This is a genomic window from Oceaniovalibus guishaninsula JLT2003 (genome assembly GCF_000299575.1).
GTDB classification, from domain to species: Bacteria; Pseudomonadota; Alphaproteobacteria; order Rhodobacterales; family Rhodobacteraceae; genus Palleronia; species Palleronia guishaninsula.
Genome location: NZ_AMGO01000020.1, coordinates 1 through 57,419, shown reverse-complemented (window position 1 = coordinate 57,419; position 57,419 = coordinate 1). Strand labels below are relative to the sequence as shown.

Genomic DNA, 57,419 nt, shown 5'->3' with positions numbered 1-57,419 from the left:
TGTCGGCGACGATGCCCGCCATCGCCGCCGCGAACGCGTCGAAACCCGGCAAAGGGGCGATCCGCGTCTCGTCCATGTAAAGCGCGCGGTCGATCTCGACCTGCACGACATGGCTGCCCTGCTCGGGACGACCGTAATGCTGCGCGGTATAGGCCCCCGCGAAGGGCGCGTTGCGGCCCACGCGCAGACCCGCCCCAACGAACGCCGCCTCGACCGCGTCCATCACCTCGGCCGACGCGGCCTTGCCGAACCGGTCGCCCAGCACCACATCGGGGCGCGCGCCGCGCGGTCCCAGCCCCTCCAGCGCCTCGTGCGGCATGGAATGGCAGTCGATCAGGATCGCCCGGCCGAACCCGGCCAGCGTCTCGTCCACCAGTTGCCGCAGGGTCGCGTGATAGGGACGCCAGACATCGCGGACGCGGCCGCGCGCCTCGTCCAGCGTGATCTTGCCGCGATAGATGGACCGCCCGCCCGCCACCACGCGCGGCACGACGCCCAGCCCGCTAGCGATGCGCGGATTGTGCGGCCCGCGCCGCACCCCGGCGATCAGCGCGGGGTCGAATTCGTCCGGCGCGCGGTTCAGGTCGATCCAGGCGCGCGGCACCTGCGCCAGCAGCAGCGGCGCGCCCGCATCCGGCGCGGTCCCGAACAACCGGTCGATGAACGCATCCTCTGACGACCGCAGCCGGTCGGGCGTCAGAACGGTGCGGCGCAGGAATTCGCGCGTATAGACGCGCCCCGAATGCGGCGAGGCGAAGATCGCCGGCGTCGTCCGCCGGCGCGGCAGGATCAGATCGAAGGAATCGCTCATTCCGCCCCTTGCGTCCGCCCCTGCACCCGCCGCCACCTTAGGCGCTAAAATGGGGCGTCGAAAGGCCTTGAACACCCTGCGCAAACCTTTTATGGACCGCCCACCGGCGCGGGCTTCGGCCCCGATTGGCCCCTTGGGCCGTCCCGGCGACGGCAAGGGTGATTAGCTCAGCGGTAGAGCACTTCGTTGACATCGAAGGGGTCACTGGTTCGATCCCAGTATCGCCCACCACGCCGACGATCCGCCGCCGGGCAACCGGCAGACAGCAACAGGCGCGCGACCCGCGCCGCGACAGATGGAGGGTGCCGATGAAAGTCCGCAACTCGCTTCGCTCGCTCAAGACCCGCCACCGCGATTGCCAGGTGGTGCGTCGCAAGGGCCGCGTCTATGTGATCAACAAGACGCAGCGCCGGTTCAAGGCCCGCCAGGGCTGAACCGCCCCGCCGCGAGACGTCGAAAGGACCGCCTGCGCGGTCCTTTTTGCGTTTCGGGCCGCCCTATCGCAGCAGATCGCGCAGGCTGTCGGCCAGCAGCCGCACCACCACGCCCTGATCCAGGAACCCCGTCACCGGCTGGCCCGCCGCCTCCTGATAGCGGCGGATCGCGCGGCGGGTGTCGCGGTCGAACTCGCCGTCCACCTTGCCCGGCTCATAGCCCAGCGCCTTCAGCCGTTCCTCGGCGGCGCGCTTCATCACCGGGTTGAGGTTCAGCGCCACCTCGGCCTGCCGGGCCGCGTCGCGCGCCGCGTCGCGGTCCAGCGCCGCGCGCGCCTCGTCTGCATGCGGCCCTTGCGGAAACGCGTCGAGATAGGCGCGATAGGCCGCCGCATCGCCCTTGTCCTGCGCGCGCGCCCAGGCGTCGGCCTCCCTGCGCCCGGTTTCCGCCCCGGTCAGCGCGGTCAGCCGCTTCTGCGCCGTCGCGGCATGTTCCCCCTCGGGATAACGTTGCAAATAGGCGCGCAGGCCCTCGACCGTATTGCCGGCCCCCGTCTCCTGCCACCAGGCATCGTCCTTGCGGCGCATCTCCTCGCGCGCGGCGCGCTCCTCGGCGTCCAGCTCGGCCGCGCGGCGGGTCGCCTGCGCATCCAGCCGGTCGATCTGCGCGGCGTCCAGATAGCCCGTCACGGCCCGGTCCTGATCGGCCTGCCAGTCGCGCAGCGCGCTGCGCGTGCCCTGTCCGAAGATGCCGTCGATCCCGCGCGTGTCATAGCCCAGCAGCGACAGGTTGCGCTGGATCGCGCGCCGGCGGTCCGCCGACAGCGCCAGCGCCTCCTCGGCCAGACGCTCGGCGCGGTTGGGCTCGTCGCTGATCGCGTCCAGCCGCCTGCGCGCCTCGGCGGCCTCGGGGCCGGACGGATACCTGTCCAGATAGGCGCGGTACCCGTCCGCATCGTCGCGCTGCCCGGCCAGCGCCCAGGCCAGCCGCTCGGCATCGTCCCGCGACGGTGACGCCGCCCCCGCGTCCCCGGTCAGCAGGCTGGCGCCCCGCGGCAGGAACCCCTGCCCGGTCAGCGCCCTGTCATCGGCGACGGCATCGGCGAACGACGCGTCCGGCACTGCCAGCGTGTCGCGCAGCAGCCGCGCGGCGGCCTTGGGCGGCCCGACGATGACGCCGACGCCCTGCGGAATCTCCAGATCGCCCAGCCCCGGCATCAACAGGCCCTCTGCCCCGTCCACGCCGCCCGGCGACAGCACCAGCAGCGCGCGGCCCGTATGCCGCGCCAGCAGCGCCAGCGGGATCGACAGCGGCAGGCCGTCCTCCAACATGTCGGCCAGCGTCTCGGGTTCGGCATCGACGGGCAGGAACCACGTCTCGGTTCCCGCATGGACAAAACGCCCGGCCAGCGCGATCACCAGCGCGTCGGCATCGCCCGCCATCGCCTCGGCCCGGCGCAGCGCCTGCACCACGTCGCGCCGGTCGCCGTCCGTCAGGCGCACCACGTCCACGCCCGCCGCGTCCAGTGCGTCGCCGGCATCGGCCACGCGCCCCGCATCCTCGACCAGCATGCCGTCGTCGTATTGCGCGTTGCCCAGCAGCAGCGCCACCTCGTCGGCCTGCGCCGCGCCGGTTGCCAGCCCGGCGGCCAGCATCATCCCGATGATCCGCATTCCCTATCCCTCGTATGTCCGTTGATCGTCGATCACCTTGCCGTCGCGCGACAGACTGCCGGGCGCCAAGACGCTGACGGTTCCGCGCAGCTTTAGCACCTCGCGCACCGATGCCTCGTAACCGGCCAGGTCGCCCGGCGCGTCCGTTTCCAGCGCCACGGCCATCGCGTCGGCCTCGTCCCGGCGCGTCACCGTCACACGGGCGCGCGCGACCTCGGGATGGCGCGCGACCAGCGCCGCCACCTGTTCCGGCCGCACGAACATGCCCTTGACCTTCGCCGTCTGGTCCGCGCGCCCCATCCAGCCCTTGATCCGCATGTTGGTCCGTCCGCAGGGGGACACGCCCGGCAGCACCGCCGACAGATCGCCCGTGGCGAAGCGGATCAGCGGATAATCGGGGTTCAGCGTGGTGACGACGACCTCGCCGACATCGCCGTCATCCACCGGGTCGCCGGTGCCGGGGGTGACGATCTCGACGATGACGCCCTCGTCCACGATCATCCCCTCCATCGCGTCCGATTCATAGGCGATCAGCCCCAGATCGGCGGTGGCATAGCATTGCCGGCAATCGATGCCGCGATCGGCATAGAACTGGCGCAGCGACGGAAAGAGCGCGCCGCCGCTTACCGCGGCCTTCCCGATGCCCAGACCCAGCCCCATCGCATCGGCCTTCTCCAGGATCGCCTTCAGGAAATCGGGGGTGCCTGCATAGGCCGTGACGCCCAGATCGGCGGCCGCCTGCGCCTGCAATTCGGTCTGGCCCGTGCCGGCGGGCAGAACCCGCGCCCCGACCGCCCGCGCGCCGCTTTCGAACATCATCCCGGCCGGCGTCAGATGATAGCCGAAGCAGTTCTGCACCAGATCGTCCGCCCCGATCCCGCAGGCGCGCAGGAACCGGCCCAGCCGGAACCAGTCGCCGTCGATGCGCCCCGGCTCGTAGATGGGGCCAGGCGACTGGAATACATGGGTGAAATCCGTCGCAGGCCCGGCCAGCCCGCCGAAAGGCGGCGCCGCCTTCTGCGCCGCGACCAGATCGGCCTTGCGCAGCACCGGCTGTCGCGCCAGCGCCGCGCGGTCCGTCACGCCGCCCGCATCCGCATCGCACAAGGCCGCGTAACCCGGCAAAGCCTGCGCCCGCGCGATCTGTCGCGGCAGCGCATCGGCGATGGCGGCGGCGCGCGCTTCGGGACTGCGGGTCTCGTCGGTATCGGTCATCGGGCGGCACCTTCGTTGCAAGGGACAATCGGTCGTCGCGCCGATGATACAGGATACCGCCCGGTCCGCCACCTTCCGCACCGCGCAGGCCGGCCCGTGTCCCCGTCACGGCCAACCGAACCGCATCCGCGATCCGGCAAGCCCGCGCATACCCTGGAAGCCCCGCTCAGCGGACCGTTTTATCGGTCAAGGCGGCGTCGGGATCGGCCGCGCAGGCCGCAACGATCAGCGTCACCTGCTCCTCTCCGGCGATCAGGCTCTCGGGCGGCACCTCGCCGCCCCCGTCCTCGGCCAGCTCGGACAGGGTACGCTTCTGCGCCTCGATATCCAGCGCGATGAACTCGGCGCAGGTCATCCCGGTCTGCGCCGATGCGGGGCCGGTCAGCGCCAGCAAGGCCAGCGGAACGGCAGCGGCAATAAAAGGTCGAAACATGGGCGCCTCCTTTCCCACCGAACGCCCAGCCTCGCCGCACGGGTCCGCGACCTGGTCGGCCAGCCTCCGGATATTGACGCGCACCTAGGCCGCGCGTTCCACCGCGCCGGCGATGTTCTCGACGACTTGGCCCAGCAGCGTTTCATCCTCGCATTCGGCCATGACGCGGATCAGGGGTTCGGTGCCGGACTTGCGGATCAGCAGGCGGCCCTGCCCGGCGAGCATCCCCTCGGCATCGGCGATGGCGGCCACCACGGCGGCGTCGGTCAGCGGATCGCCGCCGCCGAACCGCACATTGCGCAGCTTTTGAGGAACGGTCTGGAACTGCGCGGCAAGAGACGAGGCGCATTGACCGGTGCGCCCCATCTCGGACAGGAATTGCAGACCAGCGACCAGCCCGTCGCCGGTGGTGGCGTGGTCGGTCATGACGATGTGGCCCGATTGCTCGCCGCCCAGATTGAAGCCGCCCGCGCGCATCGCGGCCACGACATAGCGGTCGCCCACGGCGGTGCGGTGCAGGACCAGACCCCGCCCCTGCAAATGCCGTTCGAGGCCCAGATTGCTCATCACCGTGGCGACCAGCGTACCGCCCGACAGGCGCCCCTGCTCGGCCCAGCGGGTCGCGAAAAGCGCCATGATCTGGTCGCCATCCGCGACGCGTCCCGCCTCGTCGATGATCATCACCCGGTCGGCGTCGCCATCGAGGCAGATGCCCATATCGGCGCCGTGTTCGATCACCGCGCGCGACGCGGCGGCGGGCTCGGTCGATCCGCAATCCTCGTTGATGTTCAGACCGTTGGGGGTGACGCCGATCGGGATGACCTCGGCCCCCAATTCCCACAGGATCTCGGGGGCGGCGCGATAGGCGGCGCCGTTGGCGCAATCCACGACCACCTTCAACCCGTCGAGCCGCTGACCCGGCGGTAGCGTCGCCTTCACGCGTTCGGCATAGCGGAACCGGCCGTCGTCGATACGCTTGGCGCGGCCGATATTCTCGGGGCGGGCCGGTTCGACGCCGGCCAGCGCCAGCGCCTCGATCTCGGCCTCGGCCTCGTCGCTCAGCTTGTAGCCGTCGGGACCGAAAAACTTGATGCCATTGTCGTAATGGGGATTGTGCGAGGCCGAGATCATCACGCCCAGATCGGCGCGCATCGACGGCGTCAGCAGCCCCACGGCGGGCGTCGGCACCGGCCCCAGCAGCAGCACGTTCATGCCGGTCGAGGTGAAGCCGGCCGTCATCGCGGTCTCGAACATGTAGCCCGACAGCCGCGTATCCTTGCCGATCACCACGCGGTGGACGCCGACATCGCCGCCGCGCCGGAAATAGCGGCCGGCGGCGGCCGCCAGCCGCATCGCCATGTCGGCGGTCATCGGGTAAGTGTTGGCCGTGCCGCGCACGCCGTCGGTCCCGAAAAGCTGTCGGGTCATTCGCGTTCTCCTGTCGTCGCGGCCCGCCACACCGTCAGGGCGGCGCGCGTTTCGGCCATATCATGCACGCGGACGATCTGCACACCCTGCGCCACCGCCGCAAGGGCCACCGCCAGCGATCCCGGCATGCGCCGGTTAGGGCGGTCGGTGTCCGTCAGGGTGCCGATGAACCGCTTGCGCGACGCGCCCAGCAGCACGGCACAGCCCAGATCGTGAAAGACCGACAGCTTGGCCAGCAGCGCAAGGTTATGGTCCAGCGTCTTGCCGAACCCGATGCCCGGATCGACCGCGATGCGGTCGCGCGGAATACCGGCGGCGACGGCGGCGTCGATCCGTGCCTCGAGCCAGTCCAGCACGTCCAGCACCACGTCGTCGTAATGCGGATCGCGCTGCATCGTTTCGGGCGTGCCCTGCGCGTGCATCAGACAAACGGGCAGCGCGGTTTCCGCGACGAAGGCGGCCATGCCTGGATCGAACGTCAGCGCCGCGACATCGTTGACGAAGGACGCACCGGCCGCGACGGCGGCGCGCGCGACGCCTGCCTTGCGCGTGTCCATGCTGATCGGGCCGGACCAGACGGCGCGCGCCGCTTGAACGGCGGGGACGATGCGCGCCGCTTCGTCCCCATCGGGCAGGGTCTGCGCGCCGGGCCGTGTGCTTTCGCCGCCGATGTCCAGAATGTCGGCGCCCGCCGCGATCAGCGCCTCGGCCTGCGCGCGCGCGCTGTCGGGCGCGGCATGCAGGCCGCCATCCGAAAAACTGTCGGGCGTGACGTTGAGGATTGCCATGATGCGGGGCCGGTCCAGCGCCAGTCCCGCCAGCGGCGCGCGCGGGGCGGTCAGCCGGTCGCGCGCGGCGGCGGGCAGATCGGCGGCGGGCACGATGCGCGGGGGCGCGCCGCGTTCCAGCACCTCGGCATGGGTGAACCATGTCCAGCCGCCCGCAAGCGTCAGCGCCCCGGCGGGACGGGCGCGACCGCCCTGCGCAAGGGGGCGGAAGCGGGTCATGGGCTGTCGGGCAGGCGATCGGCCGCCGGATCCGCGCGGACCAGCGGCAGGGCGGTATCGGGGGCGTCCGGGCCGATCGCCAGCAGCGCCCGCGCCTGCATCCGGTCGGCGAACCACGCCGCCAGCGCGGGCGCGTCCCCGGCCCGGACCGACGGCGCGCCGGGGCTGTCCAGCACGATCTTGGACGGCGCCCAGACGGTCATCTGCCCGTGCCGCATCGCCCAGTCGAGTTCGGTCCGGGTGTTGACGACAAGGCAGCGCCGGTCGCGGCCCGCAAGGATCCAGGCGTTCTGTTCGATCGCCAGAAGGTCGATGCGACGCTGCGCGGCGGGCGAGGCGGATCGCGGCACGGCCCCCTGCGCGGCCCCCACCGTCAGCACGACCGGAAGTCGCGCCGCCAGTTGATCCAGCCAGCCCGTCAGGTGCGGCGATGCGATGGCATCGTTCGACAGCAGCACGATGAGCGGGCGGGGCGTTTCGGCCGCGTCCGCCGCAACGGGACGGTCGGCGGCCGAGCGGACGATCTCGACCCCCAGCGCGCCCGGCCCGCGATCAAGCTTCTCGATCCGCACGAAACAGCGCAGCGCCTGCGGCGCGGCCAGGATCCGCGCGGCGATCCGGTCGGCCAGCGTTTCCAGAAGGTTGATGCGTTCGGCCTTGAGTTCCGCCGCGATGGCGTCGGTAATCGTGTCGTAGGACAGGATGCGGTCCACGTCGTCGGCGCGGGTGTCGGGCTTGTCCACCTCGACCACCACGTTGAAGCAGATGCGCTGGGTGCGGCCGCGTTCGGGCTGGAACGCGCCGATCTCGACCTCGACGATGTGGTCGCGCAGGGAGATGCGGTCGTGGATGGGCGCGCCACCACCGGCCCGCGACCGCGCTTCGGGATGCTGGAACGCAAGGGCCGTGTCGTCCGCCATCGGAACCTTCCTCGCCGCCGGGCCTGGCCGCGCAATAGGGCAACGCCCGGCGCGACGAAACCCCCTAGCCGCTGGTATAGAACAGATGCGCGCCGATGGTCGCGGAATGATCGAACCGATGGCTCCAGTAAGGGCTGACGGATTTGGTGTGATAGAACAAGGCGCCGCCGGTCAGATCGCGCGGCGCGTCGTCCAGCATCAGGCGCGCCACCTTGCCGACGCGAACGAACGCCTCGGGCTCGTGGATGGCATCGCTGGCGCCGTCGCAAGCATAGCTGAACTGACACTGATAGCGCCGTCCGGTGCCTTGGCTGACCACGGCGCAGACGGTGGCGGGATAAAGGCCGCTGTCGCGCCGGTTCAGGATCACCTCGGCCACCGCGAACAGCCCCTCGGCGCTTTCGCCGCGCGCCTCGAAATAAAGCGCTTCGGACAGGCATTGCCATTCCGCATCGCCACTGGCCGCTGGCAACGTGTCCAGATAGGTGTCGGTTCTGGCGAAATCCGCGCCGGGCGGCAGGCGGGGTTCGCGCAAAAGCCGTGAAAGGCCCGCGCCGCGACTGGGTTCGATCAACGGCGCATCGTCGCCCAGCACCGCCAGGGGCGACGTGTCGGCAGCGACCGGGCTGCCCGTATCGGCGAAGGCGGGGGCGCAGAGAAGCAACAGAAAGGCGGCACGGCGGGCCGAGGCGACAAGCGTCATCATCCGTTCCGATCGGGGTAAGTTGGGGTTGCGCCGCTGCTAGATGGTCTTGACGCTGGGGGAAACCCGGCGGGCATCCGCTTGGCGGTTCCTTGCCGATCTCAGCGTTCGGGCGGCGCGGTCAGGCTGCCGCCGCGGTCGCGGATGGCCAGATGCGCCGCCGCCAGCCGCGCCACCGGCACCCTGAAGGGCGAGCACGAGACGTAGTCGAACCCCGCCGCGCGGCTGAAGTCGATGCTGTCGGGATCGCCGCCGTGTTCGCCGCAGATCGACAGGGTCACGTCGGGCCGCGCGCGGCGTCCGCGCTCGGCGCCGATCCGCAGCAATTCGCCCACGCCATCCATGTCGAGCCGCAGGAACGGATCGTCGGCAAAGACGCCCTGCGCGACATAGGACGACAGGAACCGCCCGGCATCGTCGCGCGACAGGCCATAGGTCATCTGGGTCAGGTCGTTGGTCCCGAAGCTGAGGAACGATGCGGCTTCGGCGATCTCGTCGGCGCGCAGGGCCGCGCGCGGCGTCTCGACCATCACGCCCAGCCGGTATTCCAGCGGAACGCCCATCTCGTCGCGGACGGATCGGGCCACGGCGGCGATGCGGGCGGCGACCAGATCGACCTCGCGCCGGGCCGAAACCAGCGGGATCATCACCTCGGGCACGACATCGCCCTGGGCAGCAGCTGCCTCGAATATGGCGCGGGCCTGCATGTCGTAGATTTCGGGGATGGCGATCCCCAGCCGCACGCCGCGCATGCCCAGCATCGGGTTCGCTTCGGCAAGCGCGGCGGCGCGGCGACGGGCGGCATCGGGCGCGATATGCAGGGCCGCGGCCATCGCGGCGATGCCGTCCGCATCCGACGGCAGGAATTCATGCAGGGGCGGGTCGAGCAGACGGATGCAGACCGGCCGCCCGGCCATGATCGCGAAAAGCTCGGTGAAATCGGCGCGCTGCACGGGCAGCAGACGCGCCAGCGCGCGGGCGCGATCCTGCGGATCTTCGGCGAAGATCATCTCGCGCATGACGGCCAGACGGTCGGGTTCGAAGAACATGTGCTCGGTCCGGCAAAGGCCGATTCCCTCGGCGCCGAACCGCGCGGCCGTCTGCGCCTCGGACGGGGTGTCGCAATTGGCGCGCACGCCGATGTCGCGCACCTCGTCCGCCCAGGACAGCAGGGTGGCGAAGGCGTCGTCCAGCATCGGCTCGACCAGCGGAACGGCCCCCGCGATTACCCGTCCCCCATGACCGTCCAGCGTCACGGTCTGCCCCGAATGCAGCACCCGACCGTCGCTGGCGACCATCAGGCCCTGCCCCGCATCCAGCGACAGGCCCGCGGCGCCGACGACGCAGGGCAGGCCCAGCCCCCGCGCGATGACGGCGGCATGGCTGCTGACGCCGCCGCGCACGGTCAGGATGCCGGCGGCGGCGTGCATGCCCAGCACGTCCTCGGGCACCGTTTCGGACCGCACGAGGATACACGCCTCGCCCCGCGCGCCGGCGGCATGGGCATCGGCGGCGGTAAGGACCAGCGCGCCCGTCGCCGCCCCCGGCGATGCGGCGATGCCCCTGCCGATCTCGGCCCCCCCTGCACCGGGCCGAATACGGCGGTGCAGCACGTTGAGCAGCGCGCGCGGCTGCACGCGCGACACCGCTTCGGCCTCGGGGATGATGCCGTCGGTGGCCAGCGTCACGGCGATGCGCAGGGCGGCGCGGGTGGATCGCTGCACGCCGACCGCGTCGAGAACGTAAAGCGCGCCGTCCTGCAACGTGAACTCGATCTGCATTTCTTCGCGCAGGCGGGTGCGGCAGAGCGTTCCGTAATGCTGCAAATCCATGAAGACCTGCGGATAGACGTCCTGCAAGGCCGGTCCGCGCGGATCGGACGTGAGGTAAAGCGCGCCCTGCCCCTGCAACGCATCGCGGCCCTGGCTTTGCGACAGATAGCGCCCGACGATGCGCGGACGGCCCGTCTCGCCGTCGACGAACTGGATCACGCCCGCGCCGTCCTCGCCCAGCGCGGGATCGCCGACGCCCAGCACCATCTGCTGCACGACGAGACCCAGCGCCGCGTCGTCGGGCGCGCCGCGCGCCGCGCGCAGCAGGCGGGCCGTGGGCGCGTTCCAGGCCGCCGCCATGCCGCGCAGCACATCGGCCAGTTGCACCGCCGGATCCTGCGGGAAGGGCCGGCCATGCGCGGCCTCGAACGCGGCCAGCATGGCGGGGATGTCGTCCGCCCCGCCGCAATCGACGCCCGCCACCACCATCGCATAGGACCGGATGAAGCGCGCATGAAGGCGCAGCGCCTTGTCCGCCCCGATGCGGCCCGACAGCACCGCATGGCGCGCGTCGTTCATGCCCGCGTTCAGCACGCTGGCCGGGCCGCCCCATTCGTGCTGGCCGCTCGAAGGGCGGATCGACACCAGCGTATCGGGTCCGAACGCCGCCAGAACCGCGCGCGTGTCGATAGTGCCGCCCTCGGCCAGCATGGCGACGGTCGCGGCGTCCAGCGCGACGGTGCGCGGCACCGGCAGGCCGAGGCGGATCAGGCGTTGCAGGCACTTCGCCCGCGCCCCATGCGCGGCGATGCGGATGGGGGCGGTGGGCGTGATCAGCGTCGCGCCTGGGGGAAGAACCGGATCGTGCTGCACCGCGGCATCCTTTCGCGCGCACCCTAAGGCGCGCGGCCCCCCGCTGGCAAGGATCAGCCCTGCAACCGCGTCAGGTCCGCCACGTCAAGGCAGAGGCGGCGGATCCGGCTGAGCAGGTTCAGACGGTTGCGCCGCAGGATCTGGCTGTCGGTATTGACCTGCACCCCGTCGAAAAAGGCGTCAATGGGGGCGCGCAGACCGGCCAGCGCCGTCATCGCCGCACCGAAATCCTCGGCCTTCATGGCGGCGTCGATCTTCGGCTGCGCGGCATCGAGGGCGGCGAACAGCGCGCGTTCCTCGTCCGTCTCGGCGTATTTCACGTCGGCGCCATAGGAATATTCGACGCCATCGGCTTCCTCGGCCTGGGTCAAGATGTTGTTGGCGCGCCTGAACCCCTGCACCAGATTGGCGCCATCCTCGGTCCGCAAGAACGCCTCCAACGCCTCGGCCCGCCTGACCAGCAGGGTCAGGTCGTCGTTGCCGGGCATGGCAAGGCAGGCGTCGATCACATCGTGCCGGATGCCCTGCTCGCGCAGATGGACCTTGAGGCGGTCGTGGAGGAAGGCGAGAGTGCTGGTCTTTGCGGCAATGGCGTCTGCGGCCGCGTTTTCGATCCTTCCGACCCGCAGCAGGTCTTCAAGCTTTTCCTGCGCCTCTTCAAACGTCAGATTCTCCCATTCTGGTGATCGTATTTGCTTTGCTTGCTCCCGCGAAAGCCTATTTTGAATCTTTTCTAAGTCTGCGCGCGTTTGAATATTTAAAAAACTCATAACTTGTTCGAGTTCCGTCAGTTTATCCTGTTCCGTAAGACTCAAGATCGTACGATCACTAAGCATCCGTGAACGATAAAAGACCTCGGACATATCTATTCTGATGTCCAACTCTATGATGAGCCGTATAACCCCCAGCGCCGCCCGCCTTAACGCATAGGGATCCTTGCTGCCCGTTGGCTTTTCGTCGATCGCCCAGAACCCTGTCAGCGTGTCGATCTTGTCGGCCAGCGCGACGGCGACGGAGACCGGGGCGGTCGGCACGGCGTCGGAGGGGCCGAGGGGGGCATAGTGATCCTGCGCGGCCTGCGCGACCTCGGGCGGCAATCCCGCCTCGGCCGCATAATAGCGGCCCATGACCCCCTGCAATTCGGGGAACTCATAGACCATCTCGGACGCCAGATCGGCCTTGGCGAAACGCGCGGCCTGTTCGGCGAGATCTGGGTCGGCGCCGACATCCCCCGCGATCTCGCGCGCGAGGGCGGCGATGCGGTCGATGCGCTCGGCCTGACTGCCCAGTTTCGCGTGGAACGTCACGTCGCGCAGCTTGTCCAGCCACGGACCCATGCCCGCCCTGGCCACACGCAGGTCGTTGGCCCAGAAGAACGCGGCATCCGACAGGCGCGCGGACAGCACGCGCTGGTTGCCCGCCAGGATCGTCGCGCCGTCATCGGCCGTTTCGCGGTTGGCGACGGTGACGAAACGCACGATCCGCCCCTCGCGGTCGCGCAGGGAGAAGAACTTCTGATGCTCGCGCATCGAGGTTTGCAGCACTTCGGGCGGCAGGGTCAGGAAACGCTCCTCGATCGCACCGGTCAGCACGACGGGCCATTCGACCAGCCCCGCCACCTCGGCCAGCAGGGCGTTGTCCTCGACCACTTCCAGCCCCAGCGCGAAGGCGGCGTTCTGGGCCGCGTTGCGGATCGTCTCGGCCCGCTCGTCCGCGTCCAGCACGACGAAGGCGCGGCGCAGGCGGGCGGCGTAATCCTCGAACCCCGTGACGCGGAAAGGCTCGGGCGCCATGAAGCGGTGGCCTTCGGTCACGTCGCCCGCGACGATGCCGTCCACGTCCAGCGGCACGATCTGCGCGCCGTCCTCGCGCGTCAGCAGGCACAGGATGCGATGCAGCGGTCGGACCCAACGCAGGGTGCCGCGCCCCCAGCGCATCGACTTGGGCCACGGAAAATCGCGGATCGTGCGTTCCAGCACCTCGGCCACGATGTCGGATGCGGGGCGGCCCTTGCGGTCGATGACGGCGAACCAGACCTCGCCCTTGCCGGTATCGCGCGCCACCAGCGCGTCGCGCGCCACGCCGGCGCCGCGGGCGAACCCCTCGACCGCCTTGTCGGGCGCGCTGACGCGGGGGCCCTTGCGATCCTCGCGGCTGTCGGGCGACCGGTCGGTCAGCCCTTCGACATGCAGCGTCAGGCGGCGGGGCGTCACGAAGGCGCCGGCATGGGCATAGGTCAGCCCGGCCTCGACCAGACCGTCCGTCACCAGACGGCGCAGGTCGTCGGCCGCGCGGGCCTGCATCCGCGCCGGGATTTCCTCGGACAGCAATTCGATCAGCAGGTCGGGCATTCAATCCTCCTCGGGCCGGGGCGGACAGGCCTCGCCCACGGGCGTGCCGTCATAGGCCAGCGCGCCGCAATCGTTAAGCTGGTGCCAGACATAGCCGCGCCCGTCCTCGGTGACGGCGACAATGCGGTCCACGCCGTAATGCACGTTCTTTTCCGACAAGAACGCCACCGCGCGCCCCGAATCCAGATCGGCCCCGATGGCGCCGGCGTCGAAACAGCCGAACCAGCCGGGCGCCAGCAGCGGCACGGGGTCGTCGGCGACGACAAAGGTTTCGGTCAGCATGGCCAGGCTCATCGGGGTGTCGAAACAGGCGCGGAACCGCAGCGGGCTGCTGTCGGCGTCGATGGCCGCGACGTTCTGCGCCAGAATCGGTTCGGGCTGCCCGCTGACGATGCCGGTCAGGCGGATGTCGCCGTCTTGCAGCGGCACCTCGTCGTAAAAGGCATAGACTTGCAGATAATACAGCGCCGCCCCGCCGACGAGGGCGATCAGCACGATGGCCCCCACGATGACCTTGCCAAGGATGCCGCCACGCCGGTCAGGCCGCATCGGCCGACCATCCGCCCGCTTCCGTCTGCACGAAGGCGTCGGCGCAGCGTTTGGCCAGCGCGCGGACCCGGCCGATATAGGATTGCCGTTCCGTGACCGAAATCACGCCGCGCGCATCCAGCAGGTTGAACAGATGGCTGGCCTTGATGCACTGGTCGTAGGCCGGCAACGCCATGACGATGCGGCGGCCGGTCTTGGGATCGTCCGCCGGCGCGTCGAGGATGCGGGCACATTCCGCCTCGGCGTCCTTGAAGTGCTGGAACAGCATGTCGGTATCGGCAGTGTCGAAGTTCCAGCGCGCATATTGCGCCTCGGCCTCGCCGAAGACGTCGCCATAGGTCAGCGGGATCGCGGCGTCGGGCGCGTTGAACGGCATCGCGTTGCCGTCGTCATGGCCCAGCACATACATCGCCAGCCGTTCCAGCCCATAGGTCAGCTCGCCCGAGACGGGGTGGCAATCGTGGCCGCCGACCTGCTGGAAATAGGTGAACTGCGACACTTCCATGCCGTCGCACCACACTTCCCAGCCCAGCCCCCACGCGCCCAGCGTCGGGCTTTCCCAGTCGTCCTCGACAAAGCGGATGTCGTGAAGGGCCGCGTCGATGCCGATGGCCTGAAGGCTGCCCAGATAGAGCGCCTGAAGATCGGGCGGCGACGGTTTGATGATGACCTGGAACTGATAGTAATGCTGCCAGCGGTTCGGACTGTCGCCATAGCGCCCGTCCGTGGGGCGGCGCGAGGGCTGGACATAGGCCGCCGTCCAGTCGCGCGGCCCCAGCGCCCGCATCGTGGTGGCCGGATGGAAGGTGCCCGCACCCACCTCCATGTCGTAGGGTTGCAGGATCGCGCAGCCCTGCCGTGCCCAATAGGATTGCAAGGACAGGATGATGTCCTGAAAGCTGCGCGGGCGGGTGGCGGTCATGGGGGCATCCGGGGGTCAGGGGCGCGGCCTGCATAGGCAGATGGGCAACAAGGGTCAATCGCGGGGCCGGGGCGTCCGGCCGTTTCTTGACCTCGCCCCGAAAATGCCACTGTGGTCTGCCCTGATGCGCGGATTGGTCAATCAGGCGGAACGAACGATGTCGCAACGGGCGGGAATACGGGTGCTTGGCGCGCTGGCGATGCTGCTATGGGCGGGGCTCGCGCAAGCGCAGGACGCATGGGTGCAGATCGCCGCGCGTCCTTCGGCGGCCGAGGCGGCGGAACTGGCCGGCGACCGCGACGCGCTGCTGGACGATGTCAGCGCCTTCCGCATCGGAACGTCGGACTGGTATGCCATCGCGCTCGGTCCCTACGGCGCGGATGCGGCGGCCGATCTACGCCGCGATCTGCGCGCGCGCGGCCTGATCGCGGCGGACAGTTTCGTCACCGACGGGTCCAGCTATCGCGAACGGGTCTATCCCGAAGGGGTCGCCGCAGATCCTGCCGCCGCCGCGCCCCCTGCCCCGGATGCCCCGCCCGCCCCGGATGCCCCGGATGCCCCGGACGACCAAACGCCCGAAGAAGCCCGCCGGTCCGAGGCGGATCTGACCCCCCTGGAACGGCGCGGGATCCAGAAGGCGCTGGAATGGGCGGGCTTTTACGACGCGGCCATCGACGGCGCCTTCGGGCGCGGCACCCGCAATGCGATGGCCGCATGGCAGCAGGCGCGCGGCGACAGGCCGACCGGCATCCTGACCACCCGGCAACGCGCGGATCTGATGCAGGCCTATAACGCCATACTGGACGGGGTGGGCATGGCCGTGCTGCGCGACGAAACGGCGGGCATCGAAATCGCGATGCCGACGGAAGTGGTCGGCTTCGACGAATATGCCCCCCCTTTCGCGCGCTATGGCCCGACGGACGACAGTGCACCCCATACCGTCCTGCTGATCAGCAGGCGCGGCGATCAGGCCACCCTGCGCGGCCTGTTCGACGTGATGCAGACGCTTGAAATTGTGCCGCCCGAAGGTCCGCGCGCCGCGACGCCGACCGGATTCACCCTGACCGGCGCTGACGAGCGCATCGTCAGCCAGACCGAAGCGCGGCTGATCGACGGCACGGTCAAGGGGTTCACCCTGGTCTGGCCCGCCGGGGACGAGGAACGCCGCCAGCGCGTGCTGGACGAAATGCGCGCCAGCCTTGCCGTCATCCCCGACCGCGTGATGGGCGACATGGACGGCACCCCCGACGAGGATCAGCGCGTCGATCTGCTGGCCGGGCTACAGATTCGCCGGCCGGCACTGGAACGGTCCGGCTTTTACGTGGACGAACGCGGATCGGTGCTGACCACGGCCGAAGCCGTCGGCGACTGCGCCCGCATCACCCTAGACGACGCGACCGAGGCCGAGGTCGCGGCGAAGGACGACGCCGCCGGTCTGGCGCTGCTGACGCCCAACGAACCGCTGGCGCCCCGCGGCCATGCAAGGTTTCGCAGCGTCGCGCCGCGCCTGCAATCGGATGTGGGCGTCGCGGGCTATTCGTTCGGCGGGGCGCTGGGCGCGCCGTCGCTGACCTATGGCACGCTGGCCGATCTCAGGGGGCTCGACGGCGAGGAGGATCGCCGCCGGCTGGCCCTCGACGCGCGGCCCGGCGATGCGGGCGGTCCGGTCCTCGATGCGGGGGGCGGCGTTCTGGGCATGTTGCTGCCCGGCGACGACGATGCCGCGCGCCGCCTGCCCGCCGGCGTGGCCTTTGCCGCCGATGTCGAGGCGATCACCGCCTTTCTGGATTCGGCCGGGATCGAGGCCGACAGATCCTTCGGCGACGGCCGCCTGCGGCAGGGCGAACTGATCGACCGGGCGGCGGACCTGACCGTCCTGGTCGGCTGCTGGCGCTAGGGCCCGCCCAGGATCGTCCGCATCAGCGGGCTGTCCGGGTCGCGCAGGCCGTCGATCACGTCGAAATGGTGGCGTCCCGTCCGTGCGTCGCCGTCGATGACCAGGGGCACGTCCCAGGCATCGGCCAGCCCGCGCGCCTGACCCAGAAACGCCGGCCGCTCGGCCCCGCCGACCCAGACCGTCACCGGCACGTCCAGCACGCGGGGATAAAGGGCGGGGCTTTCCGTCTCGGCCTCCTCGGGGGTCAGGGCCAGGTCGGCGTTCATGCCGGTATCCAGAAGCGGTCGCAGATCCCCCAGGGGCGAGATCGGCACGCATCGCGTAATGCGCGCGGCCACATCCGTCTGAAGCAGCGCGTCGGCATTCAGCATCCGCGCGACCAGATGCCCGCCGGCGGAATGGCCCGCCAGATGGATCGGCCCCTCGACCCGGCCGGCGATGGCCGTCACCGCCGCCACGATTTCGCGGGTGATGCGCGAAATGCGCGCTTCGGGTGCCAGCGTATAGGTCGGCATGGCCACGTTCAGCCCCGCCGCCAGCCCGCCCGCGGCGAAACCGGACCAGTCCCGCCCCTCGAACGCGCGCCAATAGCCGCCATGCACGAAGATCAGCGTTCCCCGCGCGTCCCCTTCGGGACGGAACAGATCGAACACCTCGCGAGTGCCGGCGCCATAGGGCAGCGCCATCTCGGCCCGCGCGCCCAGGCTGTCGCGCAGAGCCGCCGCCTCGGCCCGCCAGCGCGGCGGATAGGCGTCGGCGTCGGCGATGAATTCGCCGTTGGAATAGGCTTCGTCATTCGACACCGGCAGCCCCCCTTGCATCGGGGCCACAATCGGCGCTGACTCGGGCCAAGGCAACTGCGAAAGGATGCAACCATGACCGATCTGACCTCGCGTCTGTCGGATCCGGACCTTCTGACCGGCCGCGCCTATCTGGGCGGCGACTGGACGGATGGCGCGGGCGGCACGTTCGACGTCACGAACCCCGCCACCGGCGGAAGGATCGCGCAGGTGGCCGACCTGTCCCGCGCCGAGGTCGCCCGCGCCATCGACGTCGCGCAGGCCGCGCAAAAGGATTGGGCCGCGCGTACCGCCAAGGATCGCAGCCAGATCCTGCGCCGCTGGTTCGACCTGATGGTCGAGAATGCCGACGATCTGGCCGCCATCCTGACCGCCGAGCAGGGCAAGCCGCTGGCCGAGGCGAAGGGCGAGATCCTCTACGGCGCGTCCTTCGTCGAATGGTTCGCCGAGGAAGCCAAGCGCGTCTATGGCGAGATCGTGCCGGGCCACCAGCCCGACAAGCGCATCCATGTCCTGCGCCAGCCCATCGGCGTGGCCGCCGCCATCACGCCCTGGAACTTCCCCAACGCGATGATCACCCGCAAGGCCGCGCCGGCGCTGGCCGCCGGTTGCGCCTTCGTCGTGCGCCCGCCGTCGCTGACGCCGCTTTCGGCGCTGGCGCTGGCGGTGCTGGCCGACCGTGCGGGTCTGCCGCGCGGCATCTTCTCGGTGCTGCCATCGGCTTCGTCGTCCGAGATCGGCAAGGAATTCTGCGAGAACCCGGTCGTGCGCAAGCTCAGCTTCACCGGCTCGACCGAGGTCGGGCGCATCCTGCTGGCGCAGGCAGCGCCGCAGGTAATGAAATGCTCGATGGAGTTGGGCGGCAACGCACCCTTCATCGTCTTCGACGACGCCGATCTGGACGCCGCTGTCGCCGGCGCCATCGCCTGCAAGTTCCGCAATGCCGGGCAAACCTGCGTCTGCGCCAATCGCCTCTATGTGCAGGCCGGCATCCACGACGCCTTTGCCGAGCGGCTGGCGGAACGGTTGAGGACGATGAAGGTCGGCGACGGTTTCGACGAGGGCACCGATTTCGGCCCCCTGATCGACATGGCGGCGGTCGAAAAGGTCGAGGCGCACATCGCCGACGCGCAGGAAAAGGGCGCGCAGGTCCGGCTGGGCGGGGCGCGCCACGAACGCGGCGGCACGTTCTTCCAGCCCACGGTGATGACCGGCGTGACGCAGGACATGGACGTGGCGCATCAGGAAACGTTCGGCCCCCTCGCCCCGATCTTCCGGTTCGAGACGGACGACGAGGCGATCGCGCTGGCCAACGACACGATCTTCGGCCTCGCCGCCTATTTCTTCTCGAACAACCTGTCGCGCGTCACCCGCGTCTCCGAGGCGCTGGAATACGGCATCGTCGGCGTGAATACGGGCCTCATCAGCACCGAATCGGCCCCTTTCGGCGGCGTCAAGCAATCAGGCCTCGGCCGCGAGGGATCGCGCCACGGAATCGAGGAGTATCTTGAGATGAAATATGTGTGTCTGTCGGTCAAAGATCAGGACGGAGGTAATTAAATATGCCAAAGAGTCTTAGGAGTACGCTATTTCCTTACGGAATGGCTAGAAATAAGGATGGCACTTGGACCCTATTTAATCGAGAATATTCACCAGTCGGCGTAGTCTGCGACGGATATCACGACTGGGACGACCCACGCTATAAAATAGAGATCAAGAGATTAGGACCAAAGACCCTACAGGAACTGGACTATCGCAGAGAAGGCACTGAAGAAAGAATTTACTTCTATAATGACGGATGTTACCCCGAACTATCGAAGAAGACCATGAGGGATTACTTAGCCCGCCTCGAAGTTCTATTGAAGCTAAATTTGTAATGAAGGATGGGTGAAACTCTAGCGTAGAGCATGCGGCCAATCTATTGAAAAAGGCGCGCGGTTTTCCGCGCGCCTTCGTTTCGATCGCTGTCGGGCCGCTCAGGCCGCCTGATGCTCGACCGTCTTCGGCTCGCTGCCGCGGGCATCGGTGATCTCGATCCGGCGGGGCTTCAGGGCTTCGGGCACCTCGCGGACCAGATCGACGATCAGCATGCCGTCGGCATGGCTGGCACCCGACACGCGCACATGGTCGGCAAGGTGGAAGCGCCGCTCGAACGCGCGGGTGGCGATGCCGCGATGCAGGAAGGTGCGGCCCTCGGGCTCTTCCCCCTTGCGGGCGGTCACGATCAGCGCGTTCTGACGCTGCTCCAGCGTCAGGTCATCCGCGGAGAAACCGGCGACGGCGATCTGGATCTGCCAGGCATCGTCGCCCGTCTTCTCGATGTTGTAGGGCGGATAGGTCTGCGCGCCGTTGGTATCGGACAGAACGCGGTCCAGCACGCTGGCCACCTGGTCGAAGCCCACACTGGCACGATAGAGCGGGGCAAGATCGAAGGTTCTCATCTGGGTCATCCTCATTTCACAAGCGATAACATCGTTTTGCCCTCCCACCGGGGGACGGGCGCCTGCCGGACCCCATCGGGGCATCCGGTAGCCGGAATATGGGAAACGGCCCACGGTCCTTCAAGACCCGCCTTTCACGGACGCACGAATTTCGCCCCTGCCCCGCTTCGCCTGTCCGTATCGGCCCGATGCAGGGCCGCGCGGGCCGACGCCAGCGGCGCGCCCAGCGCCATGCCGAACACCACCTTGCGCCCCTCCGCCTCGGCCCCCGCCGAAACCAGCGAGACGATGCGCCCCCTGCGCCCCGACATGTCGAGGATCGGCGCACCGGACGACCCGTGCGTCGCGTCGCACGAAACCGCGACGATTCCCTCCCGCTGGTCCAGCGTTCGGCATCGCCGTTGCCACGACGGCGCCCCTTCCCGGTCCCGGCCATAGGAAACCAGCGCGACCGCGCTGTTCCGCGCTGGCGGCAAACCGGCGACGAAGGGCGCCGCCACCGCCGCCGGGATGGGCGATGCCAGCCGCACCAGCGCGACATCGTTGCGCAGCACGGCCCATCGGTCGGCATCCGGCACGCGGTATTCCGCCGCGATGCCCACCGTCGCGCCCTGCCGGACAGCGACGGCGACCCCGTCGCGCAACCCGGCGGAAAACGCGATGTCCCGCGCGGCAACGTCGATCCCCGTGGCACGGTCGTGGATGCAATGGGCCGCCGTCAGAACCAGATCGGGCGCGATCAGCACGCCGGTGCAGAACCCGCGCCCGGCCAGATCCAGCCTTCCCACCGCCTCCCATCCCAGAAGATCGGCGCGCAGCGACAGGCGGCGCGAACCGCTATCCTGTGCTGCGGCGGACAATCCCGCCATCAGCAGCCCCGTCAGGACCGCGCGAAAGACCCATCCGACCGACATGCTGCCCCTGCTTTGCGCCTTTCGCTGCCTAAACCGCAATCGGGGCAGAATCATGGCAGCTATCGCAGTTTCGGCACCCCGTTCGCGCCGTCCAGTTTGGCGGGGCGTGGCCCGCCCGTCGCCCAGTCCAGCAGTTCGACCGTATGCACCACCGGCACCCTTGTGCCCGACCCGATCTGCATCATGCAGCCGATATTGCCGGCGGCGATGATGTCGGGCGTGCGGGCTTCCAATGTGCGGATCTTGCGGTCCTTCAACTGCCCCGAAATCTCGGGCTGCATCAGGTTGTAGGTGCCCGCCGACCCGCAGCATAGGTGCGGATCGGCAGGTTCCACCACCTCGAACCCGGCGCGTTTCAGCAGGGTCTTCGGCGCCGTCTTGATCTGCTGGCCATGTTGCAGCGAACAGGCCGCGTGATAGGCGACGCGGATCGGCCCCGGCCCGTGCGGCCCGTTGTCGGGATGCGCGTCGGTGCCGGCGATGGCCCCGGCGGCGCGGTTCACCTCGCCCAGCGGGGCATCGCCCGGCAGCAGGCGCAACAGTACCTCGCTGACATCGGCGGCCAGGCGGCTGACCTCGGCCGCATCCTCGGCCAGCGGGCCGTTGCGCAGCATGTGGCCGTAATCCTTGACCATCGTGCCGCAGCCGCTGGTATTGACGACGATGGCGTCCAGCCCACCCTGCGCCCTGACGCCCATCCAGGCGCTGATGTTGCGGGCGGTGGCGGCATGGCTTTCGTCCTCGCGCCCCATGTGATGGACCAGCGCGCCGCAGCAGCCCATGCCGTCCGCCACCACCACCTCGGCCCCCAGCCGCGTCAGAAGGCGGATCGTCGCGTCGTTGATGTCGGTGTCGAGCGCCTTTTGCGCGCAGCCCGTCAGCAGCGCGACGCGCATCCTTCGGGCGCCCTGCGCCGGGAACGTCTGCGGGCGGTCGTTGGGGCTGGCGGGCGGGATGCGGCGCGGCACCATGTCCAGCATGGCGCGCAGCCGGGCATCGGGCATCAGGCGCCGCAGCGGATAGCCCAGCTTCGCCCCCCGAAGCGCCAGCCGGAACCGCCCCGGATAAGGCAGGATCCGCGCCAGCAGCGACCGCAGGGCGCGATCGGCCCAGGGCCGCCGATAGGTGCGTTCGATATGCGCGCGGGCGTGATCGACCAGGTGCATGTAATGCACACCCGACGGACAGGTCGTCATGCAGGCCAGGCACGACAGGCAGCGGTCGATATGCTTGACGGTCTTTTCGTCCGCCGGCCGGTCGTTCTCCAGCATGTCCTTGATCAGATAGATGCGCCCCCGCGGGCTGTCCAGCTCATCGCCCAGCACCTGATAGGTGGGGCATGTCGCGGTGCAGAATCCGCAATGGACGCAGGCGCGCAGGATTTCGTTGCTGCGCGCGGTGGCCGGATCGGCAAGCTGTTCGGGGGTGAACGTCGTCTGCATGATCTACACCGTCGCCATCGCGCGGGGGTTCAGGATACCGCGCGGATCGAACCGCGCGCGCAGCCCGTCCGAGAGTGTCCGCAGCGCCGGCGCCTCGGGATGCAGCGTGCCCAGCCGCGCATGCGTGTCAAACCCGGCGCGCACCAGCGTCGCATGGCCGTCGATGCCCGCCAGACGCGCCCGCAGGTCGGTCCCCTCGGGCAATGCCGCCCAGACCAGCCCGCCGCCCCAATCCATGAACCAGCGGTCCGCCTTTGCCGCCGCCACCACGCGCGGTCCGTCGGACGGCCGGACCGAGATGCGCCAGGCATCGCCATCCCGTCCCAACGGCACGGCATCGCGGATCCCGGTCCAGACATCGCCGTCGCCGTCCGCCGCATCGTCCAGCAGGTCGCGCAGCCGCCCCGCGCGATAGGCCACCGAATCTGCGAAACCCTCCACGCGCAGCAGCGTGCCTTGCCCCGGCAGATACGCGGCCCCGTTCACCTCGAACGGAGAACGCAACGCGGCCGCCATCTGGCGCACCGCCCGGTCCGGCCCCTCGTCGGGCAGCACCAGCGTGGCGGCGGCCGCGGGCGCGGGCAGCACCTTCAGGCTGACCTCGCTCAGCACACCCAGCGTGCCCCGCGATCCGGCCATCAGCTTGACCAGATCGTAGCCGGTGACGTTCTTCATCACCCGCCCGCCGTTCTTGACGATCATGCCGGTCCCGTCCACGAACCGCACCCCCAGCAGCGCATCGCGCAGCGCGCCGACCTGGATGCGGCGCGGCCCGCTGGCATTCATCGCCACCGCGCCGCCGATGGTGGGCGTGCCTTGCGTGCCCAGCAGCGGGCGATGATCCATCGGCTCGAACGCCAGGCGCTGGTTCTCGGCGGCCAGCGCCTGCTCGATCTCGGCCAGGGGCGTGCCCGCCCGCGCCACCAGCGTCAGCGCCCCCGGCTCGTAAAGCGTGACGCCCGAAAGCCTTGCCACCGACAGCGCCTCGCCCTGCGCCGGCACGCCGCGCGTTCCGCCGCCCCGGACATGCAGGGGCGTGTTCGCCCCCCGGATCGCCTCGGCCAGGTCCGCCTCGTCCCTCGGGCTCAGCATACCGGCCCCCATTCATCTTTCCCCAAATACCTCGGGGTCCGGGGCAGCGCCCCGGTCACTCGGCCGCCACCGGGCGGCGCGACCGCGTGATGTCCAGCGGAAAGACCTTGGCGGGGTTCAGCAGCCAGGCGGGATCGAACACGTCCTTGACGCGCAACTGCGCCTCCATGTCGTCATCGGTGAACTGGTCGTGCATCAGGTCGCGCTTCTCCACGCCGACGCCATGCTCGCCCGTCAGGCAGCCCCCCACCTCGACGCAAAGCCGCAGGATGTCGGCGCCCAGTGCCTCGCACTTCTCCAGATCGCCGGGCTTGTTGGCGTCGAACAGGATCAGCGGGTGCATGTTGCCGTCGCCCGCATGGAACACGTTGGCCACGTCCAGCCCGTAGGGCACCGAAAGTTCGCGGATGCGGCGCAGCACCAGGGGCAATTCGCTGACCGGGATCGTCCCGTCGAGGCACATGTAGTCGTTGATCTGCCCCATCGCCCCGAAGGCCGACTTGCGCCCCAGCCAGATCCGCGCGCTTTCCTCGGCGGATTTGCTTTCGCGCAGCTCGACCGGGTCGAAGCCGCGCGCGATCTTCAGGATCAGCGCCAGCTGCTCGTCGATCTCGGCCGGCGATCCCTCGACCTCGACGATCAGCAGCGCCTCGCAATCGGGGTATCCCGCTTGGGCGAACGCCTCGGTCGCGCGGATGCAGGGGCGGTCCATGAACTCGATCGCCACGGGCAGCACCCCGGCCTTGATGATGGCGCTGACGCAGGCGCCCGCGGTTTCGTTGTCGTCGAACCCCATCAGAACCGGGCGCGCGCCTTCGGGCTTGGGCAGGATGCGCAGCGTCGCCTCGGTCACGACGCCAAGCTGGCCTTCGCTGCCGCAGATCACCCCCAGCAGATCGTAACCGGCAGCATCCAGATGCGGACCGCCGATTTCCAGCACGCTGCCATCCATCTGCACCAGCGTGACGCCCAGCAGGTTGTTGGTCGTCACTCCGTATTTCAGGCAATGCGCCCCGCCCGAATTCATCGCGATGTTGCCTGCGATGGCGCAGGCCAGTTGCGACGACGGATCGGGCGCATAGAAGAACCCGTCCTCCTCGACCGCGCCGGTCACGCTCAGGTTCGTCCGGCCCGATTGCACGCGGATGAAGCGGTCGTCGTAATCGGTTTCCAGCACCGCGTTCATGCGCGCGACGCCCAGGATCACGCTGTCGGCCGTGGGCAGCGCGCCGCCCGCCAGGCTGGTGCCCGATCCGCGCGGCACCACCGGCACGCCTTCCTCGTGGCAGATCCGCAGGACCGCCGCCACCTCGTCGGTGCTGCGCGGCAGGACGGCGGCCAGCGGCGGGCAGCGATAGGCGGTCAGCGCGTCGCATTCATAGGCGCGCGTCTCGTGCGGTTCGTGGATGACGGCATCCGCCGGCAGCACCGACAGCAGGCGCTGCACCACCTGCGCCTTGCGGTTCAGGATACGGACATCCGGTTCCGGCATCTGCATGGCTCACCCCCCGATCCGGTTCACGATAGGCGGCAAAGCGACCTGCCGCAATGCGGCGTGATGCGCGCCGGTCCGGCGATCTGCGGATCCGCCGTCATGCCGCGCGCCCTGTCCCCTGCGCCAGCCTTTCGCGCCGCCGCCGCGCCAGCATGTTCAGCACCTCGACCGCCACCGCGAAGGCCATGGCGGAATAGATATAGCCCTTGGGCACATGCCGCCCGAATCCGTCCGCGATCAGGACCATGCCGATCATCAGCAGGAAGGCCAACGCCAGCATCACCACCGACGGGTTGTCGTTGACGAACCGCGTCACCGGGCCTGCCGCCAGATACATCACCGCGACCGCCACGATGACCGCCACGACCATGATCGGCAACTCCTCGGTCATGCCGATGGCCGTCAGGATGCTGTCCACCGAAAACACCGCGTCCAGCGCCACGATCTGCGCGATGGCCGCGCCCAGGGTGCCCGCGCTCGGCCCCTTGCCGTGTTCGGCGGGCGGTTCGGGGCGCACCTTGTGATTGATCTCCTGCGTGGCCTTGACGACCAGGAAGATTCCGCCCGCGATCAGGATCAGGTCGCGCCAGCTGAACGCGGTCTCGAAGCTCGGCTCGCCATGCATGTCGGGGGCGCCGGTGATGCCCAGATCGAAGACCGGCGCCGTCAGTCCGACGATCCAGGCCACCACCGACAGCAGCGCCAGCCGCAGGATCAGCGCCAGCCCGATGCCGACCTGCCGCGCGCGCTTCTGCTGCGCCGGCGGCAGCTTGCCGCTGACGATCGAGATGAAGATCAGATTGTCGATTCCCAGCACGATTTCCATCGTGATCAACGCAGCCAGCGCGGCCCAGGCCTGCGGCGATGTCAGAAGGTCGAGCATGGGCGGAAGGCTCCTTTATCGGGGTCGGCGCAAGGAATGCATCCGTCCTGTAGGACGGATGGGCGCAAATGTGATATACCTCTATCGTCCGCGCCCGTTTTTCCAGCGGACATCATTCGACGAGGAGACATTCATGAAATACCTGATCCTGACCGCGGCACTGGCCGCCCTGTCCGCCGGGGCTGCATCCGCAGCCACCACGACGCTGTTCGAGGACGACTTCGACACCGAAACCGGCCGCTACAACACCACGTTGACGAACTGGACGATCGTGCAGGGGTCCGTCGATCTTGTGGGATGTAGCGGCACCGGAAAGTGCATCGACGTCGACGGATCGACGCCGCGCAGCCTGCCCACGATCATCGAGACGAAGACCGCCTTCACGCTGACATCGGGCAACACTTATGCAATCGACTTCCTGATGCCGGTCGGCACCCAGAAAGATCCGTTCACCGTCTCTTTGGGTGCCTTCAGCCGATCCTATACCGGCTATGCCTTTCCTCTGGCCGAGACGCTCAGTTTCACCGCCGGGGCGAACGCGACGGCACCCCTGCGCATCGCCCTGAACACGGTCGGGAACAACAATTACGGACCCTACCTGACACGGATCAGCCTGACGGAAACGATGGCCGTTCCGCCGGCGGTCGTGCCCCTGCCCGCGGCCGCATGGCTGCTGGCGGGCGCCCTCGGCGCGCTGGGCTTCGTCCGCCGCAAGTCCTGACCAGCCGGGGGGCGGTTCAGCGCCGCCCCTCGCGCAGCCAGGCGCCGACGCTCAGCAACCCGGCCAGCAGCAGCCATGCCCAGGCCGGCAGCAGCGGGAACGTCGTCACATCCGCCGTCAGATAGGCGTCGCGCGGCGTGATCCCGATCCAGCCGCGCCCCGCGGCCGGACGCCCTTCGCCGACCTGGCGCAGCGCGGGCAGCCCGTCGGCGATCGCACGGATCCCGCCCCTTCCGGCCTCGACAACCGGCGCCAGAAGCGACCCGTCGGCGACGGTCTGCTCGAATTCGCGCGGCGCGCTGGGACCGAGCGCGATGACCGTCTCCTCGTCGCCTTCCGCCAGACGGTAAAGCCCGGCCTCGGGCGCGTTCCAGACGGCACGGAACCGCCCCGGCGACACCGCGCGCAGCGTCAGCATCGTCACGTCGCCGTCCGGTCCCGTCACCTCGACCGGGCCGATGCCGTCGCGCAGGGTGCGCCGTTCGACGGTCATCGCCTGACCCTCGGCGCTGGCCTCCAGCGCCTCCTCCTCCAGATCGGGTTCCTTCATCATCCAGTGTGCCAGCCGCCGCAGCAGCTCCAGTTGCGGCCCGCCGCCGTCATAGCCGCGCGACCACAGCCACGCCTGATCGCTGGCCAGCAGCGCGACCCGCCCTTCGCCGACCCGGTCCAGCAGCAGCAGCGGCGCGCCGTCCGCCCCCGTCATCGCCACATCGCCCGCCACGGGGCGCAACTCGACCTGGCGCAGCCAGCGGCCCCAATCGGGCGCGTCGCCGCCGCCGTCCAGCCCTTCCGTCACCGGATGACGCTGCCCCAGATCGGTCAACTCGGGCAGGAACGACCGCTCGATCACCCGGCTGGTCGGCGCGCCGGGCAGGATGTCGCCCAGGGGCGAGCGATAAAGCGATGCCGCCGACGCGTAATCCGGCCCCGCCGCCACCAGCACCGCCCCGCCCCCCTCGACATAGGACCGCACGTTTTCCAGATAGAGCGCCGGCAGGATCCCCCGCAGCCGGTAGCGGTCGAAGATGATCAGGTCGAACTCGTCGATCTTGTCCAGAAACAGCTCGCGCGTGGGGAAGGCGATCAGCGACAGCTCGTCCACCGGCACGCCGTCCTGCTTTTCGGGCGGGCGCAGGATGGTGAAATGCACCAGATCGACGGACGGATCGCTTTTCAGCAGATTGCGCCACGTGCGTTCGCCGGCATGCGGCTCTCCGGACACCAGCAGCACGCGCAGGCGGTCGCGCACGCCGTTGATCTGCACCACGGCGGCATTGTTGCGGTCGGTCAGCTCGCCCGGCTCGGCGGCGACGCTGAACTGTATCACATTGCGCCCGGCATGGGGCAGCGTCACCGGCAGCTCCAGATCCTCGCCCACCGGGACCGAGAACTGCGCCGGCGGTCCGCCATCTACCGCGATGCTCAGCCGCACCAGCCCGTCCGAAGGGGGCGCCGCGCCCTGATCCTCGATCCGCAGGCCCAGCGTCACGGGCTCGCCCATGATGGCGAAGGCGGGCGCGGTGGTGATCGCCAGCCGCCTGTCCCAGTCGCCGGGCCGGCCCGTCAGCAGCAGATGGACAGGCGCAGGAAAGTCCGGCGCGCGGTCGATGTCGTGAATACGCCCGTCGCTGATCAGCACCGCGCCCGCCAAACGGCCGCGCGGCTCCTCGGCCATCGCGTCGGACAGTGCCGTCATCGCCAGCGATCCCGCATCGCCTTCGGCATCGCCCAGCCGCACGACGCGCAGCTCGGTATCGGGCAGCGCCGCGACCCCCGCCTCCAGCCGCGCCAGCGCCGCCTGCGTCTGGTCCGGCCGGTCCGACAGGCGCTGCGACGCGCTTTCGTCCACCACCGCGATGACGATGTCGGACAGCGGCGCGCGATCCTCGCGTTGCAGCGCGGGGCCGGACAAGGCCGCCAGAAGGGCCAGCGCCGCCAGTCCCCGCAGCCACCAGCCGGGCAGACGCCGCCAAAGGGCAAGGCCCGTCGCCGCGCCCGCAAGGATCGCCAGCGCCGCCAGCACCCAAAGCGGCACCAGCGGGTCGAGGATCACACTGCCCGTCACGTCCATGCCTTCATCTTTCCTCAAATACCCCGGGGAGCGCGAGGGGTAGGCCCCTCGCCCCGTCCCCGCCTATTGTCCCAGCCGGTCGAGCAGGGCCGGAACGTGCACCTGGTCGGATTTGTAGTTCCCCGTCAGCACGTGCATCACCAGATTGACACCGAAGCGCAGCGCGATCTCGCGCTGGCGCTCGCCCGCATAACCCCGCCCGACGGCATGCAGGGGGCGTCCGTCCTCGCCCACCGCCCAGGCGGATGCCCAGTCGTTGCCGCCGATGACCACCGGCGTCACGTTGTCGTTGAGGTTGCGGAACGGCATCCCCTCGACCGTTTCGACATCGGGCGGGGCCGCCTCGACCCAAACGTCGCGACCCGCGAACCGGCCGGGAAAGTCCTGCAACAGATAGAAGGTGCGCGTCAGGACGTGATCGGCGGGCACCGGCTCCAGCGGCGGGATGTCCAGCGGGCGCGCCAGTTCCTGCAACCGCAGGGCGGCGGGAGTCTGCGTCCCGAAGGCCGCCACATCCGCGTCGCCCGTGTCGAACAGGATCATCCCGCCGCCCCGCAGATAGGTGTTCAGCCGCGCATAGGCCTCGTCCGAAGGCCGCGGCTGATCGGGCGAAACCGGCCAGTAGAGGAACGGAAAGAACGCCAGCTCGTCCCGTTCCAGATCGACGCCGACAGGTTCGGCCGGCTCGACCGTCGTGCGGGCCTGCAACGTGCGCGACAGCCCGCGCAACCCCGCCTGCGCCAGCCCGTCCAGCCGGGCGTCGCCGGTCAGCACATGCGCCAGAACGACATCGCGCGTCGCCTCGATGGCAAAGGCTTCGTCCGCCTCTTGCGCCAGGCCCGGCAGCGGCTGGCCGACGATCATCAGGGCGGCAAGCGCCGCCACCGCGGCACGCGGCCCGCGCAGCCGTCCGGCCAGCCAAAGCGACGCGATCAGGTCGAGCGCCAGAAGCCCCAGCGCCGCCGCCAGCAGCGCGCCCTTCAGCGCGGTCTCCTGCGCCGTCTCCATTCCTTCGACGGCGATCCGGGCGGGCCATGCCGCGGGTTCCAGCCGCGTGTCGGGTCCGGTCACGTTCAGCGCGACGCGCCGGTCGTCGCCCGCATAAAGGCCGGGCGGCGTGGCGGGGCCAGGGCGCGCGGCGGCCAGTTCGGCACCCGCGACCCCCGCCAGCCCGTCCGCGTCGCCGATCCGCCCGAAGGCGTCCAGCACGGTGTCGGGCGTCCAGATCGTGCCGTCCAGATCGGCCGTGCCCGGCGGGGCGGCGCGGGTGCTGACGGCCAGGCGTTCCAGCATCGACACGAACAGCCCCGACAGCGGCAGCGACGACCATTCGGCATTGGCGGTGACGTGAAACAGCACCACCTGCCCCGCGCCGATCCGCTTGCGCGTCACCAGCGGCGTGCCGTCCTCAAGGCTGGCGATGGTCCGCTCGGCCAGATCGGGGTCGGGCTGGGCCACCACCTGCGCAGTGACGCTGACATCGCCCGGCAGCGGCAGGCCGTGGAACGGCGACGTGTCGGCGAAAGGCCGCAGCGATTTCGGCTCGCCCCAGCTCATCGCGCCGCCGATGCTGCGGCCGCCCGCGCGCAGCCGCACCGGCAACAGCGGGTCGGGACCGTCGCGGCTGACGTCGCTGGCCGCCAGACGCGGCCCCGCGAAGCGCACCAGCAAACCGCCCTCGCGCACCCAGTCCTGCAACGCTTCGCTTTGCCCCGGCGCGATACGGGCCACATCGGCCAGAACGATCGCGTCGGGATTGGCCAGCAGCACATCGCCCAGCGTGCCGTGCAGCAGATCGGTTGAAGGGGCCAGTGCCCGTTCCAGGTAATAGGTCGGCGACAGCAATTGCAGCGCCTCGCGGTCCTCGGATCCGGCGATCAGCGCCACCTCGCGCCGGCGCAGCGAATCGTCGGTCAGTGCCACGGCGGCGGCCGACCGCGCGCCCTCGATCTCGAACCGGGACACGCGGTTGCGCAGTTCGGGCGGCAGCGACAGGCGCAGCACGCCTTCGGCCTGCCCCGCCGGGAACGTCAGATCGCCCCGCGCCAGATCCCGCTCGATGCCGTTGGGATCCAGCCCGCGCGCGACGACCCCGACCGTCGCCGCGCCGTCGCTGTCCATCCGCAGCGCGGTCAGTTCGATCACGCCGTCCTGAAAGACCGGCGGCCGCAGCGCGCGCACCGGGCGGGCCGACTGGAAGACGCGCACCGTGCCCCGCTTTTCCAGCGCGGCAAGCACGGGCGCGCGCTCCTCGCGGTCGAGGCCGTCGCTCAGCCAGATCGTGTCGAAGGCGCCGTCCAGCCCATCGGCCCAGGCGGCGGCACCCTCGGGCTGCCACGGCTTCGGCATCGACGACGGCACCTGCATCGCCCAGTCGGATGCGGCGCGGAACGGCAACGGGCCTTCCGGCCGGTCGGTCAGCACCACGACGGCCGCCGTCCGGTCGTCGCGCGCCGCTTCGTCCAGCGCCTGCGCCGCGCGGTCCAGATGCCGCTGCCAGTCCCCCGCATCGGCCCATGTCCCGTCCATCAGCACCAGCAGCGGCCCCGTTCCGGCGATCCGCTGCACCGGGTTCAGCACCGGCCCCGCGAAGCCGACGATCGCCGCGGCCAGCGCCAGCATCCGCAGCAAAAGCAGCCACCAGGGCGTGCGGTCGGCGGTCTGGTCGGCATCGCGCAGCCCCAGCAGCAGCGCCACGCCTGGAAACCGCCGCCGGATCGGCGCGGGCGGCACGGCGCGCAGCACGATCCACAGCAGCGGCAGCGCGGCAAGGCCCGCCAGTAGCCACGGCGCGGTGAACCCGATGGGACCGAGAACCAGCATCAGTGATCGCGCTCCAGCGCGGCGTAAAGCCAAAGCAGCGCCGTCTGGGCGGCATCGCCCGTATGATGACAACCATATTGCCAGCCGGTCAGCCGCGCCAGATCGCGCAATTCGGCCTTGCGCGCGGCCAGCCGGTCCAGATAGCGGCCGCGCAGATCGCCCGCCTTCAGCGTCTCGTGCCGCAGACCGCCGCCCATGGATTCGAAGATCGTGCGGCCGTCGAACGGGAACGCTTCTTCCTGCGGATCGAGGATCTGCATCAGCACGCCGGAAACGCCCTTGTCCGCCGCCGCCGTCAGGGCCGCGTGAACCGGCGCGATGTCGCCCAGGAAATCGGACAGGAACACCGCCCGCGACCCCGCGCGCATGTCGCGGGTGCCGGGCGCGCCGTATTCCGCCGCCGATTCCGCGTCGCCCAGTGCCCCGGCCAGGCGCAGAAGCTGCAACTCGCCGGTTCGCGGCGGCAGGTCGCGGTCGGCCAGCCCCACCCGTTCGCCCGCGCGCAGCAGCAGGATGGCCAGCGCCAGCGCCAGTTCCGACGCGCGGTGGCCCTTGGCGGGCAGGCGGTCGCCGCTGGCGAACGCCATCGACCGGCCGCCATCCACCCACAGCATCACCGATTGCGCCGCCTGCCATTCCTTCTGGCGCAGGAAATGCCCGTCCGACCGGCCCGACCGGCGCCAGTCGATCATCCGCGCCTCGTCGCCGCCCGCGAAGGGGCGGTATTGCCAGAATTCGTCGCCCTGCCCCGGCCGCCTGCGCCCGTGACTGCCCAGCGCCACCGTCCGCGCCAGATGCCGCGCCCCCGCCAGCAGCGGCGGCAGCGGCGCCGCCAGCCCTTCGGCGCGGGCGCGCAGGGCGGCGGGATCGGTCACGCCGCGGCCCGCGCGCGCGTCGTGCCGTCCACCACCTGCGCGATGATCCCGGCCAGCGTCTCGCCCCGCGCGCGGGCGGCAAAGCTCAGCGCCATGCGGTGGCTCAGCACCGGGACCGCCATCGCCGCCACGTCGTCCGCATCGGGCGCCAGCCGCCCGTCCAGCAGCGCCCGCGCGCGCACCGTCAGCATCAGCGCCTGCGCCGCGCGCGGCCCCGGCCCCCAGCCGACATGGTCGCGCACCGCCTGCGGGGCGCGCTCGTCCTCGGGGCGGCAGGCGCGCACCAGATCGAGGATCGTCTCGACCACCGCATCGCCCACCGGCATCCGCCGCAGCAGCGCCTGCGCCTCGATCAGCTGCGCGGCGGTAAAGACGGCATGGGCCTGATCCTCGACCGCGCCCGTCGTCGCCAGCAGGATGTCGCGCTCGGTCGCGCGGTCGGGATAGGGCACGTCGATCTGCACCAGAAACCGGTCGAGCTGCGCCTCGGGCAGCGGATAGGTGCCTTCCTGCTCGATCGGGTTCTGCGTCGCCAGGACGTGAAATGGCGCTTCCAGCCCGTGCGGCTGGCCGGCGATGGTGACGGATTTTTCCTGCATCGCCTGCAACAGCGCCGATTGCGTGCGCGGGCTGGCGCGGTTGATCTCGTCGGCCATCAGCAACTGGCAGAAAACCGGCCCCTCGATGAAGCGGAACGCGCGGCTTCCGTCGGCGCCCGTCTCCAGCACTTCGGACCCAAGAATGTCGGCGGGCATCAGATCGGGGGTGAACTGCACCCGCGCGCTTTTCAGCCCCATGACCGTGCCCAGCGCGTCGACCAGCCGCGTCTTGCCCAGGCCCGGCAGCCCGATCAGCAGCCCGTGGCCGCCGCAAAGCAGCGCCGACAGCACCAGATCGACCACCTGCGTCTGGCCGATGAAGCGCCGCGTGATGCTGGCCCGCGCCTCGCGCAGGCGGTCGCCCAGCGCGTCGATCTCGTCCAGCAGAACCTCGGACATGACTTCTCTCCTCGCGCGGCTATGTCGGGGGTATGATGCGAACCTATCGCGGCGGGCACAAATGGCAAAAGAGACGCAAGGACAATTCGGCGTGACCCCCAGCGCCGCCGGCATCGCGGAAAGCGCCCGCGCGGCGGCCAAGGGCGGATTGCCGCCGGTCGAGAAATGGGATCCGCCATTCTGCGGCGATCTGGACATGCGCATCGCGCGCGACGGCACATGGTTCTACGACGGCACGCCCATCGGCCGCCCGGCGCTGGTGCGGCTGTTCTCGACCATCCTCAAGCGCGAGGGCGAACGGCATTATCTGGTCACGCCGGTCGAGAAGGTGGGCATCGCCGTCGACGACGCGCCTTTCGTCGCCGTCGATTTCGACGTCGCGGGCGATCCGCCGGCGCTGACCTTCACCACCAATGTCGGCGATACCGTCACCGCCGGACCCGACCACGCCATCCGCGTCGAACGGGATGCCGAGACGGGCGAACCTGCGCCCTATCTGCATGTGCGCCGGGGTCTGGAAGCGCTGATCGACCGCAAGAGCTTCTACCGCCTGGTCGAGATCGGCGAGACCGCGCCGCATGATGGGGCCGAGTGGTTCGGGGTGCGGTCGCAAGGCATGTTCTTTCCCATCATTCCGGCGTCGGACCTGCCCTGACGGACGGGGCGAGGGGCCAGCCCCTCGCGCTCCCCGAGGTATTTGAAGAAAGATGAAGGCCTATCCATGCGTGCCGCGCGGCGGATAGTCCTTTTCCGCGATGAAATCGGCCTTGCCCAGCAGAAACTCGAGGTCGGGCCGCGCGAACGGCATGTTCGATATCGCCGCCATGTAAAGCGTGCCGTCGGGCTTCACCCAGAACACCGCCGGTTCGGCGAAGACGGACGTTTCGGCATCCGAAATGCTGTCCGACAAATAAAGTCCCCAATCGCGCGCCTGATCTTCCGTCAACCCGTATCCCATCGGAATGTCCGCGAGATCCCAGTCGTCATGGGCCTTCTTGGCCTTGTCCTCGGGGTCCATCGACAAGGTGAGCACGTTGAACCCCTTGTCGAGATACCCCTGATAAAGCGCCTTCAGCCCTTGCAGATAGGCCTTGCAGACCGGGCAATGCAGGCCGCGATAGACGACGATCATGGTGAAGCTGTCCGGCTCCTGCCGGTCCAGGCTCCATTCGGTACCGATGATCAGCGGAACGGTCAGGGCGGGCGCGGGCGCGCCGGGCGTCGGGGTTGTGGGCATGAAGGCTCCTGTCGGTTGGCAGGGCGTCAGCGCCACCGGCGCGGATCGGTTCCGCTAATGCGCCTGCGCCCAATTGGCGCCCGTGCCGGCATCGACCTCCAGCGGGACGGACAAGGCGATTGCGGGCAGCGCCGCGCCCTCCATCACGTCGCGCGCGGCGGCGATCAGGGCGTCCTGATGGCCCTCGTCCACCTCGAACAGCAATTCGTCGTGCACCTGCAACAACATGCGTGCGGGAATGCCCGCGATCGCAGCCTCCATTCGCACCATCGCGCGGCGGATCACGTCGGCGGCAGTCCCCTGGATGGGCGCGTTGATGGCCGCGCGCCTGGCGAACCCCGCGCCCGGCCCCCGCGCGTTGATCTCGGGCGTGTGGATGCGGCGGCCGAACAGCGTCTCGACCCGGCCGTGTTCCTTGGCGAAGCGCACGGTGTCGTCCATGTAGTCCTTGATGCCCGGAAACCGCTGGAAATAGCGGTCGATGAAGCCCTGCGCCTGGTCGCGCGGAATCCGCAGGTTGCGTGCCAGCCCGAAGCCGCTGATGCCGTAGATCACCCCGAAATTGATCGCCTTGGCCTGCCGCCGCACTTCGGGCGTCATGCGCTCCAGCGGCACGCCGAACATCTCGGACGCGGTCAGCGCGTGGATGTCCTGCCCGTCGCGGAACGCCTGCTTCAGCTCGTCTATGCCGGCGATATGGGCGAGGATCCGCAGCTCGATCTGGCTGTAGTCGAGGCTGACCAGCACGCGGTCCTCGGGGGCGACGAATGCCTCGCGGATGCGGCGGCCTTCCTCGGTCCGCACGGGGATGTTCTGCAGGTTCGGGTCGGTCGAGGCCAGCCGCCCGGTATTCGCCCCCGCGATGGAATAGGACGTGTGCACGCGGCCCGTGGCGGGGTCGATATGATCCTGCAACGCATCGGTATAGGTCGATTTTAGCTTGGAGATCTGCCGCCAATCCAGCACCCGGCCGGGCAGTTCGTGTTCGGTCGCCAGATCCTCGAGGATGTCGGCGCCCGTGGCATAGGCACCGGTCTTGCCCTTCTTGCCCCCCGGCAGGCCCAGCCGGTCGAACAGGATCTCGCCCAGCTGCTTGGGGCTGCTGACCATGAAATCCGCGCCGGCCAGTTCGCGGATCTCGGATTCCAGCCGCGCCATGGTCTGCGCGAAGGCGCCCGACATGCGTGACAGCGTGTCGCGGTCCACCTGCACGCCGGCCATCTCCATCCGCGCCAGGACCGGGACCAGCGGCCGTTCCAGCGTTTCATAGACGGTCGTGACGCGGCTGCGATGCAGTTGCGGCCGGAACGCCTGCCACAGCCGGAAGGTAATGTCGGCATCCTCGCCCGCATAGTCCACGGCCTTGTCGACCGCCACTTTGTCGAAGGTGATCTGCGCCTTGCCGGTGCCGATCACCTGCTTGATGGGGATGGGCGTATGCGCCAGATAGCGTTCCGCCAGCGTGTCCATGCCATGATTGTGCAGGCCGCCATGCAGCGCATAGGACAGCAGCATCGTGTCGTCCACGGGCGCCATGTCGATCCCCAGCCGGGCGAGGATCTTGACATCGTACTTGGCGTTCTGCGCGATCTTCAGCACCGCCGGGTCTTCCAGCAGCGGCTTCAGCATCGCCAGCGCGCGGTCCATCGGCATCTGCCCCTCGGCCAAGGCGTCGCTGGCGAACAGATCCTCGCCCGCATCCCGCTTGTGCGCCAGCGGCACGTAACAGGCCCGCCCCGGCGCCACGGCCAGCGACACGCCGACCAGAGCCGCGCGCATTTCGTTCAGCGCGGTCGTTTCGGTGTCGACGGCGACATGGCCCGTGGCGCGGGCCCGGTCGATCCAGATCCGCAACGCCGCCTCGTCGCGCACGTGTTCGTAGCTGCCGAAATCCGGCGCGTCGTCAGGGGTCGCGACCTGCGGTTCGGGGATCGCCGGGGCGGTCTGGCCCATCGCCTCGGCCACGCGGCGGGTGATGCTGCGGAACTCCATCGCCGTCAGGAAAGCGATCAGGTCGTCGGCGACCGGATCCTTCACTTCCAGGCTGTCCAGATCATAGTCCAGATCCATCCCGCAATCGAGCTGCACCAGACGTTTCGACAGCCGGATCTGGTCGGCATGGTCGATCAGCACCTGCCGGCGCTTGGGCTGCTTGATCTCGGCCGCGCGGTCCAGCAGCGTATCGAGATCGCCGAACTCGTTGATCAGAAGGGCCGCCGTCTTGATGCCGATGCCCGGCGCGCCCGGCACGTTGTCGATGGAATCGCCCGCCAGCGCCTGCACGTCCACCACCCGTTCGGGGCCGACGCCGAACTTGGCGATGACGCCCTCGCGGTCGATGGTGGCGTTCTTCATCGCGTCGAACATCACCACGCCGTCGCCGACAAGCTGCATCAGGTCCTTGTCGGAACTGACGATCGTCACCCGCCCCCCGGCCTCGCGCGCGCGGCAGGCAAGGCTGGCGATGATGTCGTCGGCCTCGAACCCTTCCTGTTCCAGACAGGCGATGTTGAAGGCGCGCGTCGCCTCGCGGGTCAGCGGGATCTGGGGGCGCAGATCCTCGGGCATCTCGGTCCGGTTGGCCTTGTAGGCGTCGTAAAGCTCGTTGCGGAAGGTCTGCGATCCCTTGTCGAAGACCACCGCCGCATGGGTCGGCGCGTCGGGGCCGCGATTGTCGCGGATCGTCTTGAACAGCATGTTGACGAAGCCCGACACCGCCCCCACCGGCAACCCGTCCGACGCCCGCGTCAGCGGGGGCAGCGCGTGATAGGCGCGAAAGATGAAGGCCGACCCGTCGATCAGATGCAGGTGATGGCCCTTGCCGAATGTCGTCATGCTGTCCGTCCGCGTGCTTTGGGGGCCTGCGCGGTGTGCCATGTTTGCGGCGATGCCGCCAGCGATGTTGTTCGTGGGGCTGACCCCGGCATCTTGCCCGCCGGGCGCCGCCATTGCCCCGGCCCCCGGCCGTCTGACGCGGCGCTTCAGTCCCGCCGATAGGCCGCGTTCGCCCGTCCCGCCAGCCTGTCGAAGACGGCGCCCTGTTCCGGCGTCATCTCGGTCCGCCAGCTTTCGTCGGGCCGGATCGCCTGTCCCAGATCGGCATAGAACCTGCGCCGCGCGGTCGAGGTCAGCGGTTGCGCCGGATGATCTCCGCCGTTCCAGCAAAGCGAGATCGTGCCGTGATTACCGCGCAGGATATGATGCGGATGCGTCCAGTAGGACGCCATGTCCGGCACCGGCGTCAGCCCTAGAAACCCGCAGATCCGCTCCGCCGCCGCTTGGGGCGCGTCGGCCACATCCTCATAAGCGATCCGAAGGCGGCGGTCGGCGGGAAAGGCATCGAACGCCGCCTCGGCCCGCTGCACGTTCGCCAGCCATTTGCGGACATGATCCTCGAAAGGAACCCTGGTGAATTTCCGCGCCCAGGAATGGACCGCGCCGCGCCCGTCCCGCGTGGCCAGCAGCAGCCGGGGTTCGGCCCCCGCCCAGTCATCGGCCACCGCCAGACGGCGGTTCAGCCAGCCGACCTGCTTTGAACTGTCCACCAGCACCCGCGCGCCCGTCGCCTCGAAGATCGGCGCATAGAAGGGGCCGTCGTTCGGTTGCCGCTCGAAAGACGGATCCGCATCCGTTACCCGCACCTGGCGCATCAGCAGCGCCCGCATGTCCGCGCGGTCCCAGACGGGGCAATCGGTCGCGCAGCACAGGCATGGCGTGCTGCGCGCCTTGCGGTGCTGTTCGTTCAGCGCCCCGGCGACATTCTCGACCTCGCCCAGCGCCAGACATTCGGGATGCGATCCGGCGATCATCGTGACCAGCGTGCTGCCGCTGCGCGGATTGCCGATCACGAAAAGGACGGACCGCCCCGCTGCCGTGTCCGTCACCAGTTTTCGGTTCCCGGCGTGCTGGCGTCCCGGCCAGGATGCGGCCCCACCGCCGAGGGGCATTCGCAATCGGCCAGCAGGTCGGTGGCCTTCTCGCTGCGCTTGCCGGCCGGCACCGCCTCCAGCGCCGCGCGGGCCGCGCGCAGGCCCCAGTCGATATCGCCCTCGACCCAGGCCGGCCGGTCCTCGCCCGCCTCGCGGCCCCGCGCGTCGCGCGATTGCCGGGCGATGCGCCCGAAGGCCGACAACGCCGCCTCGCGTTCGTCGCGGCGCAGCTCGTCCAGATCCTCGGGGCCGAACTTCGCCACCATGTCGGCGGCCCAGTCGGGCAGCCCACGATCGTCGCCCAGAATGTCGGCCAGCGTCTTCTTGGTCCAGGTATAGTCGGTCATCGGTGCCCTCCATTTGCCGGCCCAACGTGGCGCGGCGGGGTTCCGTTCACCGGCGGCGGCGAATTGTACGTTTCGGCCCCTGAACTGTACAATTTGTACGTTTCAGTCGTGCGCGACGCCCAGATAGGCGTCGATCACTTCCTGATTGCCGCGCACCTCGTCGGGGGTGCCGTCGCCGATCTTGCGGCCGTAATCCATCACCACCACGCGGTCGGACAGGTCCATGACGACGCCCATATCGTGTTCGATCAGGGCCACCGTCGTCCCGAATTCGTCATTCACGTCAAGGATATAGCGGCTCATATCCTCCTTCTCCTCGACGTTCATGCCGGCCATCGGCTCGTCCAGCAGCAGCAGCTTGGGCTCGGCGGCCAGCGCGCGGGCCAGTTCCACCCGCTTCTTCAACCCGTAAGGCAGCCGCCCCACCGGAGTCTTGCGGATATGCTGGATCTCCAGAAAGTCGATAATCTTCTCAACGACTTCCCGGTTCTCCACCTCCTCGCGCTGCGCCCTTCCCCACCAGATCGCCTGGCTCAGCAACCCCGATTTCATCTCGGTCAACCGCCCGGTCATCACGTTGTCCAGAACGCTCATTCCCTCGAACAGGGCGATGTTCTGAAACGTCCGTGCAACCCCTTGACGCGCAACCATATATGGCTTGACGGCGGGCCGCTTCTGCCCCCGAAACCAGACCTCCCCTTCCTGCGGAGTATAGAACCCGCTGATCACATTCAGCATCGACGATTTCCCAGCCCCGTTCGGCCCGATGATCGCCCGGATCTCGCCCTCGCGGATGTCGAAGCTGATATCCTTGATCGCCTCCACGCCGCCAAACCGCAAGGTGATGTGCCGCAGGTCCAGAAGGACACCGCCTATGGTGCGGGAAGTCGTGATTTCTGGCAGAATAGCATTCACAAGGGTAACTCACCTCTGCTTTGTCATCGGCCACCACATTGGCCCATTTCTAATGTTTGATACTACCTTATGCCGATCACGACTTATTTGACAGGCTCCAGTATGCGCCTTAGGCGGTTAATACGGCGACGAAGATCGCCTCCAGCCCCCTTGGAATGTCTCTCGGCAACAGGAATTCTCTTATACTCCGATATACTGGCAGCGAGGTCCTTCTTTATCTCGTATATATACGCCCTTAATAACTTTCGGTGTTCAGTCCGCTTAATGGGGCTTCTAATTACGCTCTTAGAAGTCTTATGAGAGCTAACTGACTTATCATCTTCAGAACGTTTATACACTTTCCTCTTAAAACTACTGGGTTTTCCATCGTTGATCGAGGGAACCCGCTCTGCCCCACGCTTATGAATTTTTGTAGTCTGTTGGGTTTTGGACCAATCCAATCTCTTACTCATTCCGCCGCCATCCTCTGATCCGCGAGGGGAACCACTTCGGCATCCTGAATCTTCAGCGTCGCGCGGATTTTTCCTTTGCGACCGTCCTCATAGGTCACTTCGGTCTCGGTATAGATCTCGTCCCTCCCGTCATACAGCGCATCGACAAGGTCGCGGAACTTGTCGGCAATGACCGCGCGGCGGACTTTCTGCGTTCGCGTCAGCTCGCCGTCATCGGCGTCCAACTGCTTGTGCAGAACCAGAAATCTGTGAACCTGACAGCCCGACAGCATCTCGTCCTCGGCGACCGAACGGTTCACCTCGGCCACGTGAGCGCGCATCATCTCCAGCACGCGGGGATGCTGCGACAACTCCTGATAGCTGGCATAGGCGATATTGTTGCGCTCGGCCCAGTTGCCCACCGCGTTCAGGTCGATGTTAAGGAACGCGACGCACCGGTCCCGCCCGGCCCCGAAAACCACCGCCTCAAGGATATTCGGAAAGAACTTCAGCTTGTTCTCGACGTATTTCGGCGCGAACAGCCGCCCGTCCGACAGCTTGGCGACATCCTTGGCGCGGTCGATGATCCGCAACTGGCCGCTTTCTTTGTCGATGAACCCGGCATCCCCCGTCGCCACCCAGCCTTCGGAATCCTTGGTCGAGGCGGTGCTTTCGTCGTTCTTGTAATACCTTTCGAACACGCCCGGCGAGCGATAGAAAACCTCGCCGTTATCGGCGATCCGCAGTTCCACGCCGGGGCTGGGAACGCCGACGCAATCGGACCGCACGCCATCGTCGGGCTGTTGGGTAATGAAGACCGATGCCTCGGTCTGGCCGTAAAGCTGCTTGAGGTTGATGCCAAGTCCCCGGTAAAAGTCGAAAATTTCCGGCCCGATCGCCTCGCCCGCCGTATAGCCGACGCGCACGCGGCTGAACCCCAGCGTGTTCTTCAGCGGCCCGTAAACCAGCACTTCGCCCAGCCGGTATTGCATCCGGTCCCAGGCACCCACCTGTCTGTCGTCCAGAATGGCGGGACCGACACGGCGCGCCACGGCCATATACGTATCGAACAGCCATTTCTTGATCCGCGTCGCATCCTCCATACGGATCATCACGTTGGTCAGTTGCGATTCGAAGACGCGGGGCGGCGCGAAATAATAGGTCGGTCCGATCTCACGCAGATCCTGCATCATCGTATCGGGGGATTCGGGGCAGTTAACGCAGAACCCCGTCCAATAGGCTTGCCCGATCGAGAATATGAAATCGCCGACCCAGGCCATCGGCAGATAGGCCAGAACCTCGTCATCGACGCTCAACCGGTCGAATTCGGCGCTGTTCTTCGATGTCTCGATGATATTGCGGTTCGACAGCACCACGCCCTTCGGACGCCCTGTCGTGCCGCTGGTATAGAGCATCACGCAGGTATCGCCATAGCCGAGCGCATCGGTGCGGCGTTGCAATTCATCGGCCAGACGGTCGCGCGCGTCCCGCCCGCGGGCCTGAACGTCGGTATAGGCGGTCAGCACCGAATGGTCGTAACGCCGCAGGCCGCGTGGATCGAGATAGACGATCTGGCGCAGCGCGGTCAGGCTGGCTTGGGCATCGCGCAGCTTGTCGACCTGTTCCTGATCCCCGACAATGGCCATGACGGCGCCGCAATGATCCATCGCATAGGCGACTTCCTCGGCCGCGGCGTCCTGATAGAGCGGCACGGGAATCCCGCCCGCGCGCTGCACGGCGACCATCGCCCAGTAAAGGTGCGGCCGGTTCCGGCCGGCGATGGCCACATGTTCGCCCGGCGCCAGCCCCATATCGACAAGGCCCAGGGCCAGCGCCGCGATCTCGGCGGCGGCTTCGGCCCAGGTCCAGCTTTGCCAGATCCCGAATTCCTTTTCGCGGTAGGCGGTGCGCGCGCCGTGGCGCGCGACGTTGCGCGCCAGAAGCGCCGGAATGGAGGTCGGTGCCTCGGTCAATGGGGTCTCTCCCGGTCGGCCTGTCGTCTGCCCGCTTCGCGGATCGTTGACTTAGACCGTGACGGATTCTGCGGATGCGTCAATAGCCGCGAGACGGATGCCCCTACGTAAAACGGGCGGAGCCGAAGCCCCGCCCGTCGCTGTCGCCCGGAAAAGGCGATCAGTTGAAGTTGTAAACCACGGCGACGCCCAGACGGTTGTCGGTACTGTCGCGGCTGCCGATGGGATCGGTGTGGTATTCGGTTTGCAGGCTGGTCCGCAGCGCCAGGCGGTTCGACATCGCCACGTTCAGACCGGCATCGTTGTAAACGACCGTATCGGCCGAAGACGTGATGATGTCGGTGTCGATGGTGAAGAACACGGTGTCGTTGATCCGCTGGAAGTAGTTCGACGACACGCCGAACGCGGCTTCGTTGATGTCGTCACCGTCGCCTTCAAGGATGTCGCCGCTGAGGATCGCGTTGTCGATATTGCCGAAATCCGAGAACCGATAGCCCGGTCCGGCCTGGATGGCCCACTGCTGATCCGGCGTGTTGATGATGCGATAGCCGATGCCCAGCCCCAGGAACACGTCGTTCCGGCGATAGGCCTCGTCCTCGTTGTCGTTGATGCCGTCGCCATCCGCGTCGACGAAATCGCTGCCGCCTTCGTCGTCGCCGTTATAGGAACCCTGCAACTTCACGAAGCCGTAAAGATCGGGGTTGAAGTCACGGGTGTACTGGAATTCGTACAGCAGGTTGTCCTGGCTGGTCTGAAGTTCGTCCTCGCCCGCCTCGTTCTTGTACTCGCCGCGCGAGAAGGCATAGGACAGGTTCAGCTCATAGCCGTTGACGCCGTCGAAATAGCCCAGATTGGCGCCGATGCCGAGGTTGTAGTCGCGGTCGTTGCCGTCGGTCGCAAGACCGCGGGCCGAAAGCGATCCGTCGAAGCCCAGACGGCGGCCTTCGTTGCCGAACCGGTCCACGTTGCGCTCGAAATCGTCTTCGATGTCGTCGGCAAGGTCTTCGTTACGCTCTTCGACGGCGCTTTTGCCGGTGCCGAAGCCGGTATTGGCGAAGGTGTCGGTCTGCGCCAGCGCTGCGGTGCCGATGACGCTCGCCAGAGCGGCGAGAGCGAGTGAGGTGTTCATTTTCATCGGGTGTCCCCTTCTTTCGATGCAAGATGTACCGGTGGGGTCGTGCTGGACCTGTCCGGGATGCGCCGACCTAACGCATCCCAAAGGTGAACGGACCCTGCATTCGCTACGCCGTTCCCGTTGGCGACATAAAGAACACATCGGCCAGATTTCGCTTGGTTAATTGTTATCCGTTGCAATAGGTTAGACGGCATATCCCCCGGCTGGACCCACCCTTGGAAATTATTGTGCAACCGGGGGAACCGATCCCGGCGGTTGCCAACGCGCCGCGTGCCCGCCCGATGACCGCCGCGTCGGCAAGGTTCCGCCGGTCGGCCCGGTCGGACGCCCCTGCCGTCGATCTGCCGCTTGCTCGGACGGACGCGCCCGGCCATGGATTTCGGTCATGCGTATTGCCCTGATCCTGTCCTGCCTTGCCCTCGCCGCCTGCGCCGGCAAGGCCCCGCCGGCAAGCCGCGCGTCCTTCGGACCCGCCGATCTGCCCGAACTCAACCGTCTGATCGACCGTGTGTCGGACGAATACCGCGTCCCGAGATCGCTGGTGCACCGGATCGTGCAGCGCGAAAGCGGCTATCGCCCGCAGGCGCGCAACGGCCCCTATATGGGTCTGATGCAGATCCTGCCCGAAACCGCGGCGACGATGGGCCATCGCGGCCCCGCCGCCGATCTGCTGAACGCCGAAACGAACCTGCGCTATGCGGTGCCGTATCTGCGCGGCGCATGGATCGTCGCGGACGGCAACGAAGAGGCCGCCGTGGGCTGGTATGCGCGGGGGTATTACTATGAAGCGCGCAACCGCTGCCTGCTGGTCGAAACCGGGCTGAAGGACCGCGAGGTCGCGAAGAACTGCCGCTGAGCGGATGGTAGCGTGGGGCGGACTTGAACCGCCGACCCCAGCATTATGAGTGCTGTGCTCTAACCAGCTGAGCTACCACGCCATGCATCCGGCGCCCCCGATAGGCGCGGCGCCGGTCCGTGTCAAGCGCCCGTCAGCGACCCCCACAGATCGTATTCGCCGGCCTCGTCAACCGTGACCGTCACCAGATCGCCGGGCGAAAGGGCTTCATGCCCTTCGTCGATGTAAAGGTGCCCGTCGATTTCCGGCGCGTCTCCCATCGTGCGGCAGGTGGCGGCGTCGTCCTCGACCAGATCGACCAGCACCTGCATCCGCGTGCCCACCTTCGCGGCCAGCTTCGCCTCGGATATGGCCTGCGCGCGGGCCATGAAGCGGTCCCAGCGGTCCTGCTTGACTTCGGGCGCGACGTGATCCGGCAGGGCCGCCGACCGGGCGCCGGCGACGTTTTCGTATTGAAAGCACCCGATGCGATCCAGTTGTGCCTCGTCCAGCCAGTCCAGAAGCGTCTGGAACTCCGCCTCGGTCTCGCCCGGATAGCCGACGATGAAGGTCGAGCGCAGGGTGATGCCGGGGCAGTCGCGGCGCCAGGCGGCGATCTCGTCCAGGGTGCGGGCGGCGGCGGCGGGACGCGCCATGCGACGCAGCGTGTCGGGATGCGCATGCTGGAACGGAATGTCCAGATACGGCAGCACACCCGATGCGGGATCGGCCATCAGCGGGATCAGGTCGCGCACATGCGGATAGGGATAGACATAATGCAACCGCACCCACGCCCCTAGCGATCCCAGATCGCGCGCCAGCGCGGTGATCGGCGTGCGGTCCGCCCGGTCGGCCCAGTCGGTGCCATAGGCGGACGTGTCCTGGCTGATGACCAGCAGCTCCTTCACACCCGCCTCGACCAGCTTTTCCGCCTCGCGCATCACCGCGCGGTGGGGGCGCGAGGTCAGACGCCCGCGCATGTCGGGAATGATGCAGAAGCGGCACTTGTGATTGCAGCCTTCCGAGATCTTCAGATAGCTGTAGTGCCGCGGGGTCAGCGACACCGCCTGCGCGGACAGAAGATCGACGAAAGGATCGGGCGCGGGCGGAACGGCGGCGTGGACGGCATCCAGCACCCGTTCGTATTGATGCGGTCCCGTCACCGCCAGAACGCGCGGATGTGCGCCGGTGATATAGTCGGGTTCCGCCCCCAGGCAGCCCGTCACAATGACACGCCCGTTCTCGGCCAGCGCCTCGCCGATCGCATCCAGCGATTCGGCCTTGGCACTGTCCAGAAACCCGCAGGTGTTGACGATGACCGCATCCGCGCCGGCATAATCGGCGCTGATGCCATAGCCTTCGGCGCGCAGGCGCGTCAGGATCCGCTCGCTGTCGACCAGCGCCTTGGGACAGCCCAGGCTGACCATGCCGATGCTGGGCTGGCCCGCACGGCGCGTGTCGGAAATCCGGGCTTGGGCAAGGTCCGGGCGCAGGTCGGGCGGGTTCTGGGACATGGCGGCGCGATCCGGGGCTTGGGTGGCCTGCGCTAGTGCCACAGGATACCGCGCAGCGCCAGCCCTAGCCTTCGCGCAACGTCCGCAACATCAGCGTCACATTGTTGGGATCGGCGTCCGGCGTGATCCCGTGACCCAGGTTGAACACATGCGGCCCGCCCGAGAACGCGTCGCGGATGCGCCGCACCGCGTCCACCAGCGGCTGCCCGCCCGTCACCATGTGGCGCGGGGCCAGGTTGCCCTGCACGCAGCCGTCGATCTGCACGTTGCGGGCCGCCCACGCGGCATCGACGGAATCGTCCAGCGCCACGCAATCGGCCCCCGTCGCCTTGGCGAAACCGATATAGCCGTCACCGGCCTGGCGCGGAAAGGCGATGACCGGCACATGCGGATGCCGCGCCTTCAGCGCCGCAATAATGGTGCGCGTGGGATCGACCGCATAGCGCTGGAAATCCGCGCCCTTCAACGACCCTGCCCACGAATCGAAAAGCTTGACCACCTCGGCCCCGGCCTGGATCTGCTGGTCCAGATAGGCGATCGTGGCTTCCGTGATCCGGTCGATCAGCGCGTCGAAGGCGGCGCGGTCGCGGTCCTTCAGCGCATGGGCCGGTCCCTGGTCGGGGGTGCCGCGCCCGGCGATCATATAGGTGGCAACCGTCCAGGGCGCGCCGGCAAAGCCGATCAGCGCCACATCGGACGGCAGTTCGCGCGACAGGATCCGCACGGTTTCATAGACCGGCGACAGCACGTCGTGGATCCGGTCGGCGGGCTTCAGATCGTCGACCCCGGCGCGATCCTCGATCACCGACAGGCGCGGCCCCTCGCCGGTCACGAACCACAGATCCGCCCCCAGCGCCTGCGGCACCAGCAGGATGTCCGCGAACAGGATCGCCGCGTCGAAGCCGAAGCGGCGGATCGGCTGCAGCGTCACCTCGGCCGCCAGTTCGGGATTGTAGCACAGCGACAGGAAATCGCCCGCATGCGCGCGCGTTGCCTTGTATTCGGGCAGATAGCGCCCCGCCTGCCGCATCATCCAGGCGGGCGGCACGTCCATCCTTTCGCCAGCCAGCGCGCGCATCAGTTTCTTGTCGGCCATGCCGGTCTCCGTCCCGCGTCCATCCGGCGGGACGCTATCTGTTGTCAGCACCGTCCGACAGCCCTAAACCCGACGATCATGGACATGCCCGATCCCCAATCCCCGCTGAAGATCGGCACGCGCGGATCGCCCCTGGCGCTGGCGCAGGCCAACGAGACGCGCGCGCGACTTGCCGACGCGTTCCGCCTGCCCGGCGAGGCGTTCACCATCGTCGTCATCAAGACCACCGGCGACCGGGTGATCGACCGGCCGCTGAAGGAGATCGGCGGCAAGGGCCTCTTTACCCGCGAGATCGAGGAGGCGCTGTTGAGCGGCGGAATCGACATCGCCGTCCACTCGATGAAGGACATGCCGGTCGATCAGCCGGATGGCTTGCTGCTGGACACCTACCTGCCGCGCGAGGATGTGCGCGACGCCTTCATTTCGGTGAATGGCGATGCGGGGCTGGACGCGCTGGCCGAAGGGGCGGTCGTCGGCACGTCTTCGCTGCGGCGCAAGGCGCAATTGCTGCATCGCCGCCCCGACTTGGATGTGGTCGAGTTTCGCGGCAACGTGCAGACAAGGATGAGAAAGCTTGAGGATGGGGTGGCCGGGGCGACGTTTCTGGCCATGGCGGGACTGAACCGGCTGGGCATGGACATTCCGCGCAGCGCCATCCCGCCCGAGACGATGCTGCCCGCCATCGCGCAGGGCGCCATCGGGATCGAACGGCGCGCGGACGATATACGGGTCGCCGGGATGCTGGAGGCGATCCACGACGCGGCGACCGGTCAGCGGCTGGCGGCCGAGCGCGCGTTCCTGGCCGCCCTAGACGGGTCGTGCGAGACGCCCATCGCCGGCCTTGCGGACCTCGACGGCAAATCCCTGACGCTGCGGGGCGAGATACTGCGCACGGACGGGTCGGAGTCGCTGTCGGACGTCATCGATGGCCCGGTGGAGGACGGCGCCGATATGGGTCGCGCGCTGGCCGAACGGCTGCTGGCACGGGCCGGGCCGGGCTTCTTCGACTGGCGCGACTAGGCGATTACGTCCAGTAGAGGAACCGCGCCCGCGGCAGATGCCGCGCCAGCGACGCATCCAGCGCTGCCCGCATTTCCGCCATCAAGTCCTTGGGATAGACGAACTTCACACTGCCAAACTTGGTGCGCTTCTGACTGCGCACGGCCGGGTCCATCTCCAACGTCGTGGCCGGATACCAGCCCATCAGCACGTCGCGCGAACCGGGGGTGAAACGGTGGGTGATCAGCTCAACCGTCAGGTCGGCGCCGGGCGCCAGGGCACGGGCCGCATCGGCGAACAGGCGGTCATAGGCGTCCCGCCATCCCTCGACCGGCATGATCGGCGCCACGGTCAGCCCGACCGGATAGCCCGCCTGCGCCATCTGCCCCATCGCCGCCAGCCGTGCGTTCAGCGGCGCGGTGCCGCCCTCGAACCGGCGGGTGATCGCGGGAACGTTGACCGAGAAACGCACGCGCGTCCTGCCGCGATGGTCGAGGTCCAGAAGCGGCGCGACATCGGCGTACTTCGTGGTGAAGCGCAGTTGCACCGCCGCGTCCCATGCCCCGAAATGCGAGATCGTCTGCGACAAAGCGCCCGAGATCGGTTCCAGCGCCAGCGGATCGGTATAGCACGACGCCTCGAACGTGGTGCCTTCGTGGCGCCGCGCGGGATCGTCCGATGTGACGTGCCCCTGCCCCACCTTGTCGGGCAGAAGGTTCAGTATCTGCGGCAGGTTGGCGAACAGCCGCGTCACCGGCGGCCCCGACAGCGATCCGGCCAGGTAGCAATACTGGCAATGCGCGGGGCAGCCCGTGGCCAGATCGAAGCGCCAGTCGGCCGAAGGCGGGATGGGCTGCGGCCGCATCTGCGACGGCGGCGCGACGACCACGGCCAGCGTAGATTTGGCGCGGCGATAGGTCTCGGCCTCGGTCCCGCCTTTCAGGCCGGTGATGCGGTCCCCGGACAGTTCGACCACCTCGATCCCGGCGGCGGCGGCACGGTCCATCACCCGTTGCGCCAGGGGCCACGGGGCGGCGGACCGCGTGACCAGAACCCGCCGCGGCATCCAGTCGCGCAGCTTGGCGCGCGGCAGGTCGCGGGCCAGATCGGCCGGGTCGCGGCGCGGCGCAGGGTAGCGGGTCGGCGCGATATGGGGCGGCAGGTCGGTCATCCTCGAACAACGCCGCGCCTCGCCCGGCGATCCCGCGACGTGCTGCCGCGCCTTCGGATCAGGGCAGCACCTTGCCGGGGTTCATGATGCCCTGCGGGTCGAGGGCCGCCTTGATCGCGCGCATCACGTCCAGCGCAACCGCGTCCTTGCGGCGCGCCATGGATCCGCGTTTGTCCAGGCCGATGCCGTGCTCGGCGCTGAACGATCCGCCCAGATCGGCGACGATACTCTCGACAATCGCCATCGCGGCATCATAGGCGCCGTTCCCGTCGTCGGACGGTCAGATCGTCAGATGCACGTTGCCGTCGCCCAGATGCGACACGGTCATGAACCGGGCCTGCGGATCGCGCGCCGTGACATCGGCATAGGCCCGGCGCAGGAACTCGGCCACCCTGTCCAGCGGCACGCTGACATCGGTGATGATGCCGGGGCCGCCGGCGACGGTCAGCTCTCCGGCCGCCTCGCGGCGCGCCCAGATCTCGCGCCTTTGCGCCTCGCTGCGGGCCACGTTGGCATCCAGCACGCGCCCCTCCTTGATCATCGCGGCCAGCATTTCCTCCAGCCGGGCGACCACCGGCACGGCACCGTCCGGCCCCGGCATGGCATCGCGCGCGGCGGTGGCGCCGACCTCGACCATGATCGTATGGTCGTGATCGGCGTCGAAGGGACGCCGCGCCTTGGGATCGTGGGCCAGATGCGCGTCGATATAGTCGCGCGGCATGTATTCGAACGCCTCGACCGCGCCGCCGGTGCCTTCCTGCAAGGCGTTCAGCAGCGCCAGCGCATCGTCCAGCGACGGGACGGCGACCATCGCGGTCGCATAGGCCAGCGGCCTGGGTGCCAGCCGCAGCACCGCCGCCGTGACGATGCCCAGCGTGCCCTCGGCCCCGATGAACAGATCGCGCAGGTCATAGCCTGAATTGTCCTTCATCAGTTGCGACATCATGTCGAGGATGCGGCCATCCGGCAGCACCACCTCCAGCCCCAGGCACAGCGCGCGGGTATTGCCGTAACGCACCACGTTCGACCCGCCGGCATTGGTGCCCAGAACGCCGCCGATCCGCGCCGATTGCCGCGCCCCGAAGGTCAGCGGAAAGACCAGCCCCTGCGCCTCGGCCGCGTCGTGAAGCTGGCTGAGAACGACGCCCGCCTCGACCACGGCGATACGCGCGGCGGGGCGGATGTCGCGGATGCGGTTCATCCGTTCGAGGCTGATCGCCAGCGCGCCCTCGGCCACCGTGCCGCCCATCAGCCCGGTATTGCCGCCGAAGGGCACGACCGGAACGCGCGTCTCGTGCGCCAGGCGCATGATGGCCGCCACCTGCTGCGTATCGGCGGGCCGCAGGACGGCCAGCGGGGTGAAGGCATAGCGGCCCGTCCAGTCGCGGTCGAAACCGGCCATGTCGGCCCCCGTGCGCACATGCGCGTCGCCCAGGATGGCCCGCAGGCGTTCGAAAATGTCCATCAGTCCGGCCCCCCGACAGCACGGACCGTTTCGACCAGATCCAGCACCAGCGGCCCCAAATCCGCGACGATCAGCGCGACGCCATCGGCATTGGGGTGGATCCCGTCGGGCTGCATGTAGTCCGCCATCGCCGCCTTGCGGTCCGGCAGCGACTGGATCGCGCCAAGAAAGTCGGGCGCCAGCAGCGTGCCGTGCTGCGCGGCCAGATCGGTGAAGATCGCGTCGAACTCGGCCTGGTAATCCGCGCCGTAATTGCCCGGCGCCTTCAGCCCCGCCAGCAGGACGGGCACCCCCGCCGCATCCGCCGCATCGAGGATGCCGTCGATATTGGCACGGCTGACGGCCGGGTCCAGCCCGCGCAGCAGGTCGTTGCCGCCCAGCGCCACGATCATCGCATCCACGTCCGGCGTCAGCGTCCAGTCCACCCGGCTGAGGCCGCCCGCCGTCGTGTCGCCCGATACGCCCGCGTTCACGATCACGACATCGGCGCCCCGCGCGTTCAGCCAGCGTTCCAGTTGCGGCACGAAGCCCTGTTCCTGCACCAGCCCATAGCCCTGCGTCAGCGAATCGCCCAGCGCCGCGATCGTCACCGGATCGGCCGACGCCGCGGCGGGCACCAGCAGCGCCAGCGCGGCAAGGTTGGCAACCCGGCCCCGCGCCCCATATGCGCCAAGACCACGGCGGAGCCACCCGATGACCGAACCAGTCCTGTCCCTGAACGACGTCCAGCTCAGCCTGATGGGCAATGCGGGGCGCGTCGACATCCTGCGCGGCATCACGCTGGACGTGAAGCGGGGCGAAACGGTGGGGCTGGTGGGGCCTTCGGGATCGGGCAAGTCGTCTCTCCTCATGGTCATGGGCGGGCTGGAACGCGCGACCGGCGGCCGGATCACGGCGCTGGGACACGACCTGACCGCATTGGGCGAGGACGCGCTGGCGCGCTTCCGCAGGGACCATATGGGCGTGGTCTTCCAGTCCTTCCACCTGATTCCGACGATGACGGCGCTTGAAAACGTCGCCACGCCGCTGGAACTGGCCGGCGCGCCCGACGCCTTCGACCGCGCGGCGCGGGAACTCGATGCGATGGGGCTGGGCAACCGCAAGGATCATTATCCGTCGCAACTGTCGGGGGGCGAACAGCAGCGCGTGGCGCTGGCCCGCGCCGCTGCCCCCCGGCCGCAAATCCTTCTGGCGGACGAACCGACCGGCAACCTGGACGGGCCGACCGGGCAGACGATCATGGATCTGCTGTTCGGTCTGAATACCCGGCACGGCGCCACGCTGGTTCTGGTGACGCATGCGCCGGACCTTGCCGCGCGGTGCATGCGCACCATCCGGCTTGAGGATGGCCGTCTGGCGCACGCGCAGCGCGAGGCCGCGGAATGAGCGTTCGCACAAGGGGTCCGTCATGGCGCTAGGCGTCGCGTCCCGCATCGCCCGGCGCGAATTGCGCGGCGGGCTGAAGGGCTTTCGCATCTTTCTGGCCTGCCTGATCCTGGGGATCGCGGCCATCGCCGCCGTGGGCAGCGTCCGCGCCGCGATCGAGGCGGGCCTGTCGCGCGAAGGCGCGCGGCTTCTGGGCGGCGATATCGAGGTGCAGTTCACCTATCGCTATGCCCAACCCCAGGAACGCGCGGCCCTCGAGGCGCTCGGCGATGTGTCCGAGATCGTGAAGTTCAACTCGATGGCCGTGGTCGAGCGGCCCGAAGGAACCGAACGCACGCTAACGCGGGTGAAGGGGATCGACGACGCCCATCCGCTTTACGGCGCGGTGACGCTCGACCCGCCGATGCCGCTGGACGCGGCCCTCGCCGGGCCGGTGCCGGGCGCGGTCATGGAACGGGTGCTGATGGACCGTCTGGGTCTGTCGGTCGGCGACACGTTCCGGCTGGGCACGCAGAATTTCCGGCTGGCCGCGGCCATCGTCCGCGAACCCGACAGCGCCAGCGCCTTCTCGCTCGGGCCACGCACCATCGTCCGGGCGGCCGATCTGGCGGGTTCGGGCCTGCTGCAACCCGGCACCCTGTTCGAGACGGAATATCGCGTCCGGCTGCCCGAAGGTGCCGATCTGGACGCGGCGATCCGGCAGGCCGAACCGGCGCTGACGCAATCGGGCGCGCGCTGGCGCGACCGCCGCAACGGTGCACCCGGATTGTCCGAATTCGTGGACCGTCTGGCCGCGTTTCTGGTTCTGGTGGGGCTGGCCGGGTTGGCGGTGGGCGGCGTCGGCATCGCCTCTGCCGTGCGGGCGCATCTGGCATCCAAGACGGCCACCATCGCGGTGCTGAAGACGCTGGGGGCCAGCGGCGCGACCATTTTTCAGGTCTATGCCCTGCAAATCGGCGCGCTGACGCTGCTGGGGCTGGTGCTGGGGCTGGGTCTGGGGGCGGTCCTGCCGCTGGCCTTCGCCCCCCTGATCGAGGCGCGCCTGCCGATCCCGGCGGAAGTCGGGCTTTATCCCGGTCCGCTGGCCGAAGCGGCGCTTTACGGCATCCTTGCCGCCGCGCTGTTCACGCTGTGGCCGCTGGCGCGCGCGCAGGACGTCCGCGCGGCGGCCCTTTTTCGCGGGGCGCTGGACGACATGAGCGGTCTGCCGCGCCTGCCCTTCATCGCCGCCATCGTGGCGATTCTGGCGGTCCTGGTCGGCGCGTCGGCGATCCTGTCGGGCCTGCCGAAGCTGGCGCTGTCCACCGCAGGCGGTCTGGGTGGCGCGTTCGTGACGCTGGTGGGCGTCGCATGGCTGGCGCGTCATGCGGCACGGGCGCTGGCGCGGCTGCGGGCGGTGCGCGGACGGACGGCGCTGCGGATGGCGCTGGGTTCGGTCGGCGGACCGGGAAGCGAGGCGCTGTCGGTTATCCTGTCGCTGGGGCTGGGGCTGACGGTGCTGGCGACCATCGGGCAGATCGACGCCAATCTGCGCGGCGCCATCCAGCGCGACCTGCCCGCCGTCGCGCCCAGCTATTTCGTGCTCGACATCCAGCCGGACCAGATCGACGGCTTTGCCGCGCGCCTCGACGATGCGCCGGGCGTCGAGCGGGTCGAGACGGCGCCGATGCTGCGCGGCATCTTCAGCCGCATCAACGGCCGTCCAGCCGTCGAAGTGGCGGGCAATCACTGGGCGTTGGAGGGCGATCGCGGCGTAACCTATTCAGACCGGCCGACCGACCAGACGGTCGTGACCCAGGGCGAATGGTGGCCCGAAGATTACGACGGGCCGCCTCAGATCAGCTTTGCCGCCGAAACCGGCGCCGAGATGGGGCTGAAGCTGGGCGATACCCTGACCGTCAACATTCTGGGGCGGGACATCACCGGAACGATCACCAGCTTCCGCGATGTCGATTTTTCCTCGGCCGGGATCGGCTTCATCCTGTCGATGAACCCTGCCGCCTTGCAGGGCGCGCCGCATACCTTCATCGCCACCATCTATGCCGACGAAGCGGCCGAAGCGGCCATTCTGCGCGATCTCGCCGACGCCTATCCCAACATCACGGCGGTTCGCGTCCGCGACGCCATCGACCAGGTGACGGACATCCTGGCCGGGATCGCCGCCGCCATCACCTATGGCGCGTCCGCGACGCTGGTGACGGGGGCCGTCGTGCTGCTGGGCGCCGCCGCCGCCGGCGTGCCCGCCCGCACGTTCGAGGCGGCCGTTCTAAGGACGGTCGGCGCGTCGCGGCTGACCGTTCTGGGCAGCTTCGCGCTGCGCTGGGCGCTGCTGGGGCTGGCCGCGGGGCTGGTCGCCGTCGCCGCGGGGGCGCTTGCGGGCTGGGCGGTCAGCCGGTTCGTGATGGATACGGACTACCTTTTCGCGCCGCTGTCGGCGCTGGCCATCGTCGGGGGCGGTGTGATCGGAACGATGGCCTGCGGGCTGGCCTTCGCTTGGCCGCCCTTAGCCGCCCGCCCCGCCACGGTGCTGCGCGCGCAGGAGTGAGCGACGTTCACGCTTGGCGGTCCCCTTCGGCCCCGACCCGGCGGCGATAGGTCGCCACCCGCCACAGATAGATCCCGACGATGGCGACCACGACCACGGTCGAGACGGGGTTCAGCCAGTCCGACACGCGGCTGTATTGCGATTCCAGGAAATAGCCCGCCAGCGTCAGGAAGGCCGTCCAGGCGGCGGTGCCCAGCGTCGAATAGAAGACGAACTTGCCCAGCGGCATCGGCTGCAACCCGGCAGGAACGGAAATGAAGGTGCGCACGGTCGGGATCAGGCGGCCGATCAGCACCGCCAGCGCGCCATAGCGGTTGAACCAGTCCTGCGCCTGGTCGAATTCCTGCGGCGATACCGTCAGCCATCGTCCATGCCGCGCCGCCAGCCGCCTGATCCGCTCGGCCCCGATCTTCAGTCCGATCCAGTACCAGAACACCGCCCCGGCCAGCGACCCCGCGATGCCCGCCAGCAGCACGCCGATCAACCCAAGCTCGCCCGACGCGGCGTTGAAGCCGGCAAGCGGCATGATCAATTCGGACGGAATGGGCGGAAAGACGTTTTCCGCGAACATCAGAAAGGCGATCCCCAGATAGCCGACCTGTGCGATGATGCCTGAGATGAAATCGAACATGCCCGTCCTTCCGCCGCGATCCGCGCCCTTTGCGCGATTCGGGGCCGAAAGGCCAGTGCGAAGCGCCGGTCCGAGGCTTGCAGGCTGACGGGGCGCGGGGCCTACATCTGTTCGCCGAAGCGGCCGGCCACCAGCCGTTCCAGCGCGTCCGCCAGCTCCAGCGCCTCGGGGCCGGACGTGACGACCTCGATCGTCGTGCCGCGCGAGGCCGCCAGCATCAGAAGGCCCATGATGCTGTCGCCCGACGCGCTCAGCCCGTCGCGGCTGACCTCGGCCCTGGCGTCGTGAGCTTCGACAACCTCGACCAGCCGGGCCGAGGCGCGCGCATGCAGGCCCTTTTCGTTGACGATGGGCAGGATGCGCGTGACCGGGCCAGCCGGGCGTTCGTCAGCCATGCGTCGCCGTCCGTGCCTGCGTCATCGGCACCACCGTTCCGATCGGGCCGCTGATCGTGTCGATATATTTGCGCCCCGCCATCAGCGCGCGCTGGATCGCCTCGGCCATCGGCAGGTGCCGCGACTTGGCCAGCTTGATCAGCAGCGGCAGGTTCGCGCCATAGACGATATGGCGATCCTCCTGTGCGCAGGCCCGCAGGCTGAGGTTCGACGGCGATCCGCCGAACATGTCGGTCGCCACCACGACGCCGCCGCCGGTATCAACCCGGTCGGCCGCCTCGCAAATCTCGCGCTGCTTGGCCGCCCTGTCCGAATCGGGGTCGATGGCGATGGCGCGGATGCCCGGCTGTCGGCCGACGACATGTTCCACCGCGGCAAGAAATTCCCGCGCAAGCCCCCCATGGGCGACGATGACGATGCCGATCACGGCGCTGACCCCTTGCCATATTGCGACGGCATGCCGGCGCGGCGCTCAAGTTCCAGATGGCGAGTCGAGACGCGCCATCCTTCCGATGCAAGACGTTTCGCCAGCGCATCGACCACCGCGACCGACCGATGCTGGCCGCCGGTGCAGCCGATCGCCAGCGCGAAATGGGCCTTGCCTTCCTCCAGATAGGCGGGAAGAAGCGACAATACCAGTTCGACGATCCGCCCGAACGCCGCGTCATAGCGACGGTCCTGCGCGACATGCGCGGCGACGGCCGGATCGCGCCCGTCCAGATCGCGCAAGGCAGGGACCCAGTGCGGGTTGCGAAGGAACCGCATGTCCAGAACAATGTCGGCCCCCTGCGGCAGCCCCCGCTTGTAGGAAAACGACTCGATGGTCAGCGCCAGCCCCGGCGCCCCGTCCGGGGCGAAGCGGCGCGTCAGTTCTGCGCGCAAATCGTGGGGCGTCAGTTCGGACGTGTCGATCAGGTAATCCGCCCGCTCGCGCACCGGCGCCAGCAGCGCCAGTTCCCGCGCGATGCCCGCGTCGGGGGTTTCCTCGGGCGCCAGGGGATGCCGGCGCCGGGTCTCGGAATACCGGGTGCGCAGCGTGTCGGGCCGCGCGTCGAGATAGACCAGTTCCGCCTGCAATTCCGGCGAGGCCGCCAGATCGTCCATCATCCGCAGCATGGCGGCGGGGCTGAAATGGCGGTTGCGCACGTCTATGCCCAGCGCCAGCGGCCGGACCTGCGCGCCGTCATCGGCCTGCAACAGCCGCCCGATCATCGAGATGGGCAGATTGTCGATGGCCTCGAACCCCATATCCTCCAGCACGTTGATGGCCGTGGATCGCCCGGCGCCCGACGGCCCGGTGATCAGCACCAGCCGCGCGGCCGCCGTATCGGGCAGCCGGGCGGGCGCGGGATCAGTCATCGCGGCACAGGGCATCATCGCGTCGAAGGGCAAGCATCAGGACAGCACCCAGATGGGACACGCCGGCGCCGGCCGACAGGGGCAGCGCCACGCCCATGATGTCGCAGTCCCGCGCCCGCGGCAAGCGCCCGTCCGGCCGCAGGGTCAGGTCGACGACCAGATGCACCCTTGCGGACGGAACGTGATCGACGCGCAACAGGCCGAAGCCCCGCGCCTCGATCCGGCCGGCAATGGCGGGGGGCGGCGACGCGACGATGGCATCGCCGATGCGTGCCAGAGTCGTGCGGTCGTCCGAAACCAGGGACGCGCCGCGCGACAGCATGTCGATGGCGGTCCCCGACTTGCCCGCGCCGGAGCCTCCGCGCAGCAGCACCGCCCGCCCGTCCACGGCCACGCAGGTCGCGTGCACGATGACCGGACCGCCCGGCAGAGGCCCGACGGACCGGCCGGTCATACCGGCAGACCGACGACGAAACGCGCGCCCAGCGCGTCCGAGGTGGGGTCGGATT

At 68.7% G+C, this 57,419-nt stretch carries 48 protein-coding genes, 2 tRNA genes and 1 pseudogene (1 of these 51 running past the window's edge); 10 read left to right on the top strand and 41 right to left on the bottom strand.

Features of this window, described 5'->3' with window-relative positions:
* A protein-coding gene (locus OCGS_RS05800) for an N-formylglutamate amidohydrolase (RefSeq protein ID WP_040610631.1) crosses the window boundary here: on the bottom strand, window positions 1-811 show its 5' portion. 44 nt of this gene lie to the left of the window's left edge; 811 of the gene's 855 nt are visible here — the first part of the coding sequence; the start codon lies at window positions 809-811; its stop codon lies off the left edge, out of view.
* 156 nt (window positions 812-967) lie between these two features.
* Between OCGS_RS05800 and OCGS_RS05795 the strand changes: the two genes are divergently transcribed.
* Both OCGS_RS05795 and ykgO read left to right on the top strand, forming a co-directional pair.
* Window positions 968-1,042: transfer RNA gene (locus tag OCGS_RS05795), tRNA-Val, on the top strand.
* A 77-nt stretch (window positions 1,043-1,119) separates the two neighbouring features.
* The gene (ykgO, locus tag OCGS_RS05790) at window positions 1,120-1,245 is read left to right on the top strand and encodes a type B 50S ribosomal protein L36 (RefSeq protein ID WP_007426295.1); all 126 of its coding nucleotides are present in this window, start codon (window positions 1,120-1,122) and stop codon (window positions 1,243-1,245) included.
* A gap of 63 nt (window positions 1,246-1,308) precedes the next feature.
* On the opposite strand, the gene OCGS_RS05785 is transcribed toward ykgO, so the two are convergent.
* From OCGS_RS05785 to OCGS_RS05735, 11 genes are all read right to left on the bottom strand, one after another.
* Window positions 1,309-2,919 carry a peptidoglycan-binding domain-containing protein gene (locus tag OCGS_RS05785; RefSeq protein ID WP_007426294.1) on the bottom strand — a complete coding sequence of 537 codons (1,611 nt, stop codon included), beginning with the start codon at window positions 2,917-2,919 and terminating at the stop codon, window positions 1,309-1,311.
* A 3-nt stretch (window positions 2,920-2,922) separates the two neighbouring features.
* Window positions 2,923-4,134 (bottom strand): phenylacetate--CoA ligase family protein, encoded by a 1,212-nt coding sequence (locus OCGS_RS05780; RefSeq protein WP_007426293.1) that lies wholly within the window; start codon window positions 4,132-4,134, stop codon window positions 2,923-2,925.
* A gap of 166 nt (window positions 4,135-4,300) precedes the next feature.
* Window positions 4,301-4,567 (bottom strand): hypothetical protein, encoded by a 267-nt coding sequence (locus OCGS_RS05775; protein ID WP_007426292.1) that lies wholly within the window; start codon window positions 4,565-4,567, stop codon window positions 4,301-4,303.
* 84 nt (window positions 4,568-4,651) lie between these two features.
* The gene (gene glmM / locus OCGS_RS05770) at window positions 4,652-5,995 is read right to left on the bottom strand and encodes a phosphoglucosamine mutase (RefSeq protein ID WP_007426291.1); all 1,344 of its coding nucleotides are present in this window, start codon (window positions 5,993-5,995) and stop codon (window positions 4,652-4,654) included.
* Window positions 5,992-7,002, bottom strand: coding sequence for a dihydropteroate synthase (gene folP, locus OCGS_RS05765; protein ID WP_007426290.1), 1,011 nt, complete (start codon window positions 7,000-7,002; stop codon window positions 5,992-5,994). The genes glmM and folP overlap by 4 nt, the downstream gene beginning before the upstream one ends.
* On the bottom strand, window positions 6,999-7,922 hold the full coding sequence (locus OCGS_RS05760) for a dihydroneopterin aldolase (protein ID WP_007426289.1): 924 nt from the start codon (window positions 7,920-7,922) through the stop codon (window positions 6,999-7,001). Before OCGS_RS05760 ends, folP begins: the two co-directional genes overlap by 4 nt.
* 64 nt (window positions 7,923-7,986) lie before the next feature.
* Window positions 7,987-8,625: a cell wall hydrolase gene (locus tag OCGS_RS05755; protein WP_238538229.1), complete on the bottom strand. Its 639-nt coding sequence runs from the start codon at window positions 8,623-8,625 to the stop codon at window positions 7,987-7,989.
* A gap of 101 nt (window positions 8,626-8,726) precedes the next feature.
* Window positions 8,727-11,270: a putative PEP-binding protein gene (locus tag OCGS_RS05750; protein WP_007426287.1), complete on the bottom strand. Its 2,544-nt coding sequence runs from the start codon at window positions 11,268-11,270 to the stop codon at window positions 8,727-8,729.
* 53 nt (window positions 11,271-11,323) lie between these two features.
* Window positions 11,324-13,621: a glycine--tRNA ligase subunit beta gene (gene glyS, locus OCGS_RS05745; RefSeq protein WP_007426286.1), complete on the bottom strand. Its 2,298-nt coding sequence runs from the start codon at window positions 13,619-13,621 to the stop codon at window positions 11,324-11,326.
* The gene (locus tag OCGS_RS05740; protein ID WP_007426285.1) at window positions 13,622-14,170 is read right to left on the bottom strand and encodes a DUF6446 family protein; all 549 of its coding nucleotides are present in this window, start codon (window positions 14,168-14,170) and stop codon (window positions 13,622-13,624) included.
* On the bottom strand, window positions 14,160-15,092 hold the full coding sequence (locus tag OCGS_RS05735) for a glycine--tRNA ligase subunit alpha (RefSeq protein ID WP_007426284.1): 933 nt from the start codon (window positions 15,090-15,092) through the stop codon (window positions 14,160-14,162). The genes OCGS_RS05740 and OCGS_RS05735 overlap by 11 nt, the downstream gene beginning before the upstream one ends.
* A gap of 157 nt (window positions 15,093-15,249) precedes the next feature.
* On the opposite strand from OCGS_RS05735, the gene OCGS_RS05730 reads away from it, so the two are divergent.
* Window positions 15,250-16,989: a serine protease gene (locus OCGS_RS05730; RefSeq protein WP_040610638.1), complete on the top strand. Its 1,740-nt coding sequence runs from the start codon at window positions 15,250-15,252 to the stop codon at window positions 16,987-16,989.
* Here the strand turns inward: OCGS_RS05730 and OCGS_RS05725 are convergent.
* Window positions 16,986-17,792 carry an alpha/beta hydrolase gene (locus OCGS_RS05725; protein WP_007426282.1) on the bottom strand — a complete coding sequence of 269 codons (807 nt, stop codon included), beginning with the start codon at window positions 17,790-17,792 and terminating at the stop codon, window positions 16,986-16,988. The two genes, OCGS_RS05730 and OCGS_RS05725, sit on opposite strands and share 4 nt — an antisense overlap.
* 72 nt (window positions 17,793-17,864) lie before the next feature.
* Here OCGS_RS05725 and OCGS_RS05720 point away from each other — a divergent pair, with 72 nt between their 5' ends.
* Complete coding sequence (locus tag OCGS_RS05720) at window positions 17,865-19,349, top strand: NAD-dependent succinate-semialdehyde dehydrogenase (protein WP_007426281.1); 1,485 nt, start codon at window positions 17,865-17,867, stop codon at window positions 19,347-19,349.
* 416 nt (window positions 19,350-19,765) lie between these two features.
* On the opposite strand, the gene OCGS_RS05715 is transcribed toward OCGS_RS05720, so the two are convergent.
* From OCGS_RS05715 to OCGS_RS05690, 6 genes are all read right to left on the bottom strand, one after another.
* Window positions 19,766-20,230 (bottom strand): Hsp20 family protein, encoded by a 465-nt coding sequence (locus OCGS_RS05715; RefSeq protein ID WP_040610626.1) that lies wholly within the window; start codon window positions 20,228-20,230, stop codon window positions 19,766-19,768.
* A gap of 134 nt (window positions 20,231-20,364) precedes the next feature.
* Complete coding sequence (locus OCGS_RS05710) at window positions 20,365-21,144, bottom strand: trypsin-like serine peptidase (protein ID WP_007426279.1); 780 nt, start codon at window positions 21,142-21,144, stop codon at window positions 20,365-20,367.
* A 59-nt stretch (window positions 21,145-21,203) separates the two neighbouring features.
* Window positions 21,204-22,586 carry a glycolate oxidase subunit GlcF gene (gene glcF / locus OCGS_RS05705; RefSeq protein WP_007426278.1) on the bottom strand — a complete coding sequence of 461 codons (1,383 nt, stop codon included), beginning with the start codon at window positions 22,584-22,586 and terminating at the stop codon, window positions 21,204-21,206.
* A gap of 3 nt (window positions 22,587-22,589) precedes the next feature.
* A complete protein-coding gene (locus tag OCGS_RS05700; protein ID WP_007426277.1) occupies window positions 22,590-23,678 on the bottom strand; it encodes an FAD-binding protein in 1,089 nt (362 codons plus the stop codon).
* 55 nt (window positions 23,679-23,733) lie between these two features.
* Entirely contained in the window at window positions 23,734-25,176 is a 1,443-nt protein-coding gene (locus tag OCGS_RS05695; RefSeq protein ID WP_007426276.1) for an FAD-linked oxidase C-terminal domain-containing protein, read from the bottom strand.
* A 94-nt stretch (window positions 25,177-25,270) separates the two neighbouring features.
* Entirely contained in the window at window positions 25,271-26,056 is a 786-nt protein-coding gene (locus tag OCGS_RS05690; RefSeq protein ID WP_007426275.1) for a TerC family protein, read from the bottom strand.
* 133 nt (window positions 26,057-26,189) lie between these two features.
* Between OCGS_RS05690 and OCGS_RS05685 the strand changes: the two genes are divergently transcribed.
* Window positions 26,190-26,777, top strand: coding sequence for a VPLPA-CTERM sorting domain-containing protein (locus OCGS_RS05685; RefSeq protein ID WP_007426274.1), 588 nt, complete (start codon window positions 26,190-26,192; stop codon window positions 26,775-26,777).
* Between the two features lie 16 nt (window positions 26,778-26,793).
* Here the strand turns inward: OCGS_RS05685 and OCGS_RS05680 are convergent, their stop codons facing one another.
* From OCGS_RS05680 to OCGS_RS05665, 4 genes are all read right to left on the bottom strand, one after another.
* Window positions 26,794-28,845 (bottom strand): membrane protein, encoded by a 2,052-nt coding sequence (locus OCGS_RS05680; protein WP_040610636.1) that lies wholly within the window; start codon window positions 28,843-28,845, stop codon window positions 26,794-26,796.
* A 69-nt stretch (window positions 28,846-28,914) separates the two neighbouring features.
* On the bottom strand, window positions 28,915-31,674 hold the full coding sequence (locus OCGS_RS05675) for a DUF4159 domain-containing protein (protein ID WP_007426272.1): 2,760 nt from the start codon (window positions 31,672-31,674) through the stop codon (window positions 28,915-28,917).
* Window positions 31,674-32,549: a DUF58 domain-containing protein gene (locus OCGS_RS05670; RefSeq protein WP_007426271.1), complete on the bottom strand. Its 876-nt coding sequence runs from the start codon at window positions 32,547-32,549 to the stop codon at window positions 31,674-31,676. The genes OCGS_RS05675 and OCGS_RS05670 overlap by 1 nt, the downstream gene beginning before the upstream one ends.
* Window positions 32,546-33,547, bottom strand: a complete 1,002-nt coding sequence (locus OCGS_RS05665; RefSeq protein WP_007426270.1) for an AAA family ATPase — start codon at window positions 33,545-33,547, stop codon at window positions 32,546-32,548. The genes OCGS_RS05670 and OCGS_RS05665 overlap by 4 nt, the downstream gene beginning before the upstream one ends.
* Before the next feature lie 61 nt (window positions 33,548-33,608).
* Here OCGS_RS05665 and OCGS_RS05660 point away from each other — a divergent pair, with 61 nt between their 5' ends.
* Window positions 33,609-34,202, top strand: a complete 594-nt coding sequence (locus OCGS_RS05660; protein WP_007426269.1) for a DUF1285 domain-containing protein — start codon at window positions 33,609-33,611, stop codon at window positions 34,200-34,202.
* Window positions 34,203-34,262: 60 nt separating this feature from the next.
* Here the strand turns inward: OCGS_RS05660 and OCGS_RS05655 are convergent, their stop codons facing one another.
* From OCGS_RS05655 to OCGS_RS05625, 7 genes are all read right to left on the bottom strand, one after another.
* Complete coding sequence (locus tag OCGS_RS05655) at window positions 34,263-34,784, bottom strand: redoxin domain-containing protein (RefSeq protein ID WP_007426268.1); 522 nt, start codon at window positions 34,782-34,784, stop codon at window positions 34,263-34,265.
* 54 nt (window positions 34,785-34,838) lie between these two features.
* Window positions 34,839-37,619 (bottom strand): DNA polymerase I, encoded by a 2,781-nt coding sequence (polA, locus tag OCGS_RS05650; RefSeq protein ID WP_007426267.1) that lies wholly within the window; start codon window positions 37,617-37,619, stop codon window positions 34,839-34,841.
* A gap of 146 nt (window positions 37,620-37,765) precedes the next feature.
* Window positions 37,766-38,668 (bottom strand): sulfotransferase family protein, encoded by a 903-nt coding sequence (locus tag OCGS_RS05645; RefSeq protein ID WP_007426265.1) that lies wholly within the window; start codon window positions 38,666-38,668, stop codon window positions 37,766-37,768.
* Window positions 38,665-39,060: a hypothetical protein gene (locus OCGS_RS15030; protein ID WP_007426264.1), complete on the bottom strand. Its 396-nt coding sequence runs from the start codon at window positions 39,058-39,060 to the stop codon at window positions 38,665-38,667. The genes OCGS_RS05645 and OCGS_RS15030 overlap by 4 nt, the downstream gene beginning before the upstream one ends.
* 102 nt (window positions 39,061-39,162) lie before the next feature.
* Window positions 39,163-39,966, bottom strand: a complete 804-nt coding sequence (locus OCGS_RS05635; RefSeq protein WP_420798911.1) for an ABC transporter ATP-binding protein — start codon at window positions 39,964-39,966, stop codon at window positions 39,163-39,165.
* Between the two features lie 457 nt (window positions 39,967-40,423).
* Window positions 40,424-42,379 carry an AMP-binding protein gene (locus OCGS_RS05630; RefSeq protein WP_007426262.1) on the bottom strand — a complete coding sequence of 652 codons (1,956 nt, stop codon included), beginning with the start codon at window positions 42,377-42,379 and terminating at the stop codon, window positions 40,424-40,426.
* 160 nt (window positions 42,380-42,539) lie between these two features.
* Window positions 42,540-43,514, bottom strand: coding sequence for a DUF481 domain-containing protein (locus tag OCGS_RS05625; protein ID WP_007426261.1), 975 nt, complete (start codon window positions 43,512-43,514; stop codon window positions 42,540-42,542).
* A gap of 385 nt (window positions 43,515-43,899) precedes the next feature.
* Between OCGS_RS05625 and OCGS_RS05620 the strand changes: the two genes are divergently transcribed.
* Window positions 43,900-44,370: a lytic transglycosylase domain-containing protein gene (locus OCGS_RS05620; protein ID WP_007426260.1), complete on the top strand. Its 471-nt coding sequence runs from the start codon at window positions 43,900-43,902 to the stop codon at window positions 44,368-44,370.
* Window positions 44,371-44,375: 5 nt separating this feature from the next.
* Here OCGS_RS05620 and OCGS_RS05615 read toward each other — a convergent pair.
* The 3 genes from OCGS_RS05615 to hemE form a co-directional block, all read right to left on the bottom strand.
* Window positions 44,376-44,452 (bottom strand) — tRNA-Met (locus OCGS_RS05615).
* Window positions 44,453-44,492: 40 nt separating this feature from the next.
* Window positions 44,493-45,863 carry a 30S ribosomal protein S12 methylthiotransferase RimO gene (gene rimO, locus OCGS_RS05610; protein ID WP_007426259.1) on the bottom strand — a complete coding sequence of 457 codons (1,371 nt, stop codon included), beginning with the start codon at window positions 45,861-45,863 and terminating at the stop codon, window positions 44,493-44,495.
* A gap of 64 nt (window positions 45,864-45,927) precedes the next feature.
* Entirely contained in the window at window positions 45,928-46,959 is a 1,032-nt protein-coding gene (hemE, locus tag OCGS_RS05605) for a uroporphyrinogen decarboxylase (protein WP_007426258.1), read from the bottom strand.
* Between the two features lie 78 nt (window positions 46,960-47,037).
* Here hemE and hemC point away from each other — a divergent pair, with 78 nt between their 5' ends.
* Window positions 47,038-47,979 (top strand): hydroxymethylbilane synthase, encoded by a 942-nt coding sequence (gene hemC / locus OCGS_RS05600; RefSeq protein WP_007426257.1) that lies wholly within the window; start codon window positions 47,038-47,040, stop codon window positions 47,977-47,979.
* Between the two features lie 4 nt (window positions 47,980-47,983).
* Here the strand turns inward: hemC and OCGS_RS05595 are convergent, their stop codons facing one another.
* The 3 genes and pseudogenes from OCGS_RS05595 to OCGS_RS05585 form a co-directional block, all read right to left on the bottom strand.
* Window positions 47,984-49,129: an SPL family radical SAM protein gene (locus tag OCGS_RS05595; protein WP_007426256.1), complete on the bottom strand. Its 1,146-nt coding sequence runs from the start codon at window positions 49,127-49,129 to the stop codon at window positions 47,984-47,986.
* A gap of 58 nt (window positions 49,130-49,187) precedes the next feature.
* A pseudogene (locus tag OCGS_RS05590) lies at window positions 49,188-50,531 on the bottom strand (FAD-binding oxidoreductase).
* A gap of 62 nt (window positions 50,532-50,593) precedes the next feature.
* The gene (locus OCGS_RS05585; protein ID WP_007426253.1) at window positions 50,594-51,211 is read right to left on the bottom strand and encodes an arylesterase; all 618 of its coding nucleotides are present in this window, start codon (window positions 51,209-51,211) and stop codon (window positions 50,594-50,596) included.
* 76 nt (window positions 51,212-51,287) lie between these two features.
* Here OCGS_RS05585 and OCGS_RS05580 point away from each other — a divergent pair, with 76 nt between their 5' ends.
* Window positions 51,288-51,980 carry an ABC transporter ATP-binding protein gene (locus OCGS_RS05580; RefSeq protein ID WP_007426252.1) on the top strand — a complete coding sequence of 231 codons (693 nt, stop codon included), beginning with the start codon at window positions 51,288-51,290 and terminating at the stop codon, window positions 51,978-51,980.
* A 22-nt stretch (window positions 51,981-52,002) separates the two neighbouring features.
* Entirely contained in the window at window positions 52,003-54,525 is a 2,523-nt protein-coding gene (locus tag OCGS_RS05575; RefSeq protein WP_007426251.1) for an ABC transporter permease, read from the top strand.
* Between the two features lie 7 nt (window positions 54,526-54,532).
* On the opposite strand, the gene OCGS_RS05570 is transcribed toward OCGS_RS05575, so the two are convergent.
* The 5 genes from OCGS_RS05570 to OCGS_RS05550 all read right to left on the bottom strand — a co-directional run bounded on the left by OCGS_RS05570 (window position 54,533) and on the right by OCGS_RS05550 (window position 57,364).
* Window positions 54,533-55,156, bottom strand: a complete 624-nt coding sequence (locus tag OCGS_RS05570; RefSeq protein WP_007426250.1) for a DedA family protein — start codon at window positions 55,154-55,156, stop codon at window positions 54,533-54,535.
* Between the two features lie 101 nt (window positions 55,157-55,257).
* On the bottom strand, window positions 55,258-55,551 hold the full coding sequence (locus tag OCGS_RS05565) for an HPr family phosphocarrier protein (protein ID WP_007426249.1): 294 nt from the start codon (window positions 55,549-55,551) through the stop codon (window positions 55,258-55,260).
* Complete coding sequence (locus tag OCGS_RS05560; RefSeq protein WP_007426248.1) at window positions 55,544-55,978, bottom strand: PTS sugar transporter subunit IIA; 435 nt, start codon at window positions 55,976-55,978, stop codon at window positions 55,544-55,546. The genes OCGS_RS05565 and OCGS_RS05560 overlap by 8 nt, the downstream gene beginning before the upstream one ends.
* A complete protein-coding gene (gene rapZ, locus OCGS_RS05555) occupies window positions 55,975-56,910 on the bottom strand; it encodes an RNase adapter RapZ (protein ID WP_007426247.1) in 936 nt (311 codons plus the stop codon). The genes OCGS_RS05560 and rapZ overlap by 4 nt, the downstream gene beginning before the upstream one ends.
* Complete coding sequence (locus OCGS_RS05550) at window positions 56,903-57,364, bottom strand: HPr kinase/phosphorylase (protein ID WP_007426246.1); 462 nt, start codon at window positions 57,362-57,364, stop codon at window positions 56,903-56,905. The genes rapZ and OCGS_RS05550 overlap by 8 nt, the downstream gene beginning before the upstream one ends.
* Between the last annotated feature and the right edge of the window lie 55 nt (window positions 57,365-57,419).

Coding starts and splice junctions, on each gene's coding strand:
- OCGS_RS05735 (WP_007426284.1), bottom strand. CDS start 15,092: ATGACCGCCACCCGCCCGCGCAGCTTTCAGGACATCATCCTGTCCTTG.
- OCGS_RS05570 (WP_007426250.1), bottom strand. CDS start 55,156: ATGTTCGATTTCATCTCAGGCATCATCGCACAGGTCGGCTATCTGGGG.
- OCGS_RS05695 (WP_007426276.1), bottom strand. CDS start 25,176: ATGCAGATGCCGGAACCGGATGTCCGTATCCTGAACCGCAAGGCGCAG.
- glcF (WP_007426278.1), bottom strand. CDS start 22,586: ATGCAGACGACGTTCACCCCCGAACAGCTTGCCGATCCGGCCACCGCG.
- folP (WP_007426290.1), bottom strand. CDS start 7,002: ATGACCCGCTTCCGCCCCCTTGCGCAGGGCGGTCGCGCCCGTCCCGCC.
- OCGS_RS05755 (WP_238538229.1), bottom strand. CDS start 8,625: ATGACGCTTGTCGCCTCGGCCCGCCGTGCCGCCTTTCTGTTGCTTCTC.
- OCGS_RS05710 (WP_007426279.1), bottom strand. CDS start 21,144: ATGTCGGTCGGATGGGTCTTTCGCGCGGTCCTGACGGGGCTGCTGATG.
- OCGS_RS05785 (WP_007426294.1), bottom strand. CDS start 2,919: ATGCGGATCATCGGGATGATGCTGGCCGCCGGGCTGGCAACCGGCGCG.
- OCGS_RS05700 (WP_007426277.1), bottom strand. CDS start 23,678: ATGCTGAGCCCGAGGGACGAGGCGGACCTGGCCGAGGCGATCCGGGGG.
- polA (WP_007426267.1), bottom strand. CDS start 37,619: ATGACGACATTCGGCAAGGGCCATCACCTGCATCTGATCGACGGGTCG.
- OCGS_RS05665 (WP_007426270.1), bottom strand. CDS start 33,547: ATGTCCGAGGTTCTGCTGGACGAGATCGACGCGCTGGGCGACCGCCTG.
- OCGS_RS05675 (WP_007426272.1), bottom strand. CDS start 31,674: ATGCTGGTTCTCGGTCCCATCGGGTTCACCGCGCCGTGGCTACTGGCG.
- OCGS_RS15030 (WP_007426264.1), bottom strand. CDS start 39,060: ATGACCGACTATACCTGGACCAAGAAGACGCTGGCCGACATTCTGGGC.
- OCGS_RS05730 (WP_040610638.1), top strand. CDS start 15,250: ATGTCGCAACGGGCGGGAATACGGGTGCTTGGCGCGCTGGCGATGCTG.
- OCGS_RS05775 (WP_007426292.1), bottom strand. CDS start 4,567: ATGTTTCGACCTTTTATTGCCGCTGCCGTTCCGCTGGCCTTGCTGGCG.
- OCGS_RS05580 (WP_007426252.1), top strand. CDS start 51,288: ATGACCGAACCAGTCCTGTCCCTGAACGACGTCCAGCTCAGCCTGATG.
- OCGS_RS05740 (WP_007426285.1), bottom strand. CDS start 14,170: ATGCGGCCTGACCGGCGTGGCGGCATCCTTGGCAAGGTCATCGTGGGG.
- ykgO (WP_007426295.1), top strand. CDS start 1,120: ATGAAAGTCCGCAACTCGCTTCGCTCGCTCAAGACCCGCCACCGCGAT.
- OCGS_RS05720 (WP_007426281.1), top strand. CDS start 17,865: ATGACCGATCTGACCTCGCGTCTGTCGGATCCGGACCTTCTGACCGGC.
- OCGS_RS05660 (WP_007426269.1), top strand. CDS start 33,609: ATGGCAAAAGAGACGCAAGGACAATTCGGCGTGACCCCCAGCGCCGCC.
- OCGS_RS05595 (WP_007426256.1), bottom strand. CDS start 49,129: ATGACCGACCTGCCGCCCCATATCGCGCCGACCCGCTACCCTGCGCCG.
- OCGS_RS05565 (WP_007426249.1), bottom strand. CDS start 55,551: ATGGCTGACGAACGCCCGGCTGGCCCGGTCACGCGCATCCTGCCCATC.
- OCGS_RS05550 (WP_007426246.1), bottom strand. CDS start 57,364: ATGACCGGCCGGTCCGTCGGGCCTCTGCCGGGCGGTCCGGTCATCGTG.
- OCGS_RS05655 (WP_007426268.1), bottom strand. CDS start 34,784: ATGCCCACAACCCCGACGCCCGGCGCGCCCGCGCCCGCCCTGACCGTT.
- OCGS_RS05625 (WP_007426261.1), bottom strand. CDS start 43,514: ATGAAAATGAACACCTCACTCGCTCTCGCCGCTCTGGCGAGCGTCATC.
- hemE (WP_007426258.1), bottom strand. CDS start 46,959: ATGGCCGACAAGAAACTGATGCGCGCGCTGGCTGGCGAAAGGATGGAC.
- hemC (WP_007426257.1), top strand. CDS start 47,038: ATGGACATGCCCGATCCCCAATCCCCGCTGAAGATCGGCACGCGCGGA.
- OCGS_RS05760 (WP_007426289.1), bottom strand. CDS start 7,922: ATGGCGGACGACACGGCCCTTGCGTTCCAGCATCCCGAAGCGCGGTCG.
- OCGS_RS05715 (WP_040610626.1), bottom strand. CDS start 20,230: ATGAGAACCTTCGATCTTGCCCCGCTCTATCGTGCCAGTGTGGGCTTC.
- OCGS_RS05690 (WP_007426275.1), bottom strand. CDS start 26,056: ATGCTCGACCTTCTGACATCGCCGCAGGCCTGGGCCGCGCTGGCTGCG.
- glyS (WP_007426286.1), bottom strand. CDS start 13,621: ATGCCCGACCTGCTGATCGAATTGCTGTCCGAGGAAATCCCGGCGCGG.
- rapZ (WP_007426247.1), bottom strand. CDS start 56,910: ATGACTGATCCCGCGCCCGCCCGGCTGCCCGATACGGCGGCCGCGCGG.
- OCGS_RS05685 (WP_007426274.1), top strand. CDS start 26,190: ATGAAATACCTGATCCTGACCGCGGCACTGGCCGCCCTGTCCGCCGGG.
- OCGS_RS05780 (WP_007426293.1), bottom strand. CDS start 4,134: ATGACCGATACCGACGAGACCCGCAGTCCCGAAGCGCGCGCCGCCGCC.
- rimO (WP_007426259.1), bottom strand. CDS start 45,863: ATGTCCCAGAACCCGCCCGACCTGCGCCCGGACCTTGCCCAAGCCCGG.
- glmM (WP_007426291.1), bottom strand. CDS start 5,995: ATGACCCGACAGCTTTTCGGGACCGACGGCGTGCGCGGCACGGCCAAC.
- OCGS_RS05620 (WP_007426260.1), top strand. CDS start 43,900: ATGCGTATTGCCCTGATCCTGTCCTGCCTTGCCCTCGCCGCCTGCGCC.
- OCGS_RS05575 (WP_007426251.1), top strand. CDS start 52,003: ATGGCGCTAGGCGTCGCGTCCCGCATCGCCCGGCGCGAATTGCGCGGC.